Below are 54993 nucleotides of genomic sequence, written 5' to 3'. Positions count from 1 at the left end.
GGGCGTCAGCTGCCACCGCCTGACCACCGCCAAGAACTTCGGCGTCCTGCAGTGCGGCTCCAAGACCGGCGACGGCCAGGGCGACCCCAACTACACCTGGGGGCCCCTGGAGAACACGCCGGCGGACAACAAGTACCCTGCCGGCACCATCGCGGTGGCCCGCACGGGCAATAACGCCTACGGCAACGGCACGCAGTTCTTCATCGTCTACAAGGACACTGTCATCCCGGCCGACTCAGCCGGCGGGTACACCATCGTGGGCAAGGTGACATCGGGCCTGGACGTTGTCACCAAGATTGCGGCTGCAGGTATTAAGAAGGGCGAAAGTGCCACGGACGGCGCACCTGCGGAAGCAGTCACGATAGACTCGTTCTCTCTGAAGTAGGAACCCTTCGCCGCCAACGGCGACGGGCGAACTATGAACGAGTATTTTCCTCCAAGCGAAAGACTTTTAGCGGTGACAGACAGTCAGAAATCCGACGAAACAGCAGCCGAAGTGACCGAGGTCCAGGCTTCCCCCGAGGCCGCGGATGTGGCGCAGCCCGAAGAAGGTGTGCAGCCGGTGAACGAGGCACAGCCCGTGGTTGAGGCCGAGCCCGACGCCACGCCGTCCGCGGAAGCAGCGCAGCCTGATGAAGCGGCGCCTTCCGACGCCACGCCGGAAAGCCCGCAGCCGGAGGCTGCACAGGAGGACATTGCACAGGAGGATACTGCGCGGGAGGACTCTGCCCCGGCCGAGTCCGCGGCCAGCCCACAGCCGGCGGCTGTGCAGGAAAGCCCGGCACCCAGTCCCGCACCGTCACCGCGTCCGACGCCGGCACCCCGGTCCGCGCCGACGCCGGCAGCTTTTGCTGCCCGGCCCAAGGCCGGCCCCGCCGCCGCTGCGGCTCCGGTGCAGGCGCCGCCCGCCACGTCGCTGGCCGAAGCTTCCCGCTGGGGCCGGGTGGAGGGCGACGGTCACGTCTTCCTGACCATCGACGGCGAGGAACACCCCGTCGGTCAGTACCCGGACGTCAGCAACGACGAAGCACTTTCCTACTTTGCGCGGAAGTATGACGACATCGTGGCCCAGATCGTCCTGCTCGAGCAGCGCGTGGCCTCTAAGGCCCCCACCACGGACATGCAGAAGACGGTGACGCACCTGCGCGAGCAGCTCGCCGAGCGGAACATGGTGGGCGACATCCGGTCCGCGGAGAGCCGGCTGGACACACTGTCCACCCAGATCTCCGAGCTGGAGAAGGCGGAAAAGGCGCAGCACGACGCCGTCCGCGCCGCCGAACTGGAAGCGCGCGAGGCCATCGTCGCCGAGGCTGAGGCGATCTCCGGCACCGATCCGGCCCAGGTGCAGTGGAAGACGTCCAGCGCGCGGATGAACGAGCTGTTTGAAAGCTGGAAAACCGCCCAGAAGAGCGGCGTACGGCTGGGCCGCAGCAACGAGGACGCCCTGTGGAAGCGCTTCCGCGCCGCCCGGACCGTCTTCGACCGGCACCGCCGAGCCTACTTCTCCCAGCTTGACAGCAACAACTCGGCGGCAAAGGCCGCCAAGGAGAAGCTGATCACCGAGGCAGAGGCATTGTCGACGTCGACGGACTGGGGCTTCGCCGCCGGAGAATACCGCAGGCTGATGGACGAGTGGAAGGCATCACCGCGCGCCAGCCGCAAGGACGATGACGCCCTGTGGGCCCGGTTCCGCGCCGCACAGGACGTCTTCTTCAGCTCGCGCCAGGCCGCCAACGACGAGATCGACCAGGAATACGCAGCCAACCTGAAGGTCAAGGAGGTGCTCCTCGAGGAGGCATCGGCCATCCTTCCGGTCAGGGACATCGCCGCCGCCAAGAAGGCCCTGCAGTCCATTCACGACCGCTGGGAAGAGGCAGGCAAGGTCCCGCGTGCGGACATGGGCCGGATCGAGGCCGGGCTGCGCCGGATCGAGGATGCGGTCCGCCAGGCGGAGGACGAAAAGTGGCAGCGCTCCAACCCGGAGACCAAGGCCCGCACCAACAGCGCCTTGAGCCAGCTCGAGTCCGCCATCGCCGGCCTGAAGGATGACCTGGCCGAGGCGGAGAAGAAGGGCGACCAGCGCAAGATCAAGGCCGCCAGGGAAGCCCTCGAAGCCCGCCAGGCGTGGCTGGACCAGATCCAGCGTTCGGCCAGCGAACTCTCCTAAGCAGCACTCTTAAGCAGCAACGGCACAGGCCCCGTTCCGGTTATCCACATAGCCGGGGCGGGGCCTTACCTGTGCCTTGCGCGTCAGGCAGGATGACGGAATGGCACCGTTCTCTCAGCCCCCTGCTTTTTCGCAGGCACGGGGCGATTCCCCGCCCCCGGACGTTCCGGCACAGCTGCTGGAGCTCTATTCGCCGGGCCTGCCCTTCACCTGGCCGGAACTGCAGTCCATGGCCGCCGACGGCGTGCTGTCGCAGCTCTATCAGCACGGCTACACGGTTCCCGGGACTGCGTCCTCCCCGCAGCTGCGGGCGCGTGCCGCTGCATACGGGGTGCCGGCCCCCGTCCGGCGGCGGGTGGTGGCCGGGCGGATGACCGCGGCCTGGATCTACGGCTGCGCCCGCGAGCCGGACCGGCTGGCCCTCCTGGTGGACGTCAAACGCCGGATCTCCAGCCTTCGCTCTACCCGCGGCTGCACGCTGCACGAGGTCCGGCTCGGACCGTTCGACGTCGTCAGCCTGGGCGGCCTCATGGTTTCGAGCCCGCTCCGGACGGCCCTGGACATCGCCTTGCATGTGGAGGCCGAGAGGGCCGTTCCGGCACTGCGGCTGCTCGTGGACAAACCCGAACTCGATGTCAGGCTCCGGCTCCTGGTCCTGGCGGTCGAGGCGATGCCCCGGCTGCCGCACAAGAACGCAGCCCTGGAAAAGCTCTCGCTGCTAGCTTCTCCGGCGGTTTCCGGTGGTCCGGTAGACGTCGAACACGCCGTCGATCCTCCGTACAGCACTGAGCACGTGGCTGAGGTACTTCGGGTCCCCCATCTCGAAGGCAAACTTTGAGATGGCTACACGGTCCGTGGACGTGTGGACGCTGGCGGCCAGGATGTTCACGTGGTTTTCGGAGAGCACCCTGGTCACGTCGGAGAGCAGGGACTTCCGGTCCAGTGCCTCCACCTGAATCTCCACGAGGAAGACGCTCGACTGCGTCGGCGCCCAGTCGACGTCAACGATCCGGTCCGGCTGGTCCTTCAGGCCGGCCACGTTGGTGCAGTCCGTCCGGTGCACCGAGACGCCCGAGCCGCGGGTGACGAAGCCAAGGATCGGGTCCGGCGGCACGGGGGTGCAACAGCGCGCCAGCTTGACCCAGACGTCGCCTACACCCCGGACCACCACGCCGGAATCCGAGAAGCGCGCCTTGCTAACCTGGGTGGGAATGCTGACTTCGGTGAGGTCGTCATCGGGGGTCTCGTTGCCGCCAAGGCTCTCGACGAGCTTTTCCATGACGGACTGCGCGGAGGTGTGGCCATCGCCTACTCCGGCGTACAGCCCGGAAATGTCGACGTACTTGAAGTCCTCGGCCACGGCGGCCAGGGCGTCGTGGGTCATCAGGCGCTGCAGCGGAAGGTTCTGCTTCCGCATGGCACGCGTCAGCAGTTCCTTGCCGCGGTCGATCGCTTCTTCACGGCGTTCCTTGCTGAACCACTGCCGGATCTTGTTGCGTGCACGGGCGCTCTTGACGAAGTGCTGCCAGTCCTGGCTCGGACCGGCGCCCTCGGCCTTGGAGGTGAAGATCTCAACCCAGTCGCCATGGTTGAGCTCACTGTTGAGCGGCACCAGCTTGCCGTTGACCCGGGCTCCGATGGTGCGGTGGCCCACCTCGGTGTGCACGGCATAGGCGAAGTCCACCGGCGTGGACCCGGCCGGCAGCGCCATAACCTCGCCCTTGGGGGTGAACACGAACACTTCGCGGGCGTTGATTTCGAACCGCAGCGAGTCGAGGAACTCACCGGGATCCGACGTCTCCTGCTGCCAGTCCACGAGGGAGCGGAGCCAGCCCATGTCGCCGTCACGCGGGCTGCCCGGTCCGGTGGCCGTCCGGTTCGGCTGGTCCTTGTACTTCCAGTGCGCCGCCACACCGTACTCGGCGCGGCGGTGCATCTCGTGCGTCCGGATCTGGATTTCAACGGGTTTGCCGCCGGGGCCGATGACCGTGGTGTGCAGGGACTGGTACATGTTGAACTTCGGCATCGCGATGTAGTCCTTGAACCGGCCAGGCAGCGGGTTCCAGCGCGAATGCAGGGTGCCCAGGGCGGCATAACAGTCGCGGACCGAGTCCACCAGGACACGGACGCCCATGAGGTCGTTGATGTCGTCGAAGTCCTTGTCCCGGACGATCATCTTCTGGTAGATCGAGTAATAGTGCTTGGGACGGCCGGTGATGGTGGCCTTGATCCGGGCGGTGCGCAGGTCGTCGGCAATCTGGTTCCGGATTACGCTGAGGCTCTTCTCGCGCTCCGGCGTGCGGTCCCCCACCATACGGACGATTTCCTCGTACACCTTGGGATAGAGCGCCGCGAAGGACAGGTCCTCGAGCTCCCATTTGATGGTGTTCATGCCGAGCCGGTGGGCCAGCGGCGCGAAAATTTCGAGGGTTTCCCGGGCTTTGCGGGCAGAAGACTCAGCGGAGACGAACCGCCACGTGCGCGCGTTGTGCAGCCTGTCCGCAAGTTTAATCATCAGGACGCGGATGTCCTTGGCCATGGCCACGACCATCTTGCGGACCGTCTCGGACTGTGCTGCCTCGCCAAAGCTGACCTTGTCCAGCTTGGTGACGCCGTCAACCAGCATGGCGACTTCGGGGCCAAAGTCCGCCCTGAGGTCCTCAAGGGTGTAGGGCGTGTCCTCCACGGTGTCGTGGAGCAGGGCCGCCGCCAGGGTGGTGCCGCTGAGCCCCAACTCGGCGAGGATCGTCGCGACGGCAACGGGATGGGTGATGTAAGGGTCGCCGCTCTTGCGCTTCTGCCCGCGGTGGCTCTGCTCCGCGACCACGAACGCGCGCTGGATGAGGTCGAAGTCTTCTTTCGGGTTGTTCGCCCTGACTGTCCGCAGCAGCGGTTCCAGGATGGGCGAGTACGTCGCGGTGCTCCGGCCCGTCAGCCGTGCCAGGCGGGACCTCGTGCGCTCACGCCGGCCGGGGAAGGTGGGCCGGACACCAGAGTTGTCCACTGGCACGCCCGGAGCCGGGCGCCCGGCAGCCACCAGACCAGTCTGTTGCCCCTGGACCGGACCGTTGCCTCCGGCAGCCGTCGGCGCCGACGTCGAACCTTCTTCCAATGAAGTACCCCTCACGACCCGTTTAATTATTCCAGTGTATTCCCGCTCCCGGCCCGACCGATAACCGCGTCCGTCACCGATGACGCGGCCGAGTAGACAGCCCCGTATTCGGGCCGGCTGGCGGGACGAACACAGTGCGCTTAAACGCAGCGACCGGACGCCGTCACGGTGACGGCATCCGGTCGGGTGCGGGGCGCTTGATGCCTTTACGGGCGCCCTGGCTCTTGCGGCGGCCTACGCCTTGGCGGGTTCGGCGGCCGCCGCCTTGGCGGCGGCGTCCGCACGACGCTGCTTGACACGCTGGGCCTGCTTGAGCAGCGGCGCCTCGCCCTGGCGCAGCCAGGCATACATCGGCGCGGATATGAAAATCGTCGCGGCCGTGCCAATCAGGATCCCGACGAACAGGGCTAGCGAGAGGTCGCGGAGCGTTCCGGCACCCAACAGGCCGGCCCCGATGAACAGGATCGCGCCGACGGGCAGGATTGCCACCATCATCGTGTTGATGGAGCGGACCAGGGTCTGATTGACGGCCAGGTTGACTTCCTCGCCGAAGGTCCGCCTGGTGGATGCGTCAATGCCCGCCGTGTTTTCACGGATCTTGTCGAACACCACCACGGTGTCGTACAGCGAATAGCTGAGCACCGTGAGGAACCCGATGATCGCCGACGGCGTGACCTCGAAATCACTCAGGGCGTAAACGCCGGCGGTGATGAACATCGTGACGAGCATGCCCACGATCGCCGAGACGGACATCTTCCAGGTCCGGAAGTACAGGGCCATCAGGACCGTTGCAAGAGCCACGAAGACCACGAGGCCGATCAGTGCCTGCTTGGTGACGTCAGCGCCCCAGGTGGGCCCCACGAAGGTGGAGGTCACCTCGTTGTCGGTCACACCGTATGCCTTGGTGAGGCCTCCTTTGATCTTGAGGGTCTCGTCGTCGGTCAGCTTGTCCGTCTGGATCCGCATCGTGGTACCGGCGACGTTGGCGACGCGCGGCACGCTTCCGGCAACGACGTCGTGGACGGCCTTCTCACCCAGTGATGCATCTGTCGTCTTGACGTTGGACACAGTGAACTCGGAACCGCCGCGGAACTCAATGCCGAGGTTGAAGCCGCCCTTGACCACCGGGATCAGGATGGACAGCGCAACCGCCAGGGCGGCCACGGCGAACCAGATCTTCTTGGATCCGACGAAGTCGTAGGAGCGCTTGCCCGTGTAGAGCTCGTTGCCGAATTTAGCGAAACTGGACATTACTTGCCCTCCTTGGCCGGGCCCTTGGAGGAACCAGCGAGCTGCTCCTGCTGCTCCGCGCGGCGGCGTTCAGCGATGGTCATCCGGCGCTCAGCCTCCGCCGCGGCGCCGGTGTTCTTGGCGCGCACAACTGACGGTGCGTCCTCGGGGCTGCGCAGCCTGCCGGCGCCGCGGTAGAGCGGCACCGCGCCGAGGCGCTCGGGGTCAAGGCCGGAGAACTTGTGGCCCTCGCCAAAGAAGCGTGTCCTGGCAAGCTGCTGCAGCGTGGGGTGCGTGAACATGAACACGACGATGAGGTCGGCGATGGCGGTGAGTCCCAGCGTGAAGGCAAAGCCGCGGACGTTGCCAACGGCCACGAAGTAGAGCACGAGGGCCGCGAGGAGGTTAACCGCCTTGGATGCCAGGACGGTGCGCTTGGCACGCTTCCAGCCGTTCTCCACAGCCGAGACGAGGCCGCGGCCTTCGCGGAGCTCATCACGGATGCGTTCGAAGTAGACGATGAACGAATCCGCCGTCTGGCCGATTGACACGATAATGCCCGCCACGCCGGCGAGGGAGAGCCGGTAGTTTTCGGTCCAGCCAAGGATGGCAATGGCAAGGTACGTGAGCGCGCCCGCCACCACCAGCGACGCAATGGTGACGAAGCCAAGCGCACGGTACTGGAACAGAGAGTAGACCACCACCAGCAGCAAGCCGATCAGGCCGGCAAGGAGGCCCATGCGAAGCTGCTCACCGCCCAGCGTGGCGGAGATCTGCTGTTCGCTCTGGATGTCGAAGCTGATGGGCAGGGCTCCGAAGCGGAGCTGGTCGGACAGCGCCTTGGCAGACTGCTCCGTGAAGCCGCCGGTGATCTGCGGGCGTCCGTCGGTGATCACGGCCTGGGACCGCGGGGCCGAAATGACCTTGTCATCCAGGACAATGGCGAACTGTGACTTGGGATCGCTGCCGGTCTCGCCGCCTGCGGCAACGTAGAACTGATTAAGGCGCTCGGTGACCGTCTTGAACTTGGCGGTTCCCTCGGCGTTGAACTGGATGTTCACGGCCCATTCGTTGGTGACGGCGCCCTTGGCGCCCTGCTGGAGCTGGAATGTGGAGCCCTGGATCTCCACGCCCTTGACCTCGACCGGTCCCAGGATGTACTTGATGGCAGGTGTCTGGGCCGTGGCAGGCTCGCAGGTGACCAGCGGCTTGGCGGGATCGGAACGTTCCTGCTTGTCCTGGGCCGGGTGGTCGCAGTCAAGGGCCTCGAACTGCTTCTGGATGTCCGCTGTGATCCAGTTGGAATCACTGGCATTCGCCGGCTTGGCCGTCGGCTTCGGCAGTTGCGCGGCGGGTGTCCGCTGTGCGGCGGGGACCGCTGCGCCTGCGCCCGTAACGAGGACGGGGCGGAAATTCATGTCTGCGGAGGCCTGGATGAGGGCGCGAGTTGCCGTGGACGGGGTGCCGGGAAGGCTCACCACCACGTTGCGGCCGGACTGCGTGCTGATCTCAGCCTCAGCGACGCCGGAGCCGTCCACGCGCTGGCGGATGATGGCCACCGCCTGGTTGAGCTGCTCCTCATTGATGTCCGAGCCACCCTCAACCTTGGGTGCCAGGATCATCTGGGTGCCGCCCTCCAGGTCCAGGGCCAGCTTGGGGCTCCAGCTGGCAACCCCGGACATTGTGCCGCCCGCAAGGACGGCCGTCATGGCGGCCAGGATTACGCCAAGCCAGACCAGCACCCGAAGGGATGGTTTATTGCGGCCAGTTCGTGCCATTGCCTATCTTTCTATTAATTGCGGACGGCCGCCGGAGCGAGCCTTGTCGCACCCGGCGGCTCCGCAGCCGTAGACAGCTGTACTGTGCGGAAGCGGCGGACTAGAAGTCCTTCTTGCCCTCGTCATTGAGGCGCTTGAGAGTTTCGTCCGGAGTCTCGTCGGCCGTGCCAGCCTTGGCTTCAGGCGCCATCGAGTCCTCGGCCGTCAGTGCCGACGCGTCGTCGGGAATGGCCTGGGTTCCGGCGGCGGGTTCCACGATCTTGTTCACCGCCTGGCGGTGGACGGTGGCCAGGTTGCCGGGCGACAGTTCCAGGACGACCTTGTTCTCCGCCTCGTCAATCGACACAATGCGGCCGAACAGCCCGAAGCTGGTCATTACCTCGATGCCGGGAGCGAACTCCGACTGCAGCTGGGTCTGCTGCTGCCGGGTCTTCTTGTTGCGGCGGAACATCATGAAGATGAAGACGCCGAGCATGACGAACAGCAGAATGGTCATGATGTCGATGCCGCCGCCGGCCTGTGGCTGAGCCTGGGCACTAATATGTCCGAACAAGTGAAGTTCCGTTCTTTACTTACGTAGCTGGTTGACAGCGACGTCCGCTTTGCACCGGGCTGCCCGCCCAGACGCGGGAGACCGGCCGCGGGCGGCCCGCCGTAGCGGGACACGGAAACAAAGCCCGGACGTGCCGAGCGTCTTTCCAGTCTAAAGGGAAAAGCTGGGAGGGCGCTGCTATTGGGTGTTGGATACCCATTCAGATGACGATTCTTCATCGCCCGGCTCGGCCTCGAAAAGGTTCAGGGTTTCCTGGCCAAAGACCCCAGCCGGTGCTGCCAGTCCAAGGTGCGCCCATGCCGGCGCCATGGCGATCCGGCCCCTCGGCGTCCTGCCGAGCAGCCCTTCCCGGACCAGGAACGGCTCGGCAACCGTCTCCACGGTCTCCGGCTCCTCCCCCACGGCGATGGCAAGGGTGGACAGGCCCACCGGCCCGCCGCCGAATTTCATGATCAGCGCCTCCAGCACGGAACGGTCCAGCCGGTCCAGCCCGCGCTTGTCCACCTCATACATGTCCAGGGCGGCGGAGGCGGACCTGGCGTCAATCTGTTCGATCCCGTGGACCAGCGCCCAGTCCCGGACCCGCCGCAGCAGCCGGTTGGCAATACGGGGTGTGCCGCGGGACCTGCCGGCGATTTCCGTGAACCCGGCGGAATTCACCTTGAGGTCGAGGAGTCCGGCGGAGCGCCGCAGCACGAGCTCCAGCTCCTCCACCGAATAGAACTCCAGGTGGCCGGTGAAACCGAACCGGTCGCGAAGCGGACCCGGCAGGAGTCCCGCGCGCGTGGTGGCGCCCACGAGGGTGAAAGGCGGCAGCTCCAGCGGAATGGCTGTGGCACCGGCGCCCTTGCCCACCACGATGTCCACGCGGAAGTCTTCCATGGCCATGTAGAGCATTTCCTCTGCCGGACGGGACATCCGGTGGATCTCGTCGAGGAAGAGGACTTCACCCTCGGACAGCGAGGAAAGGATGGCGGCAAGGTCCCCGGCATGCTGGATGGCCGGGCCGCTGCTGATCCGCAGCGGCGCGTTCATTTCGGACGCCACAATCATGGCGAGCGTGGTCTTGCCGAGGCCGGGCGGACCCGAAAAGAGGACGTGGTCTGCGCTGCGGCCGCGCATCCGAGATGCCTGCAGTACCAGGGAAAGCTGCTTCCGGACCCGGTGCTGGCCCACGAAGTCGTCAAGATTCCGGGGCCGGAGCGCCGCCTCGATGGCGCGCTCCTCCGGCTCTTCTCCCCCGGCGACCAGGGACGGCTCAGCCACGGCTGCCTACCCGGTTGCCCGCCCGGGCGCCGTCCTGGCCGAGCCAGCGCAGCGTGGTGCGCAGGATCTCGGCAACGTTGCCAGCGCCGGCAAGCTCCGGTGCATCCGCCAGGGCTTTGTCGATGCTGCCCGCGGCGTCCTTTTCGGACCAGCCCAGGCTGGTCATGGCAGCGACCACCTGCGGCTTCCACACGCCTTCGGATGACGCGGCGGGAGCACCTGCCGGAGCGGCCGTGCCATGCGGTACGAGTTTGCCGGCAAGTTCCAGCACGATGCGCCCGGCGACCTTTGGGCCTATGCCCGGAACCTTGGTGAATGTCTTGCTGTCCCCGGTGTGCGCCGCCACGCGGATTGCTTCCGGATCGTGCACCGCGAGGACCGCAAGGGCCAGCCGCGGCCCCACGCCGCTGACACTGAGCAGGACATCGAAAACTTCCCGCTCGTCGTCGCTGGCGAAGCCGAACAGGGTCAGGGAGTCCTCCCGGACGATGAGGGAGGTGAAAAGCTTCCCTTCTTCGCCGGTCCGCAGTTGGCTGAGTGTCTGCGGCGTCGCGTGCACGCTCATGCCGGCACCGTTGAGATCGATGACGGCGGTGGACAGTCCGACGTGCGCCACGGTTCCGCGGAGAAAACTAATCAAGGCCGGGGCTCCTGAACTTGCGCCGGCAAAAACCGACTATCCGAACATATCTACGAATACCCTAGCAAGCGCCGGCGACGTTCAGCGTGCACGGCGCGCCTTGGCCTCCGCCTCGGCCCAGGCGCGCTGGGCAGGTGTTAGCGACTGGCTGCCGGGACCGGTGGTGGCAATGGATGCGCCGCTGCCGGCCCGCCAGGCGTGCGTGATGGCGAGTGCCAGGGCGTCCGCGGCGTCCGCGGGACGCGGCGGGGCATCAAGCCGGAGAATTTTGGTGACGAGCTTGGTGACAGCTTCCTTGTTCGAGGACCCGCTGCCCGTCACCGCTGCCTTAACCTCCGACGGCGTGTGGAGCGCCACCGGAATGCCGCGCCGGGCGGCGGCGGCGATGACGACGCCGGAGGCCTGGGCCACGCCCATGACCGTGCTGACGTTCAGCTGCGAAAAGACCCGTTCCACCGCTAGCACGTGCGGCTCGTAACGGTCGAGCCAGTCGTCGATGGCGAGGGCGATCACCAGGAGCCGCTGGTCGAGCGTTTCCTCGGGTGAGGTTCCCACCACGCCGACAGCCACCATGGTGGCACGGCGGTTCTTTTCGACGTCCACCACGCCGATGCCGCAGCGGGTGAGGCCGGGGTCAATGCCCAGTACGCGCAGCGTCACGTGCAACTGCCCGGGCACGCCACGCGGAAAATCACTCGGCGTCCAGGGCAGCCTGAACTTCGTCGCTGAGGTCAGCGTTGCTGTAGACGTTCTGGACGTCGTCGAGGTCTTCGAGGGCGTCGACGAGCTTCAGGAATTTCTTGGCGGCATCCAGGTCCAGCGGCACCTCCATGGACGGCACGAACTCGGCCTCGTCGGTGTCGTACTCGATGCCGGCTTCCTTGAGCGCGTCGCGGACAGCCTGCAGGTCCTTCGGATCCGAGTGGATCTCGAATGCGTCCCCGTTGTCCTTGACCTCTTCGGCGCCGGCGTCCAGGACCGCCATCAGGACGTCATCCTCGGTGAGGTCGTTCTTGGGCAGCGTGACAACGCCCTTGCGGGTGAAGAGGTAGCTGACGGAGCCGGGGTCGGCGATGGTACCGCCGTTGCGGGAGATGGCGAGGCGGACCTCGGATGCTGCGCGGTTCTTGTTGTCCGTGAGGCACTCGATCAGCAGCGCGGAGCCCTGCGGGCCGCGGCATTCGTACATGATTTCCGTGTAGTCCACGACCTCGCCGGTGAGCCCGGCGCCGCGCTTGATGGCGCGGTCGATGTTGTCGTTCGGAACCGAGGTCTTCTTGGCCTTGGTGACGGCGAGTTCGAGTCCGGGGTTGCCTGCGAGGTCCGGGCCGCCCATGCGGGCCGCGACTTCGATGTTCTTGATCAGCTTGGCGAACGACTTTGCCCGGCGGCTATCAATGATGGCCTTCTTGTGCTTGGTCGTTGCCCATTTGGAGTGGCCTGACATGCTTTACGCTTCTCCTCTGATCATGCGGATAAAAAGTTCATGCACGCGCTTCTCGCCTGTCACTTCCGGATGGAAGGAGGTGGCCAGCAGCTGGCCTGAACGCACTGCAACAATTCTAGCCGTCCCCTGCAGATCGGCCGCGTGGGAGGCGTGCGCCTGGTCGGCCGGTTCCACCTGGGCCAGGACCTCAACGCCCGGGCCGACGCGCTCCACCCAGGGGCCGCGGATGAACACCGCGTGAACCGGCGCCACGCCGTGCTCAGTGGCGCTGAACTCCAGGCCCTTGAAGTCGAGGTCGGTTTCGAACGACTCCCGCTGCCGGCCGAATGCGTTGCGGCGGACCGTGATGTCCAGTCCACCGAAGGTCTCCTGCGGGTTGCCGGCAAGGTCCGCAGCGGGGTCCGCGATGTCGTGCGCCAGCAGGATCATGCCCGCGCAGGAACCGTAGACCGGGAGGCCGTCGGCGATCCGCTGCCGCAGGGGGCGGGCGAGGTCGAAGGCACGGGCCAGCTTGTCGATGGCCGTCGATTCGCCGCCCGGGATGATGAGTCCGTCGAGTCCTTCGAGCTCGGCGGGCCGGCGGACACCCACGCCGGCGGCACCCGCCGTCTCGACTGCCCGGAGGTGCTCACGGAAGTCGCCCTGAAGTGCCAAAACGCCGATGCGCAGGCCGGTGCCGGGTTTTTCGGGCACGCCGGCGGGGCGCGGAAGGGCGCTGGAAAGGGAATTGGTCATCTAAATAGCATAGTGTCCCGACGGCGGGCAGCGGCTCCCGCCGTCGGCCGTCCGCCACATCGCATGCCGTTGCTGGGATATATTACAGAGCATGTTTTCCCTCAGCGTTCCGCTCGGCAAGTTCGTTCGCCGGGTTTCCCGGCTCAGGGGCGGAGGCTCTGCACTACCCGGCCTGGTTGTAGAAAAAATCGACCCCGGCTTCATGCAGCGGACCCTGTCCACCCTCCCTCACGGCGTCGCCGTGGTCAGCGGCACCAACGGCAAGACCACCACCACGAAGATGGTGGTGGAACTGCTGGAAAGCCAGGGCCTGAAGGTGTTCACCAACCGCACCGGAAGCAACTTCACCCGGGGCGTGGCTGCCGCACTGCTCGGCGACGTGGACTGGCGCGGCCGGCTCGACGCGGATATCGCCGTGCTGGAACTGGACGAAGCCCACGCCGTGCACTTCGTCAACCGTGTCCCGCCGCGCTACAGCCTGCTGCTGAACGTGCTCCGCGACCAGTTGGACCGCTTCGGGGAAATCGACAAGACCGCCCAGCTCCTCCAGCACATCGCCTCCAAGACAACCGGGACCGTGGTGCTGAACCGCGAGGACCCGCGGGTGGCCCGGATCGCCGGTACGCTGCACGGCCCCGAGGTCCTCTATTTTGGCCTGGACGACTCGCTGCTGGGCACCTTCCCCAGCGACGATGAACTCCGCGCCGGGCCGGGCAGCCCCGTACCCGCCGTACCGCAAAGGCCCCAGGCCGACGTCGTCCTCCGCCGCGTCGGTGCCGATCACGCCGATTTTGAGTACGACGGCGTCACGGTCACCACCGGGATGAAGCTCCGCGGCGTCTACAACATCTTCAACGCCGCGGCGGCGCTGGCGCTGGCCCGCAGCATCTGCGGCAGCGGCGCGGCCACGGCCGACCACGGCACCCTCCTGAAGGCGCTGTCCGAGGTGGCTCCGGCATTTGGGCGCGGCGAAAGCCTCACGGTGGACGGACTCCCGCTGGACCTGGTCCTGGTCAAAAACCCGAGCGGCTTCCGGCTTGGCCTCAAATCGTTCCCCTCGGGCGGCTACGCCACCATGATCGCCATCAACGATAACTACGCCGACGGCCGCGACATGTCCTGGCTGTGGGACGTTGACTTCGACTCGCTGCGGCCAGAAGGCGTGGACCAGGTCACCGGCTCCCGGGCGTATGACATGGCCCTGCGCCTGCAGTACGACGAAGTGCAGATCGGGGCGGTGGACACTGACATTACGGCCGCGCTGGCCGACTTCATCCGCAAGGGCAAAGGCAAGCCGAAGCGTGTCTTCTGCACCTACACCGCGATGCTCGCCATCCGCCGTGAGCTGTCCAAAATCACCACAGTGGAGGTGGTCTCTTGACCCCCGATTCAGCCGCCGGCACTACCGCGTCAAAGGGCACCATCCGGGTCCTGCAGCTGTACCCGCGGGAGATGAACATCTACGGCGACTGGGGCAATGCCCTGGTTCTGCAGCAGCGCCTGACATGGCACGGATACACCCCGGAACTCCTCGAGTACAACGTGGGCGACGAGTTCCCGGACGGCGTGGACATCATCCTTGGCGGCGGCGGGCAGGACAGCGGCCAGCTCGTCATCCAGGACGACCTCCAGTCACGGGCCGGCCTCCTCAAGGGGATGGCCGAGGACGGCACGCCGATGCTCCTCATCTGCGGCCTGTACCAGCTGTTTGGCCGCTTCTTCAAGACCCGCTCAGGCCCGGTCATTCCCGGCATCGGAGTTTTGGACGTGGAGACCCACGGCACGGATGAACGGCTGATCGGCAACGTCAAGGTCACCACCACAGAGTTCGGCGAGGTCCTGGGCTACGAAAACCACAGCGGCCAGACCACCCTGGGCCCGGGCGTTGCACCGCTCGGGACGGTGGCGAAGGGCACGGGCAACAACAGCAGCGACGGCCAGGAGGGCGCCCGGTACCGCAACATCGTGGCCAGCTACCTGCACGGTTCCCTGCTCCCCAAGAACCCGGCCATCGCCGACTTCCTGATCCGGACCGCCGTCGAACGCAAATACGGCAGCTTCACGCCCGGCGAACCGGATGACCGCTACGCCGTCCTGGCCCGGGAGCACGCGGCCCGCCGGCCGCGCTAGGGGACCACAGAGCACCTGCGGTACGCGGCGCAACCACCCGCCGGAGGTGCCCGGCAAAACATTGTGCACCGTACCGCTGCATGAAAGGGTTGCTTCATGACCAATCCCCTGATGTCCCCCAGCGCCCTGCCCTTCGGACTGCCGCCGTTCGCCGACATTGACGACGCCCACTATGCCGAGGCGGTTGACGCCGGGCTCGCCGGGCACCTGGCCGAAATCCAGGCCATCGTGGAGAACCCCGAGCCGGCCACTTTCGACAATACGGCGCTGGCCATGGAGAGATCCGGCCGGTTGCTGGACCGCGCCGCGGCTTCGTTCTTCACCCTGGTTTCCGCCGACGCCTCGGAGGCCATCAGGAAGCTGGAGACCGAATTGTCGCCGCAGTTCGCCGCCCATCAGGACGCCGTGTACCTGAACCGGGCCCTATACGAGCGGTTCGCCGCCGTGGACATCGCCAGCCTGGACGCCGAATCGGCCAGGCTTGTCGAAGAGTACCTCAAAGAGTTCCGCCAGTCGGGCATCCAGCTGGACGACGCCGGCCAGGACCGGCTGCGTTTGGTGAACGCCGAGCTGTCCCGGCTGGGTACCGAATTCGGGCAGCGCGTCAAGGAAGCGATGAAGTCCGCCGCACTGCTGCTGGACAGCGCCGGTGACCTCGCTGGCCTTCCCGGCGACGAGATCGCCAGCGCCGCCGAAGCAGCGCGCGTTGCCGGGCACGACGGCAAATTCCTTCTGACGCTCATCCAGCCAAGCAACCAACCCGCACTGGCCGCACTGGACAACAGGGACGTACGCCGCCGGCTCTTCGAGGCGTCCGTGGCGCGCGGCAGTGCCGGCGGAGACCTCGACGTTCTCGACCTGGTGAAATCCATGGTCAGGCTCAGGGCCGAAAAGGCCGCCCTGCTGGGCTTCGCCAACTACGCCGAACTGGTGGTGGACCGGCAGACAGCCCCGGATTTCGGCGCCGTCCGGTCCATGCTGAACCGACTGGCGCCTGCCGCCGTCCGGAACGCCGACGCCGAGGCCGCCGCCCTCGCCGAGAGCGCCGGCCACCCGCTGGAGGCCTGGGACTGGGCGTACTACTCCGCCAAGGTGCGGCGGGAACGCTACACCGTGGACGAGCAGGCCCTCAGGCCGTACTTTGAGCTCGACCGAGTCCTGAAGGACGGGGTGTTCTTCGCCGCGACCTCACTCTTCGGCATCACCTTCCATGAACGGGAGGACCTCGCCGGCTACCACGAGGACGTCCGCGTTTGGGAGGTCCGCGACGCGGACGGAACAGAGCTGGGATTGTTCCTGGGTGACTATTACACCCGCGAAACCAAGCGCGGCGGCGCCTGGATGAATTCCTTGGTGGACCAGTCGGCGCTTTTGGGCACCAAGCCGGTGGTCATCAACAACCTGAACATCTCCAAGCCGCCGGCCGGCGAGCCCACGCTGCTCACGCTCGATGAAGTGCGGACGGCGTTCCACGAGTTCGGCCATGCCCTGCACGGGCTGTTCTCCGATGTCACCTATCCCCGTTTCTCCGGCACCTCGGTGCCGCGGGACTTCGTCGAGTACCCGTCGCAAGTCAACGAAATGTGGACCATGTGGCCGGAGGTGCTCTCCAACTACGCCCGCCATCACGCTACCGGGGAGCCGCTGGCCCAGGACATCGTGGACCGGCTCAACCAATCGCGCCTCTGGGGCGAGGGGTTCGCTACCACGGAGTACCTTGGCGCTGCGCTGCTGGACCTGGCCTGGCACGTCCAGGAAGCCGGCAGCGTCCCGGAGGACGCCCTTGAGTTTGAGGCGAAGGCACTGGCCGCTGCGGGGGTGGCCCATCCGCTGATTCCGCCACGGTACCGGACGGGCTATTTCCAGCACATCTTCGCCGGCGACGGCTACGCTGCGGGCTACTACTCCTACATTTGGAGCGAGGTACTGGACGCCGAAACCGTCGACTGGTTCACCGAGAACGGCGGGCTCAGCCGGGCCAACGGCGACCGCTTCCGCGCCGAACTGCTTTCCCGTGGCAACAGCCGGGATCCGCTCGAGTCCTTCCGTACCCTCCGGGGACGCGACGCCGCCATGGAGCCGCTCCTCAAGCGCCGCGGTCTGGAGTAAACCGGGCGCCAACCCACCCTTGCGCTTGGCTTTTGGGGAAGAACGACGGCGGCCGGTCACTTAGGTGACCGGCCGCCGTCGTCTATGTCCTGGCTATGATCGCGCTTAACTCTCTCGGCTCAACAAGAGAGGGCGCAGAGGCTCAAGGGGCAGGGCGCCCTGCGCCACGCTCCTTGAGAAGCGCCTGAACGCTACCAGCCGCGCTCGGCGAGGCGGTGCGGCTGCGGGATCTCGTCCACGTTGATGCCGACCATGGCCTCGCCCAGGCCGCGGGAGGCCTTGGCGATGACGTCCGGGTCATCGAAGAAGGTGGTGGCCTTCACGACGGCGGCGGCGCGCTGGGCCGGGTTGCCGGACTTGAAGATACCGGAGCCGACGAACACGCCGTCGGCGCCAAGCTGCATCATCATCGCGGCGTCGGCCGGGGTGGCGATGCCGCCGGCGGTGAACAGCACCACCGGGAGCTTGCCGGTGGCGGCAATTTCCTTGACCAGTTCGTACGGTGCCTGCAGCTCCTTGGCGGCCACATACAGCTCATCCTCGGGCAGCGAGGCCAGCTTCTTGATCTCGGCGCGGATCTGGCGCATGTGCGTGGTGGCGTTGGAAACGTCGCCCGTGCCGGCCTCGCCCTTGGAACGGATCATGGCCGCGCCCTCGTTGATGCGGCGCAGGGCCTCACCGAGGTTGGTGGCACCGCAGACGAAGGGAACGGTGAAGTTCCACTTGTCGATGTGGTTGGTGTAGTCGGCCGGGGTCAGGACCTCGGACTCGTCGATGTAGTCCACGCCGAGGGACTGCAGGATCTGGGCCTCGACGAAGTGCCCGATGCGGGCCTTGGCCATGACCGGGATGGAGACGGCGTCGATGATCTGGTCGATCATGTCCGGATCGGACATGCGGGACACGCCGCCCTGGGCGCGGATGTCGGCCGGGACGCGCTCAAGCGCCATGACGGCAACGGCACCGGCATCTTCGGCGATGCGGGCCTGCTCGACGTTAACGACGTCCATGATGACGCCGCCCTTGAGCATCTCTGCCATGCCGCGCTTGACGCGGTTGCTGCCCGTCACGCTGTTGGCGGACGAGCCGGCTTCGTTGCTTACATCAGGTGTAGACACAAAAACCCCTATGGGTAGCTAGATGACCTTCGCCGGGAGTGCAGACGGCACGGAGATGCCGTTTTTCGCACACACCGGATTACCGGATCCATTGACCGGGCAGTCCTAATACTAGTCCCCCCGCGGCAGCCCGGCTTAATCAGGTTTGTTCGGAGTCCTCCAGCGACTGGATCCGCACGGCCAGGACACGCTGGACCACGGTAATGAAGCTCGCCGCGGCCAGCAGCACCAGGGTCGCCAGCAGCACGACGGGCGGCAGTCCGGCACCGGTAAGGCCGGTGATCACCAGTACCGAGACCAGCCGTTCGGCACGTTCGGCAATGCCCACGTTCGCCTGGAAGCCAAGGGACTCCGCCTTCGCCCGGACATAGGAGACCACCATGCCAAGAACAAGGCAGACGACGGCGGCAACGGCTATGGGGGCGTCGGCGCCGCCTGTGAAAAACCAGATGGCCAGGCCGGCAAAGAGTGCACCGTCCGCCAGCCGGTCCAGGCTGGAGTCCAGGAAGTTGCCCCAGCGCCCACCGAGCTTCTGCATCCTGGCCATGATGCCGTCGATGACGTCGGAAAAGATGAACGCCGTGATGAAGACCGTTCCCCAGAACAGCTGGCCCAGCGGATAGAAGACCAGGGCCCCCACCACCACGCCGGCTGTTCCCACAATAGTGATGGCGTCGGGCGAGACGCCCATTTTCAGTAGCCAACGTGCGATCGGGGTAAACAGCGCGGTGAAGAACCCGCGGGCATGCCTATTCAGCATGCGTCTCCCCGGGCCAGGCATCGGCGACCTGCTGGCGGACCTCGCCGAGGGTCTGGGTGATCGCCTTGGTCTGGGCGATGATCGGGAAGAAATTTCCGTCCCCTCCCCAGCGGGGCACAATGTGCTGGTGCAGGTGCCCCGCGATGCCGGCACCGCCCACGATCCCCTGGTTCATACCGAGGTTGAAGCCGCCGGGATTCGCCACCTTTCGCAGCACACGCATGGCGGTCTGCGTCAGGTCGGCGAATTCCGCGGTCTCCTCCACCGTCAGGTCCGTGTAGTCGGGGACGTGGCGGTAGGGGCACACGAGAAGGTGGCCGGGGTTATAGGGGAACAGGTTCAGCACCACGTAGCTCGTGCGACCGCGGTATACGATGAGCGACTCCTCATCGCTGCGCGCGGGCGCGACGCAGAACGGGCAGTCGTCCTGGTTCTTGAACTGGTGCTGCCCGCCTTTGATGTAGGCCATGCGGTGCGGAGTCCACAGCCGCTGGAAGGCATCCGGGACGCCGGCCAAGCCAAAATCGTCCGTTACCTCCGCATCGCCGGGATAGCCCGAATCCGTGTTCTCCTGCACGTGTTCCCCCTCCGCCGCGGCTAGCTGGTCCGGTCGCGGACAGCGTCAACGATCCGCTGGACAGCCTCGGCCACAGGCACCCCGTTGTCCTGGCTGCCGTCCCGGAAGCGGAAGGAGACGGCGCCTGCCTCGGCGTCCTCACCGCCGGCGATCAGGACGAACGGGATCTTGTCCTTGCTGGCCGTGCGGATCTTCTTCGGGAAGCGGTCCGAGGAGATGTCCACCTCGGCGCGGATGCCGGCAGCCTTGAGCTTGTCAACGACGTCGAACATGTAATCGTTGAAGGCCTCCGCCACGGGGATACCCACCACCTGCACGGGAGCCAGCCAGGCCGGGAAGGCACCGGCATAGTGCTCGGTGAGGACGCCCATGAACCGCTCCACCGACCCGAAGAGGGCACGGTGGATCATGACGGGCCGCTGGCGGGTGCCGTCCGCGGCCTGGAACTCGAGTTCGAAGCGCTCAGGCAGGTTGAAGTCGAGCTGGATGGTGGACATCTGCCAGGTGCGCCCGAGGGCGTCCTTCGCCTGGACCGAAATCTTGGGCCCGTAAAACGCGGCTCCGCCCGGGTCCGGAACGAGCTCTAGCCCGGAGGCCTCGGCAACTTCGGCCAGGGTGCGGGTGGCTTCCTCCCAGGCGGCGTCCTCGCCGACGAACTTGTCCTCGTTCTTGGTGGACAGCTCGAGGTAGAAGTCGTCCAGGCCGTAGTCCTTGAGCAGGCCGAGGACGAAGTTCAGCGTGGTGGTGAGCTCATCCTTCATCTGCTCGCGGGTGCAGTAGATGTGGGCGTCGTCCTGGGTCATGCCCCGCACGCGGGTCAGGCCATGGACCACGCCGGACTTCTCGTAGCGGTAGACCGAGCCGAATTCGAAGAGCCGCAGCGGCAGTTCGCGGTAGGACCGGCCGCGCGAGCGGAAGATGAGGTTGTGCATGGGGCAGTTCATCGGCTTCAGGTAGTAGTCCTGGCCGGGCTTGCGGACCGTGCCGTCCTCATTCAGTTCCGCGTCGATGTGCATCGCCGGGAACATGCCCTCCTTGTACCAGTCCAGGTGGCCTGAGACTTCGTACAGGTGCCCCTTGGTGATGTGCGGGGTGTAGACGAACTCGTAGCCGGCGTCCACGTGGCGCTGCCGGGAGTAGTCCTCCATGGCCTTGCGGATGATGCCGCCCTTGGGGTGGAAGACAGGGAGACCCGACCCCAGCTCATCGGGGAAGGAGAACAGGTCCAGCTCGGCGCCAAGCTTCCGGTGGTCGCGGCGCTCGGCCTCGGCGATGCGCTCCTGGTAGGCCTTCAGGGCTTCCTTGGTGGGCCACGCGGTGCCGTAGATGCGCTGCAGCTGCTGGTTGTTCTGGTTGCCCAGCCAGTACGCGGCCGAGGACCGGGTCAGGGCGAAGGCGTTGGAGATGAGCTTGGTGTTGGGCAGGTGGGGGCCGCGGCACAGGTCGCACCAGACGCTGTCCCCGCTCTTGCGGTCGACGTTGTCGTAAATGGTGATGTCGCCGGCGCCCACTTCAACGTTGACGCCTTCGCCGGCGTCGGCGGCGTCGTTCTTCTTGCCCAGCAGCTCGAGCTTGTAGGGCTCGTTCTTCATGGCTTCGCGGGCCTCGTCCTCGGAGACGACGCGTCGGACGAACTTCTGGTTCTGGTTGATGATCTTGAGCATCATCTTTTCCAGCTGGCGCAGGTCCTCCGGAGTGAAGGGCTCCTCGACGTCGAAGTCGAAGTAGAACCCGTCAGTGATGTAGGGACCGATGCCGAGCTTGGCGTCCGGGCGCAGCTGCTGTACGGCCTGGGCCATGACGTGCGCGGTGGAGTGGCGCAGCACGTTGAGCCCGTCGGGGGTATCGATGGTGACGCCTTCAACCTGCGCGCCTTCGGGAAGGGGCTGGTCCAGGTCCTTCAGCTCGCCGTCGACCCGGGCCACAACGACGTCGCGGCGCTCAAAGAAGAGTTCCGCGCCGGTGGTCCCGGTAGTCACCTTCATTTCTTCGCCATCGACGATGAGGGTGATCTGCTGGGCATCTGACACGGGTGTCTCCTATTCAAAGTTCAGGCTTCGTAGCTTGTGGCGTACGGGGACCACAGCCAGCCTCGTCAATGTTATCTGTTGCGGAAGTGGCGAGCCAAAGCGCCACGGCCGCGGCCGGTTGGAACTATTGGAAAAGGGATAGGCCAGTTCAACTCCCCAGGCCGGTGATGGCCAGGTTTCTGCTGATGCCTTCCAGAGGTCCCGGCTGCCTGAATTCCTGTTCGGTGTCATCGCGGCCGTTGGTCCCCTGTTCACCGTTTTCCCGCTCAGGGAACGGCAGGGTGTCCACCTGGCTGAGGTCCCAGGCCATGCTGGCGCTGAGGCTGATGCCGCGCGGACCTGTCCGCCGGGTGGTTCCCCGGATGAGCAGCAGGCGGGTGCCGAACAGCAGCGGGCCGGCATGCTCCTGGGCTTCGTGGAAGAACACGGAGTCCACGCACCCGGTGCCGTCGTCGATGCTGATGAAGACCACCCTCCTGCCGCCGCGCATGGGCGGTGTCTGGGTGGCGATGCGGACACCGGCCACCAGAACCTCCGTGCCGTTGCGCAAACCCAGCAGCTTGTCGGCGGTGGTGACACCCAGCCGGTCCAGGAGCGGGCGGTGGCTGGACATCAGGTGTTCACTGACATCAACTGCCATCAGGTCCAATTCTGCCCGGACGGTCTCCACCGTGGTCGGCTCCGGCAGGCCGGGCTTAACGTTCCGCAGTTCGACGTCGCCAAGGGGCAGTGCAAGTTGCCCCTCAATGACGTCGGCGGCCTTCCTTGCCGGCTTGCTTTGGAGGCTTTGAAGGTGGTGCACAAGGTCTGCCCGGTTGGCCGTCCCGCCGGATTCCCGGTGCAGGGAGTCAAAAGCGCCCAGTTGGGCTAGCCGTTTGATGCTGGGCTTGGTGAGCCTGGAGCGGTCCCTCAGATCCGCCAGAGAGTCATAGGGCTGCCCGGCTACGATCCGCTTCAGTTCAGAACCGGACAGCCCGAAGATGCCATTGAGGCTCAGCCTGATGCCCAGCTTTCCTCGGTCCGGGCCCTCCGCTACCCGTTCCACCCGGTATTCAGCCCCGCTGCGGTTGATGTCCAGCGGAAGGATGGGGATGCCCATGCGCCGCGCCTCGGCAACAAGGAGCCGCTTGGGGTACATGCCGGGATCGTGTTCCCACAGGCCCGCGAGGAATGCTTCCGGATGGTGGGCTTTCAGCCAGGCCGACTGGTAAGTGGGCACGGCAAAGGCGGCGCCATGGGCTTTGCAGAAGCCAAAACTGGCGAACGATTTCAGGGTGCCCCAGACCTTGTCCACTACCTCCGGCGAATACTTCCTGGCCCTTGCCTCGCGGCGGAAAAACTCCTCAACGTGGCCTTCCTTGACCTCGTTGCTCAGCGCCCTGCGGAACTCGTCGGCCTTCGCCAGCCCGCAGCCGGTCATCACGTCAAAGGTCCTCAGAATCTGCTCATGAAAGACCGTCACCCCATGGGTTTCCTGCAGCACCGGCTTCAGGTCCGGATGCGGGTAGGTCTCCGGCGCGAAGCCGTGCCGGTGTTCGAGGAAGGGCCGGACCATGTCCGATTTCATGGGGCCGGGGCGGAACAGTGATATGTCGATGATGAGGTCGTTGAACTCGCGCGGGGCCATCTTTCCGACCAGCTCCCGCTGGCCCGGTGATTCGATCTGGAAGCACCCCAGGGTGTGGGTGCTTCTGATCAGCTCATAGGTGGGCTCGTCGTCCAGCGGCACGGCATTGAGGTCGATCAGGCCGTCCTCCCTGATGTAATCGGGACCCGTGCCATCTGGCGCCACGGGATGGGCTCCCGCCGCCACCACTTCAGCCTTGGAGGGATGGATGCGGATGATCTCCCGCACGGCGAAGGCCATGGCACTTTGCATCCTGACACCCAGGACGTCGAGTTTCAGCATGCCCATGGGGTCCATGTCGTGCTTGTCGAACTGGCTCATGGGCAGCCCAAGGCCGCTGGGCTGGACGGGGCTCCGGTCCAGCAGGGTGGCATCACCGAGGATCACCCCGCAGGGATGCATGGAGATGTGGCGCGGAAGACGGTCCAGCCGTTCGGTGAGGTCCACCAGGAGGTCCAGTTGCTGGTTCTCCGAGAAGTTACGCTGTTCCACCCGTCCGGCGAATTCGCGAAGTTCCGGTTTTTCCTCCAGGGCTTCCCGGAATTTCCGGGCTGAAAAGCGCCACAGCTGCTTGGCAATCTCACCGACATCGCCGTCGTCCAGCCCCAACGCAAGCCCGGCGTCCCGCACCGCACCGCGAGCGCGGTACCCGTTCTGCATGCTCATCAGAGTGACGCGCTGGGAGCCGAACCGGTCAAAGATCTTCCGGTAGACGTTGTGCCGCTCGGCGCTTTCCACATCGATATCGATGTCCGGGAGCGTGGAGCGGTCGCCGGAGAGAAACCGTTCGAAGATCAGGTCATGCTGAAGGGGGTTCACCTGGCTGATGTCGATCAGGTAGTTCACCAGGCTGGAGGCCCCAGACCCCCGGGCTGCCGCCCTCACGCCCATGTCCAGGATCATGCGGGACACCTCTGCCACAGTCAGGAAGTAGGAAGCAAAGCCGAGGCGGGCAATGATCTTCAGCTCATGCTGCAGCCTGACGCGCATGGCTGCTTCCGCCTTCCCCGAAATGCCGGGGAAGCGCCGCGCAATTCCGGCCTCGCAGCGCTGGGCGAGTTCTGCCAGCGGATCCCCTTCGATGCCGATGACGGCGGCCTCGGGAACCACAGGCTGCTTCCAGCCCATGTCGGTCACGGGATCCATGCGGCACCGGTCCGCGAGCGCCTCAGTCTGCGCGAGCAGCACCTGGAGATCGGCGGCCCCGTAGCCGGCGGCGTGAATGACTTCCTTGCCCAACTGGAGCATTTGGTCCGGGGATTTCAGCCACCCCTGCCCGGTGGGCTGGAGCAGCGGCGCGGCGGAGAGTTCTGGAAGCGACTTCAGTGTGCGGGCCGAATCGAGGACGTCTGCGGTGGCCGCCCCGTCCTCCTCACAGTAACGGACGGCGTTGGTGAGCACGGCGGGCACGCCATGCTCCTGCGCCAGTTTGAGCATGCGGACCGCGTGGGCCGTGCTCAATGGTTCACCCGGGGCGCTGAGGTGGGTGACGATCTCTGCTGCGACGCTTCCGGCGGGCATGGCGTCCAGCCAGCTCTTAAAAAGGGTGCGGGGCCGAAGGTACCGCCGTCCGCCCAGCGCAAGGCCGACGTCGGAATCCGGGCCCAGCAGCACAGTGAGCACGGGTTTAAGGGTTTCCGGGTCCAGGACGCGAGATGCGAGTTCAGCTCTGGTGACGGCGACGGGAACTGTTCCCCCGGCCTTGCCAGTGGTGCGTGCGTGTGCGTCGGAGATCAGCCGGCACAGTGCCTTGTACCCTTCACCGCTGTTGTGACCGTGCGCTAGGACAACGACCCGCCCGGTCACGCGGGCAGCCGAAAACCGGGTTTTGGACAACCGGGCACCTGGCACCTGTTCACCGGACATTACGGCGTCATGGTCTCCCTCGTGGTCGAACACTGACAGATCCACGCCGACCACCGGGTCAATCCCGGCAGCCATGCATGCCTTGAGATGTTTTACGGTGCCGTACAGGCCGTCCCGGTCGGTGCACCCCAGGGCGGTCGCCCCCTGGGCCGCTGCCGCCTGGGCGAGCTCATCGGGCCAGGAGACACCGTAGTGGGCGCTGAAGGCGGTGGAAACGTGCAGGTGAGTGAAGCTCATGCTGTTTTGGGTCGGAGTGCAACACTGGGCCGGAGGGCGTCGTGGATCCGGAGCAACCTCCAGCGTCCGCTGCCTGCATGCCTCACCAGGTCAAGGGTCAAAGGTTCAGGTGCGTCTGCGGCCGGGGTTTCCGGCTGAGGGCTTTTGCCGGCGGGGAGGACCTGCACCCGCCAGATCTCGTGGTCGACAAGCCCGGGGCCGCTTCCCAGCGGGGCGCGCCGCTCTTCGGCCCACCACTGGCGGCGCTCATACCAGCGCACAGGCTCGGCGCAGACCCGGTAATCCCTGCCGCCCCACCGAAGCTCAGCAGGCTCACCGGTGGGTGCGCAGACGACGTCAACAGACTCGCTGAACGTTCCCATAGTGCCTCCGGATACCAATCTCATCCTGCAGAATATACGCAGGCATTCGAATATGTATTCGAATACTTCAAGTCTACGCCGGGCCCGGGACAAAACCTACATGGGTGTGGACGGACGGCGGCTCACAGGGCAGGATGGTGCCATGAGTTCCAATGACGCGCTCCTGAAGCAGGTAAGCATCGCCGCCAAAGAAAGCACATTGGTGGCCAGGTTTGATATCGACGGCAATATTCCAGCATCGGGCGCCTTTGTTGTGGGGCTTGTGGCTGCCACTCCGGATTATTCACATCAACGGAGGCTGGGAATCGAGTTCATGAACGGCGAGGCGGTCTCGATCTACTCCTTCAGCCATGACGGCACAGAGGAGAACTTCGACCTCAGCAGCGTTGAGCACTCGGGCAACACCATCACGGGCAACTTCCCCATGAGCACGGTCATGGGGCTGGACAAGAGCCACCTCATGTCCGCGTTCAGCGAGGCCGACGGGCGGGAATTCCAGTCCGGCGTGCCCGTCGAGGAGAAGCTCTAGAGGGTCAGCGCCCCCTGCGAGCGGCACCGGGCATCAGCCCGGACCAGCCGGCCCCGCGCCCCGGCGCGCCATTCAGCGGCTAGGCCGTCGGCAGCCCGGACCCGTCGGCCCGATCCTGTCAGCCGGCAGGCTAGCCAAACGGAAGCAACGGCTCAGCTGTTGTCATTGTGGATTTTCATCTCAAGCTCGATGAACTTCGAGATCATGGCCCGGTACGTGGTTTCCACGATGTCCGGGTCTATTTCTTTTTTCTCAGCGGCCGCGCGCACATGCTCGATGACCCGTTCCACCCGGCCCGGTGCGCGCACCTCGGCGTCGTCACCCTTCAGGGTCCCTGCGATGCGGATCAGGCGCTCGCGGCGGGCGATCAGCGTGACGATCTGCTCGTCCACCTCGTCCACCGCGACCCGCACGGCGGCGAGCTGTTCCCGGTCAGCCTGGGCGTTTTTCTCGTCTCCGTGATTTGTGGGCATGATCATGACAGTATCGAACCATGCAGCCCAGAGTCGATTTTATTTCATTGGGAGTGCGCAGCGTGGCCGCCTCCCGGCGCTTCTATGTGGACGGCCTGGGCTGGCCGGTCCACCGCGAGGTTACCGACGAGGTGGTGTTCATCCAGGCCAACCACGGCCTGATTCTCTCCTTGTGGGATGCCGGGCAGATGCAGGCCGAGGCCGCCGTCGATGCGCCCGCCGCGGTCCCGTGCATTACGCTCAGCCACAACGTCGGCAGCGCTGAGCAGGTGGACCACGTAATGGCTCAGGCAGAGTCTGCCGGCGCGGCCATCGTGGCCCCGCCCAAGACCCAGCCGTGGGGCGGCTACACCGGATACTTCGCCGATCCGGACGGCTTCCGCTGGGAGATTGCGTTCAACCCCACCTGGACAGTGGACGACGGCGGCCAGGTCACCGTTTGACCGCAGGCTCAGAACCGTCTTATCGCGGCCTTAGAACAGTGCCTCCACGGGTTCGATGAGCTCCGGGGAGTTGTTGCGGACGTTGCCCACCGCCTTGCCCACGGAATCCACCCTCCAGCCTGCGGCAACGTCCTTCACCCCGGACCGCACCAGATCCACCAGCCCGGGGGCGTCGTCCACGCCGGGGTCCAGCCATGCTGACATGGTGTCGCGGCTCATCGGCAGCGGAACGCGGTCATGGAGCGCGGTCAGTTCGGCGAACACCGTGCCTTCGGTGCCCGCCGGCGGCGAGTCCGCCGTCATGATGGACATCGAGAGCATCCACTGGGCGGGTTCACCCGGCGGCACGGACGGGTCCTTCCACCACTCGTACAGTCCGGCGAAAGCAATGGCCGAGTCGTCCCGGGGGTGGACGTAATAAGGCTGCTTGCTGCGGCCCTCGCCCTGTTTCCATTCGTAGTAACCGTCGGCCGGGACCGCGCAGCGCCTCGACTGGACAGCCTTGCGGAACGCCGGCTTCTCGAGGACCGACTCGCTCCGGGCATTGATCATTTTCGGACCTATGCCCGGACTTTTCGCCCAGGACGGCACCAGGCCCCAGCGGGCAACGTGCAGCTGGCGGACGGTGCCGCCGTCGATAAGCCGTTCCAGGACGATTGGCGCGCCATCCGTGGGCGCAACGTTCCACGACGGCGGGATTACGGTTTCGTTCTCAAGTTCGGCGTCGAATTCGGCCAGCAGATCGCCCACTGCCCGGGCCATGACGTAACGTCCACACATGGCACCAGCATGCCATTGCAACAGAGGCGGGGGAATACCGGCGCCCGGGTTACGGTTGAGGGGAAGGAAACCGACAGGACCATATCAATCCGAGGAGAGCCCGTGGACTTTACCCCCGAAGACGGCACCATCACCATGTTCTCGACCACCTGGTGCGGCTACTGCAACCGGCTGAAGAAGCAGCTGGACGCCCAGGGCATCGGCTACACCGAAATCAACATCGAAGAGGTCGACGGTACGGCCGAGCTCGTGGAACAGATCAACGGCGGCAACCGCACCGTCCCCACCGTTCTCTTCCCGGACGGCACCGCTGCCACGAACCCCTCCGCAGCCGAGGTCAAGAGCAGGCTCGCCGCCTAGGGCTCACGCCACAGCGAAGATTCACCAGTAAAGGCACCGGAATCCGGTGCCTTTACTGTTTTGTTCAGACCTTTTCGGCGATCCGGTCCGGCATCGGCCTGGGAGTGCGGGCTTCCTTGCGGCGGGCCAGGAAGGCCCACAGCCTGGTGTCGTCCGCGTGGGTCCGGGGTTCCGGATGGTCCACAGGCACCGGTTTTCCGGGCGCAGCTTGCGGTGGCACCGGCTCCCGGTGCGCGTCAGGCTTTGGGACCGCGTCCTTCCGGGTGTCCCAGCCGAAATCCGCCCGCGATGAATAGCACATCACCGACCTCCTTTTGCAGCGGCTGTTCTTTAATCGTCCTCTCGTGGGCGTTTGAAAGCGACAACCCTGGGTACGAAAATTCCGGGGCCAGCCCCACCTCCGGGACGGCCAGACCAGCGCTTTCCAGTTCGAGTTCCATTCCGCGTTCCAAAGGATTGCTGTGAATCCAGTTTCGCCGCAGATCGGCACCGTCTTCGTCCCCGTCAGCGATATTGAGGAAGCCCGCGACTGGTATTGCGGCATGCTCGGCGTGCCCGCCGACGACAGGGTCCTGCTGGACCATCTGTACATTCTGCCCATGGAGGGGGCGGGCCTCGTTCTCGACAGCAAGATCTACGCCCCCGGCGCCGTCTTCCAGGTTCCTGCTTTTCACTTCAATACGGCCGACATCCAGGCCGCCCACGCATTCATGAAAACCCGGTGTGTGGAACTCACGGACATCAACGATGACCAGTGGTTCAGCTTCCGGGATCCGGACGGCAACGTCCTCATGATCTGCCAGATCCCGCCGGCCACCGAATAGCCGGGCCGCAGGGGCGGCACAGTTGCTAGGCGCGGAGGCTGCTGAAGTCCGCCTCGCCCAGGGTGGCGTACTCCGCGTAGGTGCGGACCACCGCGTCCTCGATAGCCTGCACGTCAAGGCCGGGCACAAGGTCGTTGGCCGCGCCGGCTGTGGCAGGATCCCAGTCCAGCCCCAGGGCCGCGTAGCTGGCCGTCAGCACTTCGCGGATGGGCGCCGAGTTCTCCACCACGACGACGGAGCTGAACAGCCACGCGCCGGACACCACGCGCTGGGCGGTGCCCACCAGCTTGATCCGGTGGCCGGGAGCGTCGGGGGCGAAGCCGTGGACGCTGTATTCACCCGGGCAGTACTCCCCCGGGATCTCGCCGACGGCGGCGTGCACGCCCACGCCCCGGAGCGCCCCGGCCAGCATCTCGCCGAAGAAGCCAAAGCGGCCCTTGGCTCCGGCGATCGCATCGCTGTGCGGCTCCACGTGGTCAATGATCAGGGTGCCTTCGTGGTACGCGGCGGCGCGACCTCCCGCCTTGCGGATCAGTGGCTCGAACCCCAGGTCGCGGCAGGCCTGGGCGGCGGCGCCGAAGCCCGGCAGGCGGGTGTCGCGCTGGCCGAAGGCAACAGTCGGTGCCGGCCGGTACAGCCGAAGGGTGGGTCCGGTCTCCCCTGCCCTTGCCTTGCCGAGGAGCTCGATCCCGAAGTCAAGGTCCCGGAGGGCGCCCAGGGACTGCACCTGCCGGACGAGGGTCAGAGTCCGTGAATCAGACCCGGCCTGCTGCATGTTGCTAAGCTCCCTTATGGTCGTATTGCAATTTCTGGTGGTCGCGGCCGCCTTCGCCGTGATCGACGCCGTGTGGCTCAAACTCATGAACCCGTTCTACCGCAGCCACATCGGTGAATTGCTGGCCGACCGGCCCCATCTAGGGTACGCCTTGGCGTTCTATTTGATTTACATCGCGGGCATCGTTTTCTTTGCCCTGCGGCCCGCGCTCGACGGCGGCACCTGGCTGACCGCCGTCGGCCATGGGGCGGCGCTGGGCGCCTTCGCCTACGCAACGTACGACCTCACCAACGCCGCGACCCTCAAGTCCTGGCCGCTGCAGCTCATTGCCGTGGACATGGCGTGGGGCGCCCTGCTGACCGCCCTCGCCACGCTCGCGGGCTGGCTGGTCTTCCACTAGGCGGTCAGCTTTTCCGCAACGTGAGGATCTGTTCCGCCCGGCCGAATGGGCCGGACCGGTCATGGAGCACCGTCGAGGTAAGGCCGATGCCGTCGACGCCAAAGGACACGGCGTTGTCCAGCCCTAGCCACTCGCCCTCGGGCCTCCGGTACATGTGGATTTGGAGGTCCAGGTTCGGGAAGGCGTAGCTGTCCTTGCCCGGCGGCACCCGCGCGGCAATGCCGTTGGCGGTGTCCACAAGCCCCATGAGCCGTGCCATGTCCGTGCTGTCGTTTCCGTCCGTGAGTGGATGGTCCGTGCGCAGCCACACCTTCCCGGCACCGGGCCGGTGACCTTCCGCCACCCGCATCTCCAGGGAGCGGATGTACCCTCCCGGCCAGACGCTGGCCCCGTCATAGGGCTTGCATTCCTCTGGAGTGGGGATGGCGCCATCCTCGACGGCGGCCACCGCAGACGTATTACTGGTGATCATGCGCCAGGCTGTCGCCCTGATGGCCACGCGCCCGGCCGCCACCAGGTCAGCCTGCAGCAGCTCGATGGTTCGTCCCGGGCGCAGCGTGCTGGTGACCACCTCGAATTCGCCGCCCGGGATCAGTCCCAGGATTTCGTAGCTGAGCCTGGCCATCCGCATGTCGGCCCGCGGCTCATGCCGGTCCAGCCGGTCCGCCAGGAGCCCCGACGCGGGGGCCATGTGCTGTTCGTGGGCGTTCCAGGCGCCTTGCGCGTGGATAGTTGAGCGGAACCGGCCGCCGCCGAGGTCCTGGTAGTAGAAGTCGCCGTCGGCGAGTTCCGGGAGTTCAGCAGTCAACGGTGACTCCTTCAAAAGCGTGATCGGTTAATCCCGATTCACTCTATCGCTTAGGGCGTGCGGCGCCGTGTCAGGCCTCAACCCGGACTCCGTGCCAGAAGGCCACATGATCCCTGATGCGGGCAGCCTCGGAGAAGGGGTCGGCGTAGTACCAGGCGGCATTCTCGTTTCGCAGACCGTCAACACGCAGGCTGTAGTAGCTCGCCTCCCCCTTCCACGGGCAATAGGTGGAGTGGGAGCTGTCCTCCAGGAATTCGGCGCGCACTGACGCTTTGGGGAAATAGTGGTTGCCCTCCACCTTCACGGTGGCGTCGCTCTCCGCGATCACGGCGCCGTTCCAGACCGCTCTGACCATAGGGCTTCCTCCTCGGGAATGGTTCCGTTACTCCTCCAACACGTGGCTGTCCGCAATGATTCCTGCAGCAGAAAGCGGCCATGAACCGCGCGCCCTCAGCCCAGCCCGGCACCAGCTCGACCCGGCACGCAAGCACACCAAGGCCAGGCCGACGCGCCGGGCCGTCCTCGCTGGAGCCCTCGCGCACAGACCGGCACCAGCTCGACGTCCCGCGCCCAGATGGTGACGGCCGCCTCGGTCTCCGAGGACACCCACTACGACGCCGATGACCTCGCCTGGGATGCGGCCAAGGAAGTCGCCATCACGCTCATGGACGGCGCCACCGCAGTGGCAAAACTCCGGCGCCGGCGTCAAGGTCGACGGCCACACCGTCACCAACTACTCCGCGGACATCTCGCAGGTGGAATCAGGACTGGACGGGGCTCCCTTGACGGCGCCACTAAGCTCGGCACGGTCACGGCCGGCGAATACACCCAGGTACAAGGCCCCGGCGGAAGGTAGCCACTCGAAGGTCAACAAATCGGGATAACAACGCGGCAGGTCTCCGGCCACAGCCGCCTGCGGAATCCGGCATACGTCCGGCGCGGCATATTTTGCCTCGCCGGACGCGCGCTTAATGTCCGGATCTCCATATGATGATCTGGGTAGACTCGGAGACTGGTCCTTCTAGCAGCCCTCGGAAGAGGTGTTCCACTGATGCGAGTTATTAGCTACAACCTCCGCAAGCACAAGGCGAGTGGCGAACTGATGAGTCTGGCCCGCAACTTTGGGATAGACGTCCTCTGCCTTCAGGAGTGCGACTCATCCGATCTGCCTGACACGCTCGGCCCGCTCCACCTGGCCGACTACACCAAGGGCAACAGGCTGGGGCTGGCCATTTACTACCGCGCTGGCCGGTTCACGGCCTTGGATACCCAGACCTTTGCCCTGAAGAAGTCCGTGCACGACCGCGTGATGGCGCCAGCCCATGAGCGGCTGATCGGCACCCGCATGGTGGACAACGAAACCGACCATGAGCTGGTGGTGGGTTCGTTCCACGCCGCCCCGCTCACCGCGTCAAATTCGCTGCGGCGCAAGCAGATCCATGCGGCGCACGCCGAGCTGCTGAGCATGGGCACCGGGCTCATGACACTGATGGTGGGCGACTTCAACTACCCGTTCTTCACCAAGAGCCTCGACGTGCACATGAAGAACTCCGGGTACGCGCTGTCCCTGAGTAACCGCAGGACCTACACCCGGTACAAGGTCTTCAAGGGCCACTTCGACTTTGCCACGTCACTGGGACTGGACATCGAAAGCGTGGAAACGCTCCCCCGTGGGAAGTCGGACCACCTGCCCATCCTGGTAACCGCGGAATACGGCGCTGACCGCGCCCCGATCAAGGGCCAGCCCGTTTCCTGAGGCTCCGGTGCTAGGTGGTGTGGTGCTCGACGGTGAAGTCGCCGCCGGGGTACAGGATGGTCTCGTGGCCATCGTCAAAACGGACGTGGTACGGCGGCGCCCCGTTGGCGCCCCGGACCTCCAGAATCTCACCGTGCCGGTCCGAGGACTCCACTGTCCTGCCCCGGATGATGATGCGGTCTCCCTGGGTTGCCTGCATAGCAATCACCTCCCAGCCCTAGAGTACGGTGCTCTTCGCTCCGGCGGAACAGCCCAGGGGCATCGGCCGCAACTGGGCGGGAGTCAGGCCCGGCCGCCCGTGTGCCGGATGCAGAACGGGGTCCAGGGACGCGCCTCCAGCCGCCCTTCCGCAATCTGTTCTCCGCACACCGTGCATATACCGTAAGTGCCCGCTTGGATCCGCTCGAGCGCAGCGTCCACCTGGGCCAGGCCGGACCGGCTTTGGTCCAGGAGCGCCGAGGCCTGCGAGAGTTCAAAAGCGATGGTGGCACCTTCGGGGTCATGCTCATCGTCCACGTTGGAGTTCTGCCGGGCGGCATTGGCGGAAGCGATGTCTGCGCTGAGTGCCGGCAGGAGGGCGAGCTTCCGCGCCCGTTCCTCTTCCAGCAGCAGCCGGAACTTGTCGGTTTCCATCACAAAAAGCCGTTCATCACAAGGGCCGTCGGCTATGGCTGTCCGGCACCGGCACCGTCCAGCAGCCTGGCGCACAGCTCGGGCCAGGAGGCGGCAAAGGAAGGATGCAGGTTAATTCCGGCAACCTCCTCGACGGGGATCCACAGCAGTTCGATGCTTTCGGGGTCGCTGATGGCCGGCTCGAACGGTTCCAGCACCCGAACCACCACGGTGGTGTAGGACCAGTAGCCGACGTCGAGCACGGACGTGAAGAGGACCTTGACGTTCTGTTCGGGAACGGCCGCCTCCTCAAAGGCCTCACGCAGCGCTCCCGTCACGGCGTCCTCGCCCTGATGCAGCGCGCCGCCCGGGAGTCCCCAGGTTCCGCCGTGGTGGCTCCAGGTGGCGCGGTGCTGCAGCAGGACGCCCTTACCCGCATCATGGACCAGGAGGCCGGCGGATCCGAAGCGGCCCCAGAACTTTCCCCGGTCGCCCTCCACCCAGGCGTCACCAGGGTCGCGGGGGCCAAGGGGACGGCGGGGATCACCGGGCGAGGGCGGGACGATTTTCTCCATCGTCCCAGTCTGCCTCATGGGAAGATGCTTCGATGAGCCTGCGCCTTGTCTTTGTTGCCGACACCCACGTCCCGAAGCGCGCCCGGGCACTGCCTGACCAGGTGTGGGCCGCCGTCGAGGACGCTGACGTGGTTTTCCACGCGGGTGACTGGGTCAGCGCGGGCCTGCTCGACGAGTTCGAACAGCGCAGCCGGCGGCTGGTCGGTGTTTATGGCAATAACGACGGCGACGAGCTCCGCCGGCGCCTGCCCGAGTCGGTCAGTGTGGCGCTGGACGGCGTCCGGTTCAGCATGGTCCACGAGACCGGCCAGGCCAAGGGCCGGGAGCAGCGCTGCGAAGCCCTCTTCCCGGATGCCGACGTCCTGGTTTTTGGCCACTCGCACATTCCCTGGGACACGCTGGCGCCCGGGGGCCTGCGCCTGCTCAACCCCGGCTCCCCCACCGACCGCCGCCGGCAACCCGTCTGCACGTACATGACCGCCGTCGTCGTAAACGGCGGGCTGGACGACGTCCAACTGGTGGAGGTCAGCGCCAGCCGCTAAGTGGCCTCACAGGAAAAGGGAGCCCTGCCGCGGTTTCCCGGACGGGACTCCCTTCGAATCTCCGCTGTAGACGGAGAGTCATACGTGGTGATCGTGTTTGGTCAGTCCTTCTTAAAGGCGTCCTTGACCTTTTCACCGGCCTGTTTCAGATCGGCCTTGGCCTGGTCAGTTTTGCCCTCCGCCTCAAGACCCGGGTCGTCGCTGGCCTTGCCGGCGCCTTCCTTGGCCTTGCCGCCAAGCTTTTCTGCTGCATTGTCGATCTTGTCGTCCAGACCCATGCCACTGTCCTTCCGTCCGCGCAGCCCGCTGGGTGCAGGCTGGCTCGTGCTCCCAGTCTAGGTCCGCCAACTTTCCGGGTGAAGGGCAGCTACCGCTTAGGTGCCTGGGCTGGCCAGCAGCCCGTCGGTGGCGGCGTCGGCTTTCCCGTCGAAGTAGTGGTCCAGAACGCGCCGGAACACGGGCTCGTCCGCTGCCGCACGCAGGAACAGCGTCATGGAGGACTGAAGCTTCCGGGCATCGATGCCGCCGAAAGATTTCCGCCGCGCCGCGGTTGCTCACGGTATCCACCGCGGTGGCGCACTCGACCAGTCGCGGTCCCAGGACGGGATGCTGCAGGTAGGCCCGGGCTTCGTCGAGCGATGCGATGGCGTACTTCCTGGAGGTGGCGCTCTGCCCCAAGCCAAGGATCTGGGGAAAGATGAACCACATCCAATGGCTCCGCTTGCTGCCTGCGCGGAGCTCTTTCAGGGCCTGCGTGTAGGTACCACCGTCATTCTGCGCGGTGACAAACCGTTCCAGGTTATGCGCGTCGGTCATGGCGGTTCCTAGCTGGACACGTCCCGTTCGATGTCCTCGGCAAGGTCGTCCACGTCTTCAGGACGCATGCTGATGCCGGCGCCGTCCAACCGTTCCTTCAGGACGTGGCTCACGTCGTCCTCCACATGGCCCAACCGGATCTCGTCGCGCACCTCCTCGGCAATGCCGTCGACCGTCTCGGGGCTCTCCGCCCCGGCCTCGGGGGTGCTGGTTTCCGCGGGAACATCAGCGTGCGGATTCTCAGTGAAGTAGTCATCGCCGGTAGCTGCAGATTCAGTCATATCCCATGGTGGCGGCCCCATCCGGACCTGGTCAACAGGTCCGGCGTCCAATCCATCCGCTCCGGCAATAAAGCCCCGACGTGGATAAGTTTCATTCATGTGTTCGTAACGCGGCCGGTTCCCGGCCATCTTCACCGCGGCACCCCGCTTCTGCCCCGGAATCCCCGGGAAACGACCGCAGCGGCCATGTAAAACGGACCCGGCGAACAGGTGCCGTTAACAATTCCGAAACACGGCAGTCACGCGGGCTTTACGTAGACGCGGTTTTCGAAACCCCCGTGTAACTTGGCACGCCCAGTCCCGAAACATAAGTCCACCACTATCAATAAGGGGCGCGGCGCCGGCATCAGCGGTCCGCGGAAAGGTTGAGTTTCCTGGGAAGGGAAAACGCGTGGAAATCACTGCGGCGAACGTTTGGATGATGGTGTCGGCGGCACTGGTGCTGCTCATGACCCCGGCCTTGGGCCTCTTCTATGGCGGCATGACCCGAGCCAAGGCCTCCCTGAACATGATCATGATGAGCTTCGTGTCCGCCGGCATCGTAGGCGTCGTCTGGGTGCTCTGGGGCTACTCCATGAGCACCGGCAAAGGCGTTCTCGGCCTGTTCGGCAACCCGTTCGCCAGCTTCGGCCTCAGCGCGCTGATGGGCACCCCTGACCTGATCAAGGCCGGCTTTGCCGCAACCTTCGCGATCATCACCGTCGCCCTCATCAGCGGCGCGATCGCAGACCGCGCCAAGTTCACCGCCTGGGTGCTCTTCGTGCCGATCTGGATCACAGCCGTCTACTGCCCGCTCGCCTTCATGATCTGGGGCGGCGGCCTCATGAGCCAGGGCGGAGCTGTGAGTGCCATCTTCGGCCAGGTCATCGACTTTGCCGGCGGCACAGTCGTCGAAATCAGCTCCGGCATCGCCGCCCTGGTTCTCGCCCTGATCGTCGGCAAGCGCCACGGTTTCGGGAAGGACCCGGGGCACCGCCCGCACAACGTCCCGTTCATCATGCTCGGCGCCGGCCTCCTCTGGTTCGGCTGGTTCGGCTTCAACGCGGGCGCCGCCACCACGGTAGAGCAGGCCGGACTGATCTGGGTCAACACCCTGGTGACGCCCTGCGCCGCCATGCTTAGCTGGCTCCTCACGGAGAAGGTCCGCCACGGCCACCCCACCTCCCTGGGTGCAGCGTCCGGTGCCGTCGCCGGCCTCGTGGCCATCACACCGTCGTGCGCCAACATCAGCCCAGTGGCCGCCATCGGCCTGGGCCTGGTGTCCGGCGTGGCCTCCGCGCTCTTCGTTGAACTCAAGTTCAAATACGGCTTCGACGACTCCCTGGACGTCGTCGGCGTTCACCTGGGCTCCGGCCTGGTGGGTACCCTCGCTCTGGGCTTCATCGCCCTCCCCGTCAACGGCGAAGGCGGCGGGCTCTTCTACGGCGGCGGCATCCAGCAGCTCATCGCCCAGACCGTTGCCGTACTCATCACGCTCGCGCTCTCCGGGCTGATGACCGCCGTCATCGGTATCGCGATCCACAAGACCATCGGCTTCCGCGTCAGCCATGAGGCCGAGATCGCCGGCGTCGACCGCTCCGAGCATGCCGAGAGCGCCTACGAATTCGGCAGCATGGGCCACAGCCAGTTCCACCCGCTTCGCCAGCTCATCCACGCAGCCCCGTCCGTTCCCCCGGCCGCGGCGCCGGCCGCGGAAGCCACCTCCCCCGAGGACTCAGACGAGCTGCAGCCCGCACCGGCTTCGGTCTAGCTTCGGCAGTCCGCGGGACCTGGGACCTAGTGGCGGAAGGTGAGCCGAAGTTCCGGCCTTCGCTCCGCCACCGCGTCCAGCACGGCCGCGATGGCCTCCTGGTCGGGGCCCATGTCCGGCGTCGCCCTGCCCTGTGTTGTCCCGGCCGGCGTGGTCCGGGCCAGCGGTAGGTCCGTAGCGATTTTGGCGCGGCGAACAAAACCATCCCAGTCACCGCCACCCGATCCAAGTCCCCGCAGGGATGCCATCAGCGACGCGCGGCGGAGCCAGACGTCCGGGTCCCCCGCCCACCGATCCAGTACTGCGTCCGCGCGCACCCGAGGCTGGCCCGCAAGCTTCTCGACCAGCGGACCAATGACGTCGACGGCCAGTGGGTCGACGAGAGGCGCCATTTGCGCCTCCCGCACAAAGCCCTCTATACGGGTCAGGTCAGAGTTGGTCAGCAGCTCCACTTTGGACTGCAGGAGAACGACGGCGGCCAGTCGCCGCTCGTAAACAGGCACCTCCCACAGTTCGGAGCTCAGGGCAGTGACCTCGTCGTGGGCCAGTCCGCCATGGCGGCGCAGCGCGTCCCGGACCGTCCCGCGCACCGCGCCCACCGATGCGCCGTAGTACTCCATGCCGCTGCCAAACCGGTGACGCAATTCCTCCGCCCGGTACCACGAAGCCTCGCGCTGCAGGGTGTCATCCACGAAATCGCCGGCAGCACTCACCCGCCCATTCTTTCCGGCCAGGCGCCGGACAGTCCAACTCCCGCCCTGAACACCGGTCAGCACCGTAGGAGCACGGCGGCCTGCGCCTTGCGTCAGGCCGGTGTAACACAGCGTTGCCGCAGGTCAGATGGGGGAAACACCTGCAGTACCGCCGGCGGCCCTCACGGCGTTTTGCGGGCGTTGGTAACGATCGAGTAACGTTGACGCCTGTTCCGCAAGGGACGGCCCCGCTGGGGCCCCGGAGGCCAGCGCTGGGCTCCGGATGCGCAGGGCGGCAGTTCGGCCGCTCCGGCCCCGACGACCGGGGCCCAGAATCGCTTCGTGCTTTTCTTTACCACCTAGATTGTGGCTGCCTTTGCGCGGCAGCCGTTCGCCCGGAGGGGTCTTTTTGCTTAAGAAGAAAATAGCCATTGCCATTAGCATCGGCGCGCTTTCGCTGACCGGATGCGGTCTCACTCCCTCCGCGGAGGACGCTGCCGGGCAGGCTGGCACCGCCGCGGGAACAGCCAGCACGAGCCAGGCCTCCGTGCCGGCTTCAACCACGACGGCTTCCACCAAGACCATGTCGGCTCACACCACCAAGGCTGCCGCGGCGAAGACTGCGGCCACCAAGGCGGCCGCGGCCAAGGCTGCCACGGCGAAGGCCGCCGTCGCAAAGACTGCCGCGGCTAAGGCAGCAGCAGCAAAGGCGGCAACCGCCGCTGTACCGGCAGCGGTTGCTGCCGCTCCTGCAAAGGCCGCACCCGCCGTCGTCGCTCCTGCCATCGCTTCTCCCGCCGCAACGGCACCCGACACGACCGTCGCGGCACAGGCGCCAGCGGTTGCCGCCAAGCCTGCTCCGGCCGCCGCCGCGCCTGCACCCGCCACAACCGGGAACGGCACCCAGGCCGCCAGCACCCTTGGCTGGGGTTCAGTCGTCGCCGGCGACGAATTCAACTACACCGGCGCTCCTGACGGCACGAAGTGGAGCGTCTACAACGGTTCCGGGCATTCGGGCAACAGTATCCGCAGCCCCAGGGCGTGGTCAGTGGCCAATGGCGTGGCTACCGTCAGCGGTGACTCCGCGGGAACCACCGGCGGCATGTCTGCCAAGTTTGCGAAGCAGAAGTACGGCCGCTGGGAAACCCGCATGAAGACCAACCAGCGTGACTCGGAATACCACCCGGTCCTCATCCTGTGGCCTGACAGCAAGTCCTCCACATGCGCCGAGGTCGACTACGCCGAGAGCACCTCCGAAACGGCGCTGGTGAAGTTCTTCCTGCACTATTCATGCAGCGGTTCGAGCAAGCAGACCTACGCCACAAAGGCCGTTGACACCACCCAGTGGCACAACTATGCGGTGGAGTGGACTCCCACGGGCATCACCGGTTACATCGACGGCGTGAAGACCTTTACCGACACCAACCCGGCGCACCAGCCCTCCGGCAGCATGCACCAGACCCTTCAGCTCGACTGGTTCCCTGACGGTTCCCGCACCACGCCTTCCCAGATGCAGGTCGATTGGATGCGCGTCTACAGGTAAACAGCGGCAGAGGTCCACTTTGAGCACCGGGGTTGTCCGCATTGAGCGGGCACCCCGGTGCTCACTGTGCCTTGCTGCCGTTCACGCCTCCGGACGCATGGGACGGAACACCGTGTTCACACCAACGCCGGATAGCTGGCGAGGAAGTAATCAGCAGCTGCCGGCCCTTTCATGCGCAAGCCGTTGGGTTCGGCGTTAATGCGGCCCTGCATGCCTTCCCAGAAGGTATTTTCCGCGTCCGGCACGCTTCCGGTGACATGACACCAGCTGGTGTACAGGCCATAGAGAGGGTCCGGCCCCAGAGTGGCTCCGGACCCGTTGTCGCAGGTAGTGGCCTCCACGAGGAACTGATCGAACTGTATTTCAGACAAGGCTGGGCTCTTTTCGCACATGTGCATGGCACCGCCGTTCGGCTACAGCGGCTGCATTCCGAGCCCGCACGGGGCCCCGAAACGGGTGGTTCAATGGGTATTCGTTGCCGCTGTTCCGAGGGATGGGTGAAGACCCCAAGTACCGATGCCTGCGAGCGCGAATACCGGCGAGCGCAGCCGTTCCCTCGCAGCCAGCCTGTTAATAGCTGGCGTGTGGGACACTCGGTGTCATGCGCGAACTCGTCGTCCTTGGAACCGCTTCGCAGGTGCCGACACGGACGCGCAACCACAATGGATACCTGCTGCGGTGGGACGGTGAGGGCCTGCTCTTCGACCCGGGCGAGGGCACCCAGAGGCAGATGATCCACGCAGGTGTTTCCGCCAACCAGATCACCCGCATCTGCCTTACCCATGTTCACGGTGACCATTGCTACGGGCTTCCCGGGGTCCTGTCCCGCATGGCGCTGGACGGCGTGAAGCACCCCGTGCACCTGCACTATCCCGCCTCCGGAGACGACGTGGTCCGGGCACTCGTTTCTGTGTCCTCGCCCGGGATCGACCTCCGGCTGCGGCCGCACTCCGGCGCCGGGGACATCGCCCCGGGGCTGGAAGTGCGGCCCCTGCGCCACCGCATTGAGACCTACGGATACCGGCTGACCGAGCCGGATGGCCGCACCATGTTGCCTGAGCGGCTGGCAGCGGCAGGCATCACCGGACCGGACGCCGGGCGGCTGCAGCGGGACGGCGTTCTGCGGGGTGTTCGGCTGGAGGACGTCAGCATACGGCGCGTTGGGCAGGGCTTCGCCTTCGTCATGGACACGGCCCCGTGTGAGGGCGCCGAAGCACTCGCCTACGGCGTCGACCTCCTCGTCGCCGAATCAACGTTCAGTGACGACGACGCCGCCTTGGCGGCCCAGTACGCGCACCTCACGGCCGGGCAGGCCGGCGATCTCGCCGCCAACGGCGGCGCCGGAACGCTGGTCCTCACCCACTTTTCCTCCCGGTACGGCGACGTGGACATCCTTGCCGGACAGGCACGGGCACGCTCAGGAGGGGCCGCCGTCGTACCGGCCAGGGACCTGGACCGGATCAGCCTTCCCAGGCGGCAGCGGCCGCCGTCCTGACGGGCGGCCAGAGCAAGCCTGCGGAAAAAGTAGAATTAACCAGACATGCAATGTTCCTACTTCGATGCCGCCCGCTGCCGCTCCTGCACCCACATGGGCAGGCCCTACGACGAGCAGCTGGCCGGCAAGCAGCTGCACTGCCAGACTCTTCTCTCCGGCCACACGTCCATAGAGTGGCTCCCGCCCGCCGCGAGCCGCGAGTCCGGCTTCCGCAACAAGGCCAAGATGGTGGTGGGCGGAACGGCTAAAAACCCCACCATCGGGATCCTTGACGCCGAAGGCCACGGCGTTGACCTGCGCGAGTGCGGCGTCTGCTCACCCGGGCTGCTCGCCTGCTTCCCGGTACTGGCGGCCTTCATCAGCCAGGCCCAGATGACTCCGTACGACGTTCCACGGCGCAGCGGTGAGCTCAAGCACCTGATCATCACCGAATCCCCGGACGGCGAGATCATGCTCCGCCTCGTCCTGCGCTCGGAAAAGCTGGTGCCGCGCGTCCGGGAGCATCTGCCCACGCTCCTGTCCGCCCTGCCGCAGCTGAAGGTTGTCTCGGTCAACCTGCACCCGGAACACAAGGCGGTCCTGGAAGGCGACCGCGAGATACTGCTCACCGGGCAGTCCACGCTGCGGATGCGTGTCAATGACCTCGACCTCCACCTCCGGCCGCAGAGCTTCTTCCAGACGAACAGTGACATGGCTGCGGCCCTGTACCGGCAAGGGCGCGAGTGGGTCAACGAACTGGCGCCGGGGTCGGTCTGGGACCTGTACTGCGGGGTCGGCGGCTTTGCCCTGCACTGCGCCGATCCCTCCCGGGACGTCACGGGCATTGAAACCAGCCGTGAGGCCATTGTTTCGGCCAGGCTGAGCAGCGATGAGGCAGGGCTGCAGCGGATGAACTTCCAGGCGGGCGACGCCGCGGCCTTTGCCGTCGGCGCGGACCGGACGCCCGAACTGGTCATCGTCAATCCGCCACGGCGAGGCATCGGCAAGGAACTCTGCGGCTGGCTGGAATCGTCCTCTGTGCAGCACGTGGTCTACTCCAGCTGCAATGCGCAGTCACTGGCCCGCGACCTGGCAGCACTGCCCTCGTTCACCGCACGGCGGGCCCGGGTGCTGGACATGTTCCCGCAAACCACGCACTACGAAGTGATGGTCCTGCTCGAGCGGTCCTAGCCGGCCGGCATTCTTGATCTGAACATCGGCAAAAGTTTCTCCCGTCTTGAGGTCCCCGCGGGACAGTGTCCGGTAAGCCGCACAGCAAGGGCGCGGCATGAACCGATGGGCGCGACATGCAGTGGGCAGCAACAGGCGGTGCAAAGTGACCGGCACAGACGACATCCCCATCCTGGACGCCGGCCCGCTGCAGACTCTTGCCGCCGAGGTGGGTGCCGCTTTCGCAGAGGCGTTCATCGATGACTACCTGCTGATGTTGCCGGACCGGGCTTCAAGGATTCTCCGCGCCTTGGCCGGCGGTGACCCGCGGATGGCGGCTGACGCCGTCGTAAGCCTGAGGGCCACGTCCGCTATGGCGGGCGCCCTGCGGCTGGAGCGGTGCTGCAAGGAACTGGAATCACGCATCCGGCGCGGGCAGCGGCTGGAGCCGGATGCGGTCAGGGCGGTCCTGTACGCAAACATCCGGTTGCTGGTGCGTGAAGCTGGCCAGCAGGGGCATCTGCCGAGGTCGAGGCCCAAGGTCCAGGATTAAGGACGACGGCGGGTACCAGGTGCCGGGCGCATCGAACGGAAGTCCCTAAATCCCCGTGGCCCAGTAATCCTCAAAGTGCCCCCAATCCCCGATCTCCAGCGGACGTAGAATCGACGGACAAGATCGCCTGAAGAGCAGCCCAACAGCTGAACCGCATACAGGAGGATTCCCATGAGCCACACGAGCATCAGTCCGGTCGCCGCCACGGCTGCACAGACCATTTTCCGCGTGGGCCTGGGCGGCGTCCTCATAGCACACGGCACCCAGAAGCTTTTCGGCTGGTTCGGCGGCGGCGGAATCGAAGGCACCAGCAAGGGCATGCACGCCATGGGATTCCGGCCCGCGAAGCCCAGCGCAGTCCTCGCTGGCGTGGGTGAAGCCGGGGCAGGACTGGCCCTCGCGCTGGGTATTGGCACCCCGGCTGCCGGGGCCGCTGCGGCCACCACCATGGGCGTTGCGGCCAGCGTGCACTTCCCCAACGGCTTCTTCGCCACCGAAGGGGGCCTTGAATACCCGGCGGTCCTGGGACTCGCCGCGGCATCCTTCACGATTGGCGGGCCAGGCAGTTTCTCCCTCGACTCCATGACCGGCCACGCCCTGGACCGCCCCTGGATGCGGGCCGTCGCCCTGGCCGTCATTCCGACGGCCATTGCGGTCCAGGTCTACCGCCGCCAGAAAGCACTGGCCCACGATGCGTCCGGTCCGGCCGCCGGCGAGGGCCAGGACACCGCGGGCTAGGTGGCCACTAAACGTACTTCTTGAACCACGCCAGCGTGTCGTTCCAGGCGGCCGTGGCCTGCTGCTCGTTGTAGCGGTCCCCCGTGTCGTTGTGGAAGGCGTGGTCCACGCCGGGATAGACCTTGAGCTGGTTGCGCACGCTCGTGGCGGCCAGGGCATCCCGGAGTTGCGGCATGGGGCCGGTGATCCGGTCGTCCAGCTCAGCGTAGACACCAAACACCGCGGGCTTGATGGAAGGCACCTTGTCCAGATCCGGCGCCGGGCCGTAGAAAGCCGAGATCGCCTTGAGGCCGGTGATCTCCACCGCCGACTGCCAGGTGATGCCCCCGCCGAAACAGTATCCGGTCATGGCGATCCGGCCCTGCTCCACGAACTCCTGTTTCTGCAGGTAGTCGAATCCCGCGGAGAAGTCCGCGACGTGCCGCTGGGCGCCGGCCTGCGTCAGGGCTCCCGGAACCGCATCGGGGTCCAGGCTGGCCGTGCCGCCTTCCCTGCTCAGCAGATCGATCGCCAGGGCCGCATACCCTTCCTTGGCGAAGCGCCGGGCCACGTCCTCGATGTGGGGAGTCAGCCCGCGGTTCTCGTGGCAGATGAGGACGGCGGGGCCGGGCTTCCCTGCCGCGGGCCGGGCGAGGTAACCACTGATCTCGGTGCCGCCGGAGGGGAACTTAACTGTCGTCGTCGTAATTCCGGCGGCACCCTCAGGAACGGACAGCGGGCTCTTCGCCCCCGGGAACGGCGCCGCCTGAGCCAACGCCCGTGGCGGTGCCTGACGACGGGCTGGGCGTGGGCATGGGATCATTGCTCCGCGGAACTTCCTGCGGCGTGCAGCCGACCAGGAGCATGGCGGCGGAGGCGGCAGCCATGCTGCCCGTGATGAACGCCACCCGGCGGGTGAAAGTGAGCTGGCTCATGGCCCCGGCACGGAAGTCGTCGAAAAACTCCTTGATCAGGTACTTCTCAAACTTGCCAAGCTGGGTCATCAGGGCCTCCTGGAGTTTTTGCCGCTATGCTCCTCCGAACGGCAATGCCAAACTAGACACCGCGGGCAAACCCGCTGGCTGCTAAGCCTGCCCGCCGCCTTTCAGGCCCTTGGCGTAGGCGGCCTGCCCCGCGTGCTGCAGGCAGTCCGCAATCGTGCTGACCAACCGGACGCCGAACGTGACCTGCGGGTCCCAGCGGGTGTCCACGACGCGGTCCAGATCATCGTCGCCCAACCTGCCCAGAACCTCCTCGGTCTGGCGGTGGACCGCCTCGTGGTAGTCAGCGAGCAGCTCCCGCGGGGCCCGCACGGCGTCAACCTTGTCCGAGGTATGGCCGTAGCCGGTGTCCCGCTCGGGAAGCGGCAGGCCAAACTTGCCGGCAAACCCCTGCGACGTCCACACCTGTGGCAGCCCGGCGGCGGAGGCGACCTGGGCGTCCTCTACCCGGCTGAGGTGCCAAATCAGCCACGCGATGGAATTTCCGTTGCCGGCGGGGCGCCGGGCCAGGGTCTCGTCGTCGAGCCCTTCGAGCGTGGCTTCCACGGTTTCGCGGATACGGCCAAAGGCGTCCAGCAGCAGTTCGTTGGATTTCATCGGGTCCCCTTTACATTTGGCTGTGGGCGGCGACGGGCAGGATCAGAACCGGTGCTGCCTCCGGTCAGGGAGCAGCCTAGGGGTGAGCGGGCCACCTGAACCATTGGTACGACTTTCGACAAAGCCATGCGCCCAACACGGCCAGCGCAATAGCTCAGGTTGTTCTCTGCCGTTTCAGGCCCACTCACCGGTACTCATTCCCGGGACCATTTCACATCACGACGCCGGCCGGCGCCAGATGTTCTTCGGAGTTGGCATTAAACGACGGCGGCCACTCCCCCGGTTACCAGGCGCAGGACAGTGGCGTCCTCTGGTGCGGTGTCGAAGGGACTGGCCGATGCGGTGCTCCCTGACGAAGTTTCCGTCGTAGTCGGTGGCCTGTTCCTGCTGCGTCGCCCGGGGACGGGCGAATACGGTCCGATGGCGCACCTTTCCGCCAGGACCGCCCCGGACTACGATTTTGCCTGTTGTACCCGCCAACGCTAACCGGCACCGGTCCGGAAGCACCAGAGCAAAGGGGAAGCCTTGAGCAGAGGCACCAGGCAGAGCGGGCCTCACTGGCGGCGGGTCATGGCAGCCCTGGCCAACCGCGACGCCCGGACCGCCTACGCACAGATTGTCCTCGGAACCAGGCACGATGACGTTTCCTCCGGACTGCCCGGACTGCCCGGACAGCGGCGCGGACGGGCCATTGCCGCCCTGCTCGACGCTGGCCTGATCGAACGGACTGCCGGCAATGAATTGGAGGCGTCTGAGTCAATCTTCCGCGACCTCCTCACACAACAGCCCAAGCGCCAGCCCATAACCGGAGTGGCTCGTTTCATGCGACTGGGCAGGATCGACAGGTATCCGGCCAACCTGGCGGAGCGGGGTGAGCTTCTGGCCTGGATCGGCAGCGAAGCCTTCGCGTCCGGCGAGGAGCTTACTGAAAGGCAGGTCAATGAGCGGCTCCTGGGCTACACCGACGATGTCGTGCTGCTGCGCCGCTACATGATCGATTTCGGCGTGCTGCAGCGAACGCCGTCGGGTTCGTCCTACTTCCGGCCGCAAGATGGGTAGGTCAGTCCCCACGCGCCTTCCGGGTGGCGGCATCGTTGGCCTTCTGCAGGGCCTGGACAAGTTCGTCCTTGTCCATCTTTGAACGTCCTTCGATGTTTAGCTCCTGGGCCCGCTTGTACAGGTGCTCCTTCGAGGCGTTCGCGTCCACGCCGCCTGCGGTGGGTGCAGATGAATCCAGCCCCTCTTCCGCATGCTGGTCAGAGGGACCGCGCTTCTCCTTGGGCTCCCAGTGGTCGCCCACCTTCTCATAGCTGTGCTTTAGGGACGCAAAGGCTGTCCGGGCAGCACGGCTCTCGTCGTTGTCATACGACTCAAGGGCTGAATCGTATGTCTTCGCGAAAGTGTCCTGGGCTTTCTGCTCAGAACGCTGCAGGGTCGAGGGAAGCTCTTCCTTGCGGGCGTGATCGTCCTTGCCTGTCTTGGGCATGCCACCAACGCTCCTTCATCGGCCGCCGAACCATACGGATGGAACCAGCTTGGCATTGTTGCCGAGTTTTTGGGCCATAGCAATCTCCCCATCTGTGCCGTGCTGGCCGGGGCTTACAGCATCTGGTCATGCTTGCGGAGGTGGTGGTGCGACGCCTGGGCGTTCGATCCGGCCGCCTCCGGCGATTCAGTGGCGACGAACATAAGCCCGGAGGTGGAGCTGAGGCCAAGATGCTGCCTGATCGGAGTGGCGAACGAACCGGCGAACCCGGCCAATACCCCGGCAAGGCCGGCGGCGCCGCTGGGACCTGTCTCAATCCCGCTGGAACGCAGTGCCACCACCGCGGCCAAAGCCGCGGAATCCTCGATGGCAAGGCCACAGCCCACGCCTGCACGGAGAATGGGAAACGCTGTCAGCGACACCGTGCCGCACTGCAGCATGGCCATGGCAGTGTCCTGGCCCGCACCGATCGTTGTCGGCTCATCAGCCGCCAGCGACGTAAAGACGCAGGCCATCAAACGGGTGCTCCGGGACATCCTGCGCGCCGAGGGGGTCCAGGCGCTGCCGTTCGGGTTCATCGGGGATTCGGACTACGACGCGTTCGTGAAGGGCGCATCCCCGCCGGAGGCCTGTTCACCGGCGGCGGGGGGACCAAGAGCGAGGCCGAGGCACGCGCGTTCGCCAGGCCGGGGTGCAGTACGACCAGTCTTACCACCAGGCCCTCGAGACCATCCAGAGCGTCAACATGGGCGTACTGGAGCAGAAGACCGAAACGCTCCGGAGCGCGACGGTCTCGCTCGGCGGCATCGAGGGCGGCCTCGGCGACGGCAGGCAACGGAGGAGGGCGCCGGCTGAGCCGCCGCAAAATCAGGTCTTCACGAGAGCCGGCGCCTCAGCCTCGGCGGTTGTGCCCGAGCGGAGGTAGCGCTCGATGCTGACGGGGCAGGGGCCAAGGCCCGCTGCCCGGTCCCCGGCGGCGGAAGTTGATGACCTGGCCGGTTCTGCCGCACGCGCAGGTGCCGGTCTCGACCTCGCCCATGTCGTCGGTGAGGAGGAATCCGGGGTAGCTGGTGCTGAGGGCGTCCAGTACGGCGATGGTGCCGGTTTCCCCGGGGGCGAGTTCCTTGCCGTTCTGGGCGGGGTCCCGGATGGAGATGTAGCACCAGGGCGGGACGTGCTTGCGATGCAGGTGGCATTCGACWGCGAGCATGTTCGWCTCGATCATCCCGTACATGTCGCGCACGTTTACCGCGCGCACGCCGAGCAGGTCGTGGCACCGCTCCCGGAAGTCTTCGTCGGGGATGGCCTCGGCCGTGTGCCGCTTCCAGCCGCCGAGGGTGATGATCATGCTGTACGGGTCCAGGCGCACATTGATATTCTCCCGCTCAAGGAACCGGAGGAGCCGGCCGATGAGGAAGGGAGGACTGATGATGTGGCGTGTCATGTGTCCCTCCCAGCGGTGCAGGTGCTCCAGGGCCTCCCCGGCGTCGAACGCGTGGTCGGCGACGAGATATGTGTGGTGGTCGAAGACGCTGTTCAGGATGTTCAGGTCCTTGAGCAGTCCCATTTCCGAGGCTTCGGGGTCCGAGGGGTTCAGGAAAAGTCCCGCGCCCCCGGAGAGGCTGAAGAAGTCCCGGTAGGTCCCGATCAGTCCGAGCAGCGCCAGGGTCAGTGTCTCACTGTTGCGGGGGGCGACGGAGGGGATACCGCGGGTTCCGCTGGAGCGGGTTTCGGTCTCGACGTCGGCCAGGGAGCAGGTGAGCAGCACTTTGGCGTCGGGRCGTTTGAACATGCCGACCGGCAGCAGTGGCAGGTCGTGGAGGTCGTTGATGTCGTTGATCGCGGCGGGATCGACTCCCAACGCCTCACACTGGGCGCGGTAGAAGCCGTTTCCGGCCTGGTGGTAGATCGCGGCGTCCCGCAGGACGTCGGTGACCGACCGTGCCCAGTCCTCAGGGGACTGGAGGTAGGCCTTGGATACATTCCCCAGCATCTGCGGTAGGGAGAGCATTGTCTCACTCCTCATTGAGTGCGAATCGTCGCCCGAATGGGCCCGAATTGATGGGACTGGATTGGCAGCACGCGCGCGCTGGCAGCGTAGTCATGTTGGTCCGGCCGTTTGCCGGCATGAGACTGCTCCTCATTGAGTCATCTCTTCCTTCCCTGTCGCACCGGGTGGTCACCTACGGAGACCCCGTTACAGGGGAACCCTTCCGAATGCCTCCCGTACGTCATCCAGCCGCTCGGCCACTGCGACCCGGCCCCGACTCGGGGAGCCCGCCGCCTTGATCTCGCGGCCGGTGACCAGCACGACGACGGTCTCATTGCGGTCCACCAACCCCTCACGCAGAGCACTCCGCAAGCCCGCCAGCGACGCGGCGCCGGCCGGCTCCGCACCGACGCCCGCCGTCGAGGCCAGCAAACCGACGGCGTCCATGAGCTCAGAATCGCTCACCGCGACCATCGCGCCGCCGCTGGAACGTACCGCTCCGAGCACCGCATCGCCGATGGCGGGCCGCAGGACGGCGATCCCGTCGGCCAACGTGGACCCCGGCTCCAGTTCGTCGGGTGCCGGATCGGTCCCCTGCCAGGCGCGCACCAGCGGTTGGCAGGCCCGAGCCTGCACACCGACCAGGCGGGGCTTACTGGCGGCAACTCCACACGCGACCAACTCGGCGAAACCCTTCTCAAGCGCGGCGAGAGTGGGACCGTCCCCCACCGGAGCGACCATCACGTCCGGCATCCGCCGGCCAAGCTGCTCCCAGACCTCCAACGCCACGGTCTTCTTGGCCTCCATCGTCAGGGGATTCACTCCGGTGTTCCGGTCCACCCAGCCGAACTCCTCGACCGCTGCGCGCGACAGGTCGACGGCGGCCGCGTAGCCATCAGGCACCCGGAACACCCATGCCCCGGCCTGAGTCATCAGTGCGAGTTTGTCCTCCTGACAATCGATCGACACAAAGATGGCTGCCCGCATTCCCGAAGCTGCCGCCCCGAACGCCGTCGCAACTGCGGCGTTGCCCGTCGAAGCCGTCGTGATGGTGTCCAGGCCGTGCCGCAACCCGTCCTCAATAACCAGCGCCGTAGCCCGGTCTTTGTTCGACGCCGTCGGCCCGCGGGTCTCATCCTTGACCCACAGGGACGGTGTCCCCAAGGCGGCTCTCAGCGCCGGGGCCGGAAGCAGCGGCGTGCCTCCGATGGGCAGGGGATAACGCACCGGCCCGTCGGACAGGGGCAGGAGGTGGCGGTACCGCCACATCGTGAAGGGTTCAGGCCCCTCTTCCGGAACCAACCCGAAACCATAGTCGTACTGCAGCCACTCGCACCCGGAGGTACGTACTGAACCTGTCACTCTGCCCATGCCGGATACGCCTCCTCCCGCGTGTCCGAGCGTTCCACGTTAGCCATACCGGCGCAGCTCCGAGAAGAAGTCCTCGAGCACCCGGAGCTGGCCGCTGCGGGCGAGTTCGTCGTAGACGTACTTGCCCACTGCCAGGTCGAGCACGCCCAGCCCGAACGGCGAGAACACGATGGGGCGGTCCTCCGCCGGCGAGACCTTGCCTTCCATGACATCGGCCAGGGTGCCGTCCACGAAGTCCCTGTTGCCGATCATCTGCTCCACGAGGTGGGCAGAGGTTCCGGCTTTGAGGCAGTGCTCGACGTCGTCGAGGATGTTGGTCGATGCCAGCAGGATCTCCGGGGCGAGGTCGCGCAGGGACACGTGCAGTACCAGCGGGTTGTGYGCGAACCATGTCGTATCGTGCACGTGCGGCTGGCCCGCCACSGTGGCGAACACGAGGAGGTCGCTGCTTTTGATCAGCTGTTCGGGGCCGTCGTGCACGCTCACCCGGGCTCCGGTGCCGCTGCGCTCGAGGTAGCCCTTGAAACCCTCCGCGCTCTCAGCCGAGAGGTCGAACACCCCGATCTCGTCGAAGGACCAGCCGGTGGCGTCCAGGAAGGTGTGGATGTAGCGGGCAATGAGGCCGACGCCGAAGAACCCGATCCTTCGTGGACGTCCCCGTCCGCGGCTGAGCCAGTCCGCGGCTGCGGCGGCCGATGCAGCCGTCCTGGAGGCGCTGATGATGGAGCCCTCCATGCACGCGAAGGGGTAGCCCGTTACCCGGTCGTTGAGGATCAGAACCGCGGAGGCGCGGGGTATCCCGGACGCCACGTTGTCCGGGAAGCTGGAGACCCACTTGATGCCGTCGACTCCTGTGTCACCTCCAACCGAGGCGGGCAGGGCGATGATGCGTGAGGTGGGCCGGTCCGGGAAGCGCAGGAAGTAGGACGGGGGGTTTACCGAGTCGCCGGCCGCGTGCGTGCGGTAGGTCTGCTCGACCAGCTCGAGAACCTGCTTCTCCCGGCCCTGGAGCACCTGTTGTACCTGGGCCCCGGGAATGACCGCGAACGGCGGGACCGTCTTCGGCTCTGCGGCCGCTGTGGCTGGGGAAGTGGCAAATTCTGTCATCGTGCACCGTCCTGGGCGTGGGTGGCGAGATCGAATACGTTGCGCGGCTCGGCCATGCCGACCAGGACCTCCCGAGGCCCCTCGTAGGCTTCGCGGCTGTGGGCCATGCGGATGTTGTCGACCAGCATGAGGTCCCCGGGCTCCCAGGGGGTGCGGAGGGTGTGGGCCTCGTAGATCGTGTTCAGGAGGGCGACGGTGTCCTCGCCGATCGGTTCGCCGTTGCCGAAGCGGGTGTTGAACGGCAGCCCGTCTGGGCCGTAGACGTCCACCAGGTATTCCCGGACCTCGGGCGCGATCGTCCATTCGCTGAGGAATGCGACCTGGTTGAACCAGCAGCGTTGGCCGGTCACCGGGTGCCGGACCACGGCGGGGCGCCGTTGCCGGGTGCGCAGTTCCCCGTCGGGCTGCCATTGGAACTCGATCTCGTGTGCCCGGCAGTACTCCTCGACGTCGGCGCGGCCGGAGACGCCGAACGCTTCCTCGTAGGAGGCGCCGATGTCCTCGTTGTAGCTGCGGGCGAGCAGCCACCCCTGGCTTTCGAACCGCTCGATGATGTCCGGGGGTATGGCGTCGAGCACGGCGCGGGCGTCCGCCACACCGGTCACCCCGCCGGAGCTGGGTGCCTGGAGGCAGGCGAAGAGCATCAGGCCGGGGAACTCGAGCGCGTAGCTGAGCTCGTGGTGCATGCACATGGGCTGGTTCGCGGGCCACGTCAGGGACGAGTACACCCCGTCCAGGTAGGGCTGCCTGGCGGCGAAAGCCTCCCGGTCCGGCATGAGCCCGCCCGGGGCCAGCTGCTGGAAGGCATCGGCCACTTCGGCCGGATCCCGGAGGCCCAGGCCGCGGACCAGGACGGCGCCGTGCTCATCCACCGCCGCGCGCAGCGCCTCACGGTTCTGTTCGGCCCACCGGACGGGGTCGTGGCCGTCCGCGACGGTGAGCAGCGGCGCCCGGCCGGCTTGGCGTTCCACGTCGAACTGGATCCTGGGGGAAGGAGATGACATCAGAGGTCCTTTCGTTTCACGGGTAGCGGGTGGGGGCGGCCGACCGGTGCTCCCACCGGGGCCATGGAGCCGGGCCCGGCGGCGGCGCCCGCCGGTGGCGGGGCGGGCGGAACGGCAGCGTCCGGCAGGGACGCGGCCTCGAGCAGGGTCGCCAGGTCCGCCAGGACGGGCGCCTGCATGATGTCCTTGATCGAGACCGCGCGCTTGAGCAGGACGGCGAGCTTCACCGCGGACAGCGAGGTCCCGCCCAGGGCAAAGAAGGAGTCCTGTCCGCCGATCCTGCCCGCGGGCAGGCCGAGCACCGTCGCCCAGGCCTCGGCGAGCCGCTGCTCGGTGGCCGACAGGGCGTCCGTGGCGGTGCCGGCCTCGGGAACGATTTCCTGCGCCATACTGGCCAGGGACTTCCGGTCGATCTTCCCGTTGCCGGTCAGAGGCAGGCTCTCCTGCCACCTGTACGCCGACGGGACCATGTAGTCCGGTACTTGCGAGGCCATCTGCTTGCGCAACTCGGCGATCTCGAGCGGCCGTCTGCCCGAGTAGAACGCCACCAGGAACTTGACCTGATCGGCGCCCTCGCCGACGACGACGGCACCGTCGCGCACTCCAGGCACTCGAAGCAGGGCATTCTCGATCTCTCCGATCTCGATCCGGAATCCCCTGATCTTCACCTGGTTGTCCCGCCGTCCCAGGAAATCGAGCTTTCCGTCCGGCATCCACCGGCCATAATCACCGGTACGGCAGACGCGCTCACCGGCACGGTTCGGATCGGGGCCGAACATCGCGGCGGTTCGCTCTGCATCGTTGACGTACCCGCGGCCCACGCACACGCCGGAGAACACAATCAGCCCAGGCGCGCCGAGCGGTACCGGGCTGCCGAACTCGTCGACCACGTCAACGTGTACATTGTTGATCGGTCTTCCGAGGGGCACCCGTGGCCCGGCCGGGGCCCGGTCCATGATTTCGTGGACCGCGTCGTCCGACGTCTCGGTGAGCCCATACGTGTTGACGACCGGAACATCAGGGTAGAGCGCGAACCAGCGCTGGACGAGCTCCTTCTTCAGGAAGTCCCCGGTCGGGCACACGCAGTGCAGGTCCGGCAGCTTCCGTGGGTTTTGCTCCAGGTAAGACACGATGACCTCAAGATAGGACGGAACAACCTGGATCACGCCCGCCCGCCCATCCACGACCGTGTCAACGAACCGCTCGACGTCGAGGATCGCGTCCTGGTCGACGAACAGGGTCCGCCCGCCAACGAGCAGGGCCGCCACCAGCTGCCACACCGAGATATCAAAGCATTGTGGACCCGTTTGGGGGATGACTTCGCCTTCGCGCACTCCAAGGTCGTCGATTTTGGCATACATGTGGTTCAGCATCCCGGCGTGCTCGCACATCACGCCCTTCGGCTGCCCGGTGGACCCGGACGTGAACAGGATGTACGCGAGCTGGTCCGGGGCAACGACCACGCCAAGGTTCCCCTCGGGTTGGTCTTCAGAGGAGAGGTCCTCGATGAAGAGCTCCTCCACACCGGGCAGGGTGGCGAGTGCTTGGTCGAGCGTCGCGGTACTGCCGCGTTCTGTGATGACCAGTGGTGACTCCGCCCGCGACAAGGCCGTGGCCATGCGCCCGGGCGGGAAGTGCGGCTCGAGCGGCAGGTACGCCAGCCCCGCCTTCCAGATAGCCAGAACGGTCGCCATCCAGTCCAGGTTACGCTCCATCACCACGGTAACGACGGTCTCCTGGTCGAGTCCCCGGCCCTGCAGCGCCCTGCCCAGCCGGTTCGCCCGGGCGTTCAACTCACGGTAAGTCAGGCCGCTTTCACCGTGAATGGCCGCGATTGCTTCCGGATCGGACTCGGCCCGCCGCTCGAAGATCTCGTGCACCCGCAGGTCCGGGAGCTCACGCCTGGGGCCCGCCAACTCCTCCAGTTGAAGGCGCAGTTCCTCAGAAGAAAGCAAGCACACGCGAGCATGGCCGGCGTCAGGGTTTGCAGCGATGGCTTTCAAAGCAGCCACGTGGTAGCCGGCAAGGCGCGCTGCGGCGGTAGCGTCAAGCGCATCGGTGCGATACCGCAGCCGCAACCGGGAACCGGTGACACCTTGGGATATCCCCACCTGCAGAACCGTGTCCTCAGCCAGCTCCCCCAGGGCGTCCCGCGGGTCGAGCACGCTCTCAAAGAGCGGGCGGCTCAGGTTCAGCTCTTGGCAAAGGCCGTCGAGGGCATCCCCGTACCCGCCGGCCTCCACGTGCTGGCGGCACTCCCGCTCCCGGCGGCCCACCTCTGTCAGGAGCGCCCGCCAAGACGCCGCCTCGGTCGTCAATCGGCACGGCAGCGGCCGGCACCCGGGAGCCGCTGCATACCCAATGACGACCTCCCGCTCCCCTACCAACACGGCGAGCACCTTGGCGTGGACGGCCAGCAGCAGAACGTCCAGGGTCGTCCCAAGGCCGTCCGCCAGGCGACGCAAGGTCCCCACCAGACCATGAGGGATGTTCTCGTAGTGCTCGTCCAGTCCGGGATGGGGATCCAAAGTCCACCGCGGGATGGTGGTCAGCCCGCCCTCCGCGAGCATGCCCCGCCAGAAATCACGTTGCTCGTCAGTCAGCACAACCATACTTTGCTCTCCCCGATCAATACGCTGCGACTGCATCTGCAGCGCCCCCGCTCAATGCTGGTAAGGCAGTGCCGAGAGGCCGCACCGGCCGGCCAAAGGTCGAAGCGGGCAATGCTTCGGCAGGATTGCCTCCCCAACGCTCGAAAGCGGGAATCTCCTCGCCCTTCATCAGGAAGGAGTCCGGCGCGAGCACCACCCCGTCGCCCAT

The 54993-nt window shown here is 66.1% G+C and carries 60 protein-coding genes and 1 pseudogene (1 of these 61 only partly in view); 21 read left to right on the top strand and 40 right to left on the bottom strand.

Translation table 11 applies throughout. The features are described from left to right. From AC1DFE_RS07930 to AC1DFE_RS07920, 3 genes are all read left to right on the top strand, one after another. Positions 1–385 carry the 3' end of a peptidylprolyl isomerase gene (locus AC1DFE_RS07930; RefSeq protein ID WP_476905353.1) on the top strand. It extends 434 nt beyond the left edge of the window, so the window shows 385 of its 819 coding nt (coding positions 435–819); the start codon falls outside the window, past its left edge; its stop codon occupies positions 383–385. 72 nt (positions 386–457) lie between these two features. Continuing rightward, the gene (locus AC1DFE_RS07925) at positions 458–2167 is read left to right on the top strand and encodes a DUF349 domain-containing protein (RefSeq protein ID WP_476905352.1); all 1710 of its coding nucleotides are present in this window, start codon (positions 458–460) and stop codon (positions 2165–2167) included. Between the two features lie 100 nt (positions 2168–2267). Continuing rightward, positions 2268–3005: a hypothetical protein gene (locus AC1DFE_RS07920; protein ID WP_476905351.1), complete on the top strand. Its 738-nt coding sequence runs from the start codon at positions 2268–2270 to the stop codon at positions 3003–3005. On the opposite strand, the gene AC1DFE_RS07915 is transcribed toward AC1DFE_RS07920, so the two are convergent. The 9 genes from AC1DFE_RS07915 to pdxT form a co-directional block, all read right to left on the bottom strand. Then, on the bottom strand, positions 2886–5279 hold the full coding sequence (locus AC1DFE_RS07915; protein WP_476905350.1) for a RelA/SpoT family protein: 2394 nt from the start codon (positions 5277–5279) through the stop codon (positions 2886–2888). The genes AC1DFE_RS07920 and AC1DFE_RS07915 overlap by 120 nt on opposite strands. A gap of 234 nt (positions 5280–5513) precedes the next feature. Continuing rightward, positions 5514–6530, bottom strand: coding sequence for a protein translocase subunit SecF (secF, locus tag AC1DFE_RS07910; RefSeq protein ID WP_476905349.1), 1017 nt, complete (start codon positions 6528–6530; stop codon positions 5514–5516). Next, positions 6530–8287, bottom strand: a complete 1758-nt coding sequence (gene secD, locus AC1DFE_RS07905; protein WP_476905348.1) for a protein translocase subunit SecD — start codon at positions 8285–8287, stop codon at positions 6530–6532. Before secD ends, secF begins: the two co-directional genes overlap by 1 nt. A 100-nt stretch (positions 8288–8387) precedes the next feature. Beyond that, the gene (yajC, locus tag AC1DFE_RS07900; protein WP_476905445.1) at positions 8388–8783 is read right to left on the bottom strand and encodes a preprotein translocase subunit YajC; all 396 of its coding nucleotides are present in this window, start codon (positions 8781–8783) and stop codon (positions 8388–8390) included. 234 nt (positions 8784–9017) lie between these two features. Continuing rightward, positions 9018–10106 carry a Holliday junction branch migration DNA helicase RuvB gene (gene ruvB / locus AC1DFE_RS07895; RefSeq protein WP_476905347.1) on the bottom strand — a complete coding sequence of 363 codons (1089 nt, stop codon included), beginning with the start codon at positions 10104–10106 and terminating at the stop codon, positions 9018–9020. After that, positions 10099–10746 (bottom strand): Holliday junction branch migration protein RuvA, encoded by a 648-nt coding sequence (gene ruvA / locus AC1DFE_RS07890; protein ID WP_476905346.1) that lies wholly within the window; start codon positions 10744–10746, stop codon positions 10099–10101. The genes ruvB and ruvA overlap by 8 nt, the downstream gene beginning before the upstream one ends. An 81-nt stretch (positions 10747–10827) precedes the next feature. Further along, positions 10828–11406 (bottom strand): crossover junction endodeoxyribonuclease RuvC, encoded by a 579-nt coding sequence (gene ruvC / locus AC1DFE_RS07885; protein ID WP_476905345.1) that lies wholly within the window; start codon positions 11404–11406, stop codon positions 10828–10830. A gap of 31 nt (positions 11407–11437) precedes the next feature. Further along, positions 11438–12193 (bottom strand): YebC/PmpR family DNA-binding transcriptional regulator, encoded by a 756-nt coding sequence (locus tag AC1DFE_RS07880; protein WP_476905344.1) that lies wholly within the window; start codon positions 12191–12193, stop codon positions 11438–11440. Positions 12194–12196: 3 nt separating this feature from the next. Next, a complete protein-coding gene (gene pdxT, locus AC1DFE_RS07875) occupies positions 12197–12928 on the bottom strand; it encodes a pyridoxal 5'-phosphate synthase glutaminase subunit PdxT (protein ID WP_476905343.1) in 732 nt (243 codons plus the stop codon). A 91-nt stretch (positions 12929–13019) separates the two neighbouring features. On the opposite strand from pdxT, the gene AC1DFE_RS07870 reads away from it, so the two are divergent. The 3 genes from AC1DFE_RS07870 (at position 13020) to AC1DFE_RS07860 (ending at position 17167) form a co-directional block, all read left to right on the top strand. After that, positions 13020–14309, top strand: a complete 1290-nt coding sequence (locus AC1DFE_RS07870; protein WP_476905342.1) for a MurT ligase domain-containing protein — start codon at positions 13020–13022, stop codon at positions 14307–14309. Beyond that, a complete protein-coding gene (locus AC1DFE_RS07865; RefSeq protein WP_476905341.1) occupies positions 14306–15058 on the top strand; it encodes a type 1 glutamine amidotransferase in 753 nt (250 codons plus the stop codon). The genes AC1DFE_RS07870 and AC1DFE_RS07865 overlap by 4 nt, the downstream gene beginning before the upstream one ends. Before the next feature lie 96 nt (positions 15059–15154). Beyond that, positions 15155–17167: a M3 family metallopeptidase gene (locus AC1DFE_RS07860; RefSeq protein ID WP_476905340.1), complete on the top strand. Its 2013-nt coding sequence runs from the start codon at positions 15155–15157 to the stop codon at positions 17165–17167. A gap of 191 nt (positions 17168–17358) precedes the next feature. Here AC1DFE_RS07860 and pdxS read toward each other — a convergent pair whose 3' ends face one another. The 6 genes from pdxS to AC1DFE_RS07830 all read right to left on the bottom strand — a co-directional run bounded on the left by pdxS (position 17359) and on the right by AC1DFE_RS07830 (position 25744). Continuing rightward, complete coding sequence (pdxS, locus tag AC1DFE_RS07855; RefSeq protein WP_306923942.1) at positions 17359–18285, bottom strand: pyridoxal 5'-phosphate synthase lyase subunit PdxS; 927 nt, start codon at positions 18283–18285, stop codon at positions 17359–17361. A gap of 139 nt (positions 18286–18424) precedes the next feature. Next, entirely contained in the window at positions 18425–19045 is a 621-nt protein-coding gene (pgsA, locus tag AC1DFE_RS07850) for a phosphatidylinositol phosphate synthase (RefSeq protein WP_476905339.1), read from the bottom strand. Beyond that, a complete protein-coding gene (locus AC1DFE_RS07845; RefSeq protein WP_476905338.1) occupies positions 19035–19622 on the bottom strand; it encodes an HIT family protein in 588 nt (195 codons plus the stop codon). Before AC1DFE_RS07845 ends, pgsA begins: the two co-directional genes overlap by 11 nt. A 20-nt stretch (positions 19623–19642) precedes the next feature. Then, entirely contained in the window at positions 19643–21607 is a 1965-nt protein-coding gene (gene thrS, locus AC1DFE_RS07840; protein ID WP_476905444.1) for a threonine--tRNA ligase, read from the bottom strand. Positions 21608–21800: 193 nt separating this feature from the next. Further along, positions 21801–25382 (bottom strand): DNA polymerase III subunit alpha, encoded by a 3582-nt coding sequence (locus AC1DFE_RS07835; protein ID WP_476905337.1) that lies wholly within the window; start codon positions 25380–25382, stop codon positions 21801–21803. Then, a complete protein-coding gene (locus AC1DFE_RS07830; RefSeq protein ID WP_476905336.1) occupies positions 25379–25744 on the bottom strand; it encodes a DUF6504 family protein in 366 nt (121 codons plus the stop codon). Before AC1DFE_RS07830 ends, AC1DFE_RS07835 begins: the two co-directional genes overlap by 4 nt. Positions 25745–25886: 142 nt before the next feature. Between AC1DFE_RS07830 and AC1DFE_RS07825 the strand changes: the two genes are divergently transcribed. After that, the gene (locus AC1DFE_RS07825) at positions 25887–26273 is read left to right on the top strand and encodes a hypothetical protein (RefSeq protein WP_377952144.1); all 387 of its coding nucleotides are present in this window, start codon (positions 25887–25889) and stop codon (positions 26271–26273) included. Between the two features lie 152 nt (positions 26274–26425). Here AC1DFE_RS07825 and AC1DFE_RS07820 read toward each other — a convergent pair whose 3' ends face one another. After that, positions 26426–26752: a chorismate mutase gene (locus AC1DFE_RS07820; protein ID WP_476905335.1), complete on the bottom strand. Its 327-nt coding sequence runs from the start codon at positions 26750–26752 to the stop codon at positions 26426–26428. A 14-nt stretch (positions 26753–26766) separates the two neighbouring features. Between AC1DFE_RS07820 and AC1DFE_RS07815 the strand changes: the two genes are divergently transcribed. Further along, positions 26767–27189, top strand: a complete 423-nt coding sequence (locus tag AC1DFE_RS07815) for a VOC family protein (RefSeq protein WP_476905334.1) — start codon at positions 26767–26769, stop codon at positions 27187–27189. A 30-nt stretch (positions 27190–27219) separates the two neighbouring features. Here AC1DFE_RS07815 and AC1DFE_RS07810 read toward each other — a convergent pair whose 3' ends face one another. Next, entirely contained in the window at positions 27220–27969 is a 750-nt protein-coding gene (locus AC1DFE_RS07810; protein ID WP_476905333.1) for an SOS response-associated peptidase, read from the bottom strand. A 102-nt stretch (positions 27970–28071) separates the two neighbouring features. On the opposite strand from AC1DFE_RS07810, the gene AC1DFE_RS07805 reads away from it, so the two are divergent. Then, positions 28072–28329 carry a mycoredoxin gene (locus AC1DFE_RS07805; RefSeq protein WP_078028863.1) on the top strand — a complete coding sequence of 86 codons (258 nt, stop codon included), beginning with the start codon at positions 28072–28074 and terminating at the stop codon, positions 28327–28329. A 236-nt stretch (positions 28330–28565) separates the two neighbouring features. Here AC1DFE_RS07805 and AC1DFE_RS07800 read toward each other — a convergent pair whose 3' ends face one another. Further along, complete coding sequence (locus AC1DFE_RS07800) at positions 28566–28769, bottom strand: hypothetical protein (protein WP_476905332.1); 204 nt, start codon at positions 28767–28769, stop codon at positions 28566–28568. Between the two features lie 21 nt (positions 28770–28790). Here AC1DFE_RS07800 and AC1DFE_RS07795 point away from each other — a divergent pair, with 21 nt between their 5' ends. Further along, positions 28791–29153, top strand: coding sequence for a VOC family protein (locus tag AC1DFE_RS07795; RefSeq protein WP_476905331.1), 363 nt, complete (start codon positions 28791–28793; stop codon positions 29151–29153). 25 nt (positions 29154–29178) lie between these two features. Here AC1DFE_RS07795 and AC1DFE_RS07790 read toward each other — a convergent pair whose 3' ends face one another. Beyond that, a complete protein-coding gene (locus tag AC1DFE_RS07790) occupies positions 29179–29928 on the bottom strand; it encodes a lipoate--protein ligase family protein (RefSeq protein WP_476905330.1) in 750 nt (249 codons plus the stop codon). A 16-nt stretch (positions 29929–29944) separates the two neighbouring features. Here AC1DFE_RS07790 and AC1DFE_RS07785 point away from each other — a divergent pair, with 16 nt between their 5' ends. Then, complete coding sequence (locus AC1DFE_RS07785; protein ID WP_476905329.1) at positions 29945–30328, top strand: DUF2177 family protein; 384 nt, start codon at positions 29945–29947, stop codon at positions 30326–30328. Between the two features lie 4 nt (positions 30329–30332). On the opposite strand, the gene AC1DFE_RS07780 is transcribed toward AC1DFE_RS07785, so the two are convergent. Together AC1DFE_RS07780 and AC1DFE_RS07775 are read right to left on the bottom strand one after the other, a co-directional pair. Next, positions 30333–31136: a thioesterase family protein gene (locus AC1DFE_RS07780; RefSeq protein ID WP_476905328.1), complete on the bottom strand. Its 804-nt coding sequence runs from the start codon at positions 31134–31136 to the stop codon at positions 30333–30335. A 70-nt stretch (positions 31137–31206) separates the two neighbouring features. Continuing rightward, positions 31207–31491, bottom strand: coding sequence for a DUF427 domain-containing protein (locus AC1DFE_RS07775; RefSeq protein ID WP_476905327.1), 285 nt, complete (start codon positions 31489–31491; stop codon positions 31207–31209). Between the two features lie 696 nt (positions 31492–32187). On the opposite strand from AC1DFE_RS07775, the gene AC1DFE_RS07770 reads away from it, so the two are divergent. Further along, complete coding sequence (locus AC1DFE_RS07770; RefSeq protein ID WP_476905326.1) at positions 32188–32892, top strand: endonuclease/exonuclease/phosphatase family protein; 705 nt, start codon at positions 32188–32190, stop codon at positions 32890–32892. A 10-nt stretch (positions 32893–32902) separates the two neighbouring features. Here the strand turns inward: AC1DFE_RS07770 and AC1DFE_RS07765 are convergent, their stop codons facing one another. The 3 genes from AC1DFE_RS07765 to AC1DFE_RS07755 all read right to left on the bottom strand — a co-directional run bounded on the left by AC1DFE_RS07765 (position 32903) and on the right by AC1DFE_RS07755 (position 34097). Then, entirely contained in the window at positions 32903–33091 is a 189-nt protein-coding gene (locus AC1DFE_RS07765) for a DUF1918 domain-containing protein (protein ID WP_214856379.1), read from the bottom strand. Positions 33092–33174: 83 nt separating this feature from the next. Next, positions 33175–33525, bottom strand: coding sequence for a TraR/DksA family transcriptional regulator (locus AC1DFE_RS07760; protein WP_476905325.1), 351 nt, complete (start codon positions 33523–33525; stop codon positions 33175–33177). A 32-nt stretch (positions 33526–33557) separates the two neighbouring features. After that, a complete protein-coding gene (locus AC1DFE_RS07755; protein ID WP_476905324.1) occupies positions 33558–34097 on the bottom strand; it encodes an NUDIX domain-containing protein in 540 nt (179 codons plus the stop codon). 14 nt (positions 34098–34111) lie between these two features. On the opposite strand from AC1DFE_RS07755, the gene AC1DFE_RS07750 reads away from it, so the two are divergent. Then, positions 34112–34621, top strand: coding sequence for a metallophosphoesterase family protein (locus AC1DFE_RS07750; RefSeq protein ID WP_476905323.1), 510 nt, complete (start codon positions 34112–34114; stop codon positions 34619–34621). 101 nt (positions 34622–34722) lie between these two features. Here the strand turns inward: AC1DFE_RS07750 and AC1DFE_RS07745 are convergent, their stop codons facing one another. The 3 genes and pseudogenes from AC1DFE_RS07745 to AC1DFE_RS07735 form a co-directional block, all read right to left on the bottom strand. Then, complete coding sequence (locus AC1DFE_RS07745; RefSeq protein WP_003800599.1) at positions 34723–34899, bottom strand: CsbD family protein; 177 nt, start codon at positions 34897–34899, stop codon at positions 34723–34725. A 96-nt stretch (positions 34900–34995) separates the two neighbouring features. Next, positions 34996–35437, bottom strand: a pseudogene (locus AC1DFE_RS07740) (DUF1810 domain-containing protein). Between the two features lie 8 nt (positions 35438–35445). Beyond that, positions 35446–35718: a hypothetical protein gene (locus AC1DFE_RS07735; protein ID WP_476905322.1), complete on the bottom strand. Its 273-nt coding sequence runs from the start codon at positions 35716–35718 to the stop codon at positions 35446–35448. Between the two features lie 391 nt (positions 35719–36109). Between AC1DFE_RS07735 and AC1DFE_RS07730 the strand changes: the two genes are divergently transcribed. Further along, a complete protein-coding gene (locus AC1DFE_RS07730; RefSeq protein ID WP_476905321.1) occupies positions 36110–37468 on the top strand; it encodes an ammonium transporter in 1359 nt (452 codons plus the stop codon). Positions 37469–37494: 26 nt separating this feature from the next. On the opposite strand, the gene AC1DFE_RS07725 is transcribed toward AC1DFE_RS07730, so the two are convergent. Beyond that, positions 37495–38181, bottom strand: a complete 687-nt coding sequence (locus AC1DFE_RS07725; RefSeq protein WP_476905320.1) for a DNA alkylation repair protein — start codon at positions 38179–38181, stop codon at positions 37495–37497. A 388-nt stretch (positions 38182–38569) separates the two neighbouring features. On the opposite strand from AC1DFE_RS07725, the gene AC1DFE_RS07720 reads away from it, so the two are divergent. Beyond that, a complete protein-coding gene (locus AC1DFE_RS07720; RefSeq protein ID WP_476905319.1) occupies positions 38570–39703 on the top strand; it encodes a glycoside hydrolase family 16 protein in 1134 nt (377 codons plus the stop codon). Positions 39704–39819: 116 nt separating this feature from the next. Here the strand turns inward: AC1DFE_RS07720 and AC1DFE_RS07715 are convergent, their stop codons facing one another. Continuing rightward, positions 39820–40074: a hypothetical protein gene (locus AC1DFE_RS07715; RefSeq protein ID WP_476905318.1), complete on the bottom strand. Its 255-nt coding sequence runs from the start codon at positions 40072–40074 to the stop codon at positions 39820–39822. A gap of 230 nt (positions 40075–40304) precedes the next feature. Between AC1DFE_RS07715 and AC1DFE_RS07710 the strand changes: the two genes are divergently transcribed. From AC1DFE_RS07710 to AC1DFE_RS07695, 4 genes are all read left to right on the top strand, one after another. After that, positions 40305–41198 carry a ribonuclease Z gene (locus AC1DFE_RS07710; RefSeq protein WP_476905317.1) on the top strand — a complete coding sequence of 298 codons (894 nt, stop codon included), beginning with the start codon at positions 40305–40307 and terminating at the stop codon, positions 41196–41198. A 45-nt stretch (positions 41199–41243) separates the two neighbouring features. Beyond that, the gene (gene rlmC, locus AC1DFE_RS07705; RefSeq protein ID WP_476905316.1) at positions 41244–42368 is read left to right on the top strand and encodes a 23S rRNA (uracil(747)-C(5))-methyltransferase RlmC; all 1125 of its coding nucleotides are present in this window, start codon (positions 41244–41246) and stop codon (positions 42366–42368) included. 145 nt (positions 42369–42513) lie between these two features. Then, entirely contained in the window at positions 42514–42900 is a 387-nt protein-coding gene (locus AC1DFE_RS07700; protein WP_476905315.1) for an Hpt domain-containing protein, read from the top strand. Between the two features lie 171 nt (positions 42901–43071). Next, positions 43072–43638: a DoxX family protein gene (locus tag AC1DFE_RS07695; RefSeq protein ID WP_476905314.1), complete on the top strand. Its 567-nt coding sequence runs from the start codon at positions 43072–43074 to the stop codon at positions 43636–43638. Positions 43639–43645: 7 nt separating this feature from the next. On the opposite strand, the gene AC1DFE_RS07690 is transcribed toward AC1DFE_RS07695, so the two are convergent. The 3 genes from AC1DFE_RS07690 to AC1DFE_RS07680 all read right to left on the bottom strand — a co-directional run bounded on the left by AC1DFE_RS07690 (position 43646) and on the right by AC1DFE_RS07680 (position 45215). Further along, positions 43646–44392, bottom strand: coding sequence for a dienelactone hydrolase family protein (locus AC1DFE_RS07690; RefSeq protein ID WP_476905313.1), 747 nt, complete (start codon positions 44390–44392; stop codon positions 43646–43648). Further along, positions 44340–44621, bottom strand: coding sequence for a hypothetical protein (locus AC1DFE_RS07685; protein WP_476905312.1), 282 nt, complete (start codon positions 44619–44621; stop codon positions 44340–44342). Before AC1DFE_RS07685 ends, AC1DFE_RS07690 begins: the two co-directional genes overlap by 53 nt. An 81-nt stretch (positions 44622–44702) precedes the next feature. Further along, on the bottom strand, positions 44703–45215 hold the full coding sequence (locus AC1DFE_RS07680) for a mycothiol transferase (protein WP_476905311.1): 513 nt from the start codon (positions 45213–45215) through the stop codon (positions 44703–44705). 525 nt (positions 45216–45740) lie between these two features. Here AC1DFE_RS07680 and AC1DFE_RS07675 point away from each other — a divergent pair. After that, positions 45741–46274, top strand: coding sequence for a DUF2087 domain-containing protein (locus AC1DFE_RS07675; protein WP_476905310.1), 534 nt, complete (start codon positions 45741–45743; stop codon positions 46272–46274). 1 nt (position 46275) lies between these two features. On the opposite strand, the gene AC1DFE_RS07670 is transcribed toward AC1DFE_RS07675, so the two are convergent. Both AC1DFE_RS07670 and AC1DFE_RS07665 read right to left on the bottom strand, forming a co-directional pair. After that, complete coding sequence (locus AC1DFE_RS07670) at positions 46276–46701, bottom strand: ChaB family protein (RefSeq protein WP_476905309.1); 426 nt, start codon at positions 46699–46701, stop codon at positions 46276–46278. Between the two features lie 113 nt (positions 46702–46814). Continuing rightward, positions 46815–47279, bottom strand: coding sequence for a hypothetical protein (locus tag AC1DFE_RS07665; protein ID WP_476905308.1), 465 nt, complete (start codon positions 47277–47279; stop codon positions 46815–46817). Between the two features lie 113 nt (positions 47280–47392). Here AC1DFE_RS07665 and AC1DFE_RS07660 point away from each other — a divergent pair, with 113 nt between their 5' ends. After that, entirely contained in the window at positions 47393–47626 is a 234-nt protein-coding gene (locus tag AC1DFE_RS07660) for a hypothetical protein (RefSeq protein WP_476905307.1), read from the top strand. On the opposite strand, the gene AC1DFE_RS07655 is transcribed toward AC1DFE_RS07660, so the two are convergent. From AC1DFE_RS07655 to AC1DFE_RS07630, 6 genes are all read right to left on the bottom strand, one after another. Next, a complete protein-coding gene (locus AC1DFE_RS07655) occupies positions 47594–48712 on the bottom strand; it encodes a LuxE/PaaK family acyltransferase (RefSeq protein WP_476905306.1) in 1119 nt (372 codons plus the stop codon). The two genes, AC1DFE_RS07660 and AC1DFE_RS07655, sit on opposite strands and share 33 nt — an antisense overlap. A gap of 186 nt (positions 48713–48898) precedes the next feature. Beyond that, the gene (locus AC1DFE_RS07650) at positions 48899–50062 is read right to left on the bottom strand and encodes a threonine synthase (protein ID WP_476905305.1); all 1164 of its coding nucleotides are present in this window, start codon (positions 50060–50062) and stop codon (positions 48899–48901) included. Positions 50063–50101: 39 nt separating this feature from the next. Continuing rightward, positions 50102–51169, bottom strand: a complete 1068-nt coding sequence (gene sbnB, locus AC1DFE_RS07645; protein WP_476905304.1) for a 2,3-diaminopropionate biosynthesis protein SbnB — start codon at positions 51167–51169, stop codon at positions 50102–50104. Further along, positions 51166–52173: a TauD/TfdA family dioxygenase gene (locus AC1DFE_RS07640; RefSeq protein WP_476905303.1), complete on the bottom strand. Its 1008-nt coding sequence runs from the start codon at positions 52171–52173 to the stop codon at positions 51166–51168. The genes sbnB and AC1DFE_RS07640 overlap by 4 nt, the downstream gene beginning before the upstream one ends. Next, positions 52173–54785 carry a non-ribosomal peptide synthetase gene (locus AC1DFE_RS07635; RefSeq protein ID WP_476905302.1) on the bottom strand — a complete coding sequence of 871 codons (2613 nt, stop codon included), beginning with the start codon at positions 54783–54785 and terminating at the stop codon, positions 52173–52175. The genes AC1DFE_RS07640 and AC1DFE_RS07635 overlap by 1 nt, the downstream gene beginning before the upstream one ends. Positions 54786–54801: 16 nt before the next feature. Continuing rightward, positions 54802–54993: hypothetical protein (locus tag AC1DFE_RS07630; protein WP_476905301.1), on the bottom strand; the 192-nt coding region annotated here is incomplete at its 5' end.

It is taken from the genome of Arthrobacter sp. 05T423, assembly GCF_056396245.1.
This window is presented reverse-complemented; position numbering and strand designations above follow the sequence as displayed.

Excerpts from the sequence above, each read along its gene's own strand:
- AC1DFE_RS07920 (WP_476905351.1), top strand. The coding sequence starts at position 2,268 with ATGGCACCGTTCTCTCAGCCCCCTGCTTTTTCGCAGGCACGGGGCGAT.
- secF (WP_476905349.1), bottom strand. The coding sequence starts at position 6,530 with ATGTCCAGTTTCGCTAAATTCGGCAACGAGCTCTACACGGGCAAGCGC.
- secD (WP_476905348.1), bottom strand. The coding sequence starts at position 8,287 with ATGGCACGAACTGGCCGCAATAAACCATCCCTTCGGGTGCTGGTCTGG.
- yajC (WP_476905445.1), bottom strand. The coding sequence starts at position 8,783 with ATGACCATTCTGCTGTTCGTCATGCTCGGCGTCTTCATCTTCATGATG.
- AC1DFE_RS07880 (WP_476905344.1), bottom strand. The coding sequence starts at position 12,193 with ATGTCAGGCCACTCCAAATGGGCAACGACCAAGCACAAGAAGGCCATC.
- pdxT (WP_476905343.1), bottom strand. The coding sequence starts at position 12,928 with ATGACCAATTCCCTTTCCAGCGCCCTTCCGCGCCCCGCCGGCGTGCCC.
- AC1DFE_RS07870 (WP_476905342.1), top strand. The coding sequence starts at position 13,020 with ATGTTTTCCCTCAGCGTTCCGCTCGGCAAGTTCGTTCGCCGGGTTTCC.
- AC1DFE_RS07860 (WP_476905340.1), top strand. The coding sequence starts at position 15,155 with ATGACCAATCCCCTGATGTCCCCCAGCGCCCTGCCCTTCGGACTGCCG.
- pgsA (WP_476905339.1), bottom strand. The coding sequence starts at position 19,045 with ATGCTGAATAGGCATGCCCGCGGGTTCTTCACCGCGCTGTTTACCCCG.
- thrS (WP_476905444.1), bottom strand. The coding sequence starts at position 21,607 with ATGAAGGTGACTACCGGGACCACCGGCGCGGAACTCTTCTTTGAGCGC.
- AC1DFE_RS07835 (WP_476905337.1), bottom strand. The coding sequence starts at position 25,382 with ATGAGCTTCACTCACCTGCACGTTTCCACCGCCTTCAGCGCCCACTAC.
- AC1DFE_RS07830 (WP_476905336.1), bottom strand. The coding sequence starts at position 25,744 with ATGGGAACGTTCAGCGAGTCTGTTGACGTCGTCTGCGCACCCACCGGT.
- AC1DFE_RS07825 (WP_377952144.1), top strand. The coding sequence starts at position 25,887 with ATGAGTTCCAATGACGCGCTCCTGAAGCAGGTAAGCATCGCCGCCAAA.
- AC1DFE_RS07820 (WP_476905335.1), bottom strand. The coding sequence starts at position 26,752 with ATGATCATGCCCACAAATCACGGAGACGAGAAAAACGCCCAGGCTGAC.
- AC1DFE_RS07815 (WP_476905334.1), top strand. The coding sequence starts at position 26,767 with ATGCAGCCCAGAGTCGATTTTATTTCATTGGGAGTGCGCAGCGTGGCC.
- AC1DFE_RS07810 (WP_476905333.1), bottom strand. The coding sequence starts at position 27,969 with ATGTGTGGACGTTACGTCATGGCCCGGGCAGTGGGCGATCTGCTGGCC.
- AC1DFE_RS07800 (WP_476905332.1), bottom strand. The coding sequence starts at position 28,769 with ATGGAACTCGAACTGGAAAGCGCTGGTCTGGCCGTCCCGGAGGTGGGG.
- AC1DFE_RS07790 (WP_476905330.1), bottom strand. The coding sequence starts at position 29,928 with ATGCAGCAGGCCGGGTCTGATTCACGGACTCTGACCCTCGTCCGGCAG.
- AC1DFE_RS07785 (WP_476905329.1), top strand. The coding sequence starts at position 29,945 with ATGGTCGTATTGCAATTTCTGGTGGTCGCGGCCGCCTTCGCCGTGATC.
- AC1DFE_RS07775 (WP_476905327.1), bottom strand. The coding sequence starts at position 31,491 with ATGGTCAGAGCGGTCTGGAACGGCGCCGTGATCGCGGAGAGCGACGCC.
- AC1DFE_RS07770 (WP_476905326.1), top strand. The coding sequence starts at position 32,188 with ATGCGAGTTATTAGCTACAACCTCCGCAAGCACAAGGCGAGTGGCGAA.
- AC1DFE_RS07765 (WP_214856379.1), bottom strand. The coding sequence starts at position 33,091 with ATGCAGGCAACCCAGGGAGACCGCATCATCATCCGGGGCAGGACAGTG.
- AC1DFE_RS07760 (WP_476905325.1), bottom strand. The coding sequence starts at position 33,525 with ATGGAAACCGACAAGTTCCGGCTGCTGCTGGAAGAGGAACGGGCGCGG.
- AC1DFE_RS07755 (WP_476905324.1), bottom strand. The coding sequence starts at position 34,097 with ATGAGGCAGACTGGGACGATGGAGAAAATCGTCCCGCCCTCGCCCGGT.
- AC1DFE_RS07750 (WP_476905323.1), top strand. The coding sequence starts at position 34,112 with ATGAGCCTGCGCCTTGTCTTTGTTGCCGACACCCACGTCCCGAAGCGC.
- AC1DFE_RS07745 (WP_003800599.1), bottom strand. The coding sequence starts at position 34,899 with ATGGGTCTGGACGACAAGATCGACAATGCAGCAGAAAAGCTTGGCGGC.
- AC1DFE_RS07735 (WP_476905322.1), bottom strand. The coding sequence starts at position 35,718 with ATGACTGAATCTGCAGCTACCGGCGATGACTACTTCACTGAGAATCCG.
- AC1DFE_RS07710 (WP_476905317.1), top strand. The coding sequence starts at position 40,305 with ATGCGCGAACTCGTCGTCCTTGGAACCGCTTCGCAGGTGCCGACACGG.
- rlmC (WP_476905316.1), top strand. The coding sequence starts at position 41,244 with ATGCAATGTTCCTACTTCGATGCCGCCCGCTGCCGCTCCTGCACCCAC.
- AC1DFE_RS07695 (WP_476905314.1), top strand. The coding sequence starts at position 43,072 with ATGAGCCACACGAGCATCAGTCCGGTCGCCGCCACGGCTGCACAGACC.
- AC1DFE_RS07685 (WP_476905312.1), bottom strand. The coding sequence starts at position 44,621 with ATGACCCAGCTTGGCAAGTTTGAGAAGTACCTGATCAAGGAGTTTTTC.
- AC1DFE_RS07680 (WP_476905311.1), bottom strand. The coding sequence starts at position 45,215 with ATGAAATCCAACGAACTGCTGCTGGACGCCTTTGGCCGTATCCGCGAA.
- AC1DFE_RS07670 (WP_476905309.1), bottom strand. The coding sequence starts at position 46,701 with ATGCCCAAGACAGGCAAGGACGATCACGCCCGCAAGGAAGAGCTTCCC.
- AC1DFE_RS07665 (WP_476905308.1), bottom strand. The coding sequence starts at position 47,279 with ATGAACCCGAACGGCAGCGCCTGGACCCCCTCGGCGCGCAGGATGTCC.
- AC1DFE_RS07650 (WP_476905305.1), bottom strand. The coding sequence starts at position 50,062 with ATGGGCAGAGTGACAGGTTCAGTACGTACCTCCGGGTGCGAGTGGCTG.
- AC1DFE_RS07640 (WP_476905303.1), bottom strand. The coding sequence starts at position 52,173 with ATGTCATCTCCTTCCCCCAGGATCCAGTTCGACGTGGAACGCCAAGCC.
- AC1DFE_RS07635 (WP_476905302.1), bottom strand. The coding sequence starts at position 54,785 with ATGGTTGTGCTGACTGACGAGCAACGTGATTTCTGGCGGGGCATGCTC.